The 57,671-nt window shown below is 63.5% G+C and carries 51 protein-coding genes (2 of these 51 only partly in view); 23 read left to right on the plus strand and 28 right to left on the minus strand.

Annotation, left to right across the window (positions count from 1 at the left end; translation table 11 throughout):
• The 6 genes from PSUB009319_RS08415 to PSUB009319_RS08440 all read right to left on the minus strand — a co-directional run.
• Window position 1 carries a 1-nt sliver of an NAD(P)-dependent oxidoreductase gene (locus PSUB009319_RS08415; RefSeq protein ID WP_124381784.1) on the minus strand. The gene continues 899 nt to the left of window position 1, outside the view, so a 1-nt sliver of its 900-nt coding sequence is all that appears in the window; the start codon is cut by the window's left edge — 1 of its three bases falls inside, at window position 1; its stop codon lies beyond the left edge, outside the window.
• Between the two features lie 45 nt (window positions 2-46).
• On the minus strand, window positions 47-1,177 hold the full coding sequence (locus tag PSUB009319_RS08420) for a porin (RefSeq protein WP_124381785.1): 1,131 nt from the start codon (window positions 1,175-1,177) through the stop codon (window positions 47-49).
• A gap of 58 nt (window positions 1,178-1,235) precedes the next feature.
• Window positions 1,236-1,760 (minus strand): hypothetical protein, encoded by a 525-nt coding sequence (locus PSUB009319_RS08425; RefSeq protein WP_124381786.1) that lies wholly within the window; start codon window positions 1,758-1,760, stop codon window positions 1,236-1,238.
• A gap of 117 nt (window positions 1,761-1,877) precedes the next feature.
• On the minus strand, window positions 1,878-2,573 hold the full coding sequence (ligK, locus tag PSUB009319_RS08430) for a 4-carboxy-4-hydroxy-2-oxoadipate aldolase/oxaloacetate decarboxylase (protein WP_124381787.1): 696 nt from the start codon (window positions 2,571-2,573) through the stop codon (window positions 1,878-1,880).
• A complete protein-coding gene (locus PSUB009319_RS08435; protein ID WP_124381788.1) occupies window positions 2,570-3,637 on the minus strand; it encodes an amidohydrolase family protein in 1,068 nt (355 codons plus the stop codon). The genes ligK and PSUB009319_RS08435 overlap by 4 nt, the downstream gene beginning before the upstream one ends.
• A 10-nt stretch (window positions 3,638-3,647) precedes the next feature.
• Window positions 3,648-4,790 (minus strand): 4-oxalomesaconate tautomerase, encoded by a 1,143-nt coding sequence (locus tag PSUB009319_RS08440; protein ID WP_124381789.1) that lies wholly within the window; start codon window positions 4,788-4,790, stop codon window positions 3,648-3,650.
• Window positions 4,791-4,908: 118 nt separating this feature from the next.
• Between PSUB009319_RS08440 and PSUB009319_RS08445 the strand changes: the two genes are divergently transcribed.
• The 11 genes from PSUB009319_RS08445 (at window position 4,909) to PSUB009319_RS08495 (ending at window position 17,038) form a co-directional block, all read left to right on the plus strand.
• Window positions 4,909-6,126 carry a LysR substrate-binding domain-containing protein gene (locus PSUB009319_RS08445; protein WP_124381790.1) on the plus strand — a complete coding sequence of 406 codons (1,218 nt, stop codon included), beginning with the start codon at window positions 4,909-4,911 and terminating at the stop codon, window positions 6,124-6,126.
• Between the two features lie 222 nt (window positions 6,127-6,348).
• The gene (locus tag PSUB009319_RS08450; protein WP_124381791.1) at window positions 6,349-7,677 is read left to right on the plus strand and encodes an MFS transporter; all 1,329 of its coding nucleotides are present in this window, start codon (window positions 6,349-6,351) and stop codon (window positions 7,675-7,677) included.
• A 9-nt stretch (window positions 7,678-7,686) separates the two neighbouring features.
• Window positions 7,687-8,979 (plus strand): gallate dioxygenase, encoded by a 1,293-nt coding sequence (locus PSUB009319_RS08455; protein WP_124381792.1) that lies wholly within the window; start codon window positions 7,687-7,689, stop codon window positions 8,977-8,979.
• Between the two features lie 590 nt (window positions 8,980-9,569).
• Window positions 9,570-9,860 (plus strand): co-chaperone GroES, encoded by a 291-nt coding sequence (gene groES / locus PSUB009319_RS08460; RefSeq protein ID WP_124381793.1) that lies wholly within the window; start codon window positions 9,570-9,572, stop codon window positions 9,858-9,860.
• Window positions 9,861-9,965: 105 nt separating this feature from the next.
• The gene (gene groL, locus PSUB009319_RS08465; RefSeq protein WP_124381794.1) at window positions 9,966-11,609 is read left to right on the plus strand and encodes a chaperonin GroEL; all 1,644 of its coding nucleotides are present in this window, start codon (window positions 9,966-9,968) and stop codon (window positions 11,607-11,609) included.
• Between the two features lie 233 nt (window positions 11,610-11,842).
• Window positions 11,843-12,916 carry a YjgN family protein gene (locus PSUB009319_RS08470; protein WP_124381795.1) on the plus strand — a complete coding sequence of 358 codons (1,074 nt, stop codon included), beginning with the start codon at window positions 11,843-11,845 and terminating at the stop codon, window positions 12,914-12,916.
• Window positions 12,917-12,932: 16 nt separating this feature from the next.
• Window positions 12,933-14,018, plus strand: a complete 1,086-nt coding sequence (locus PSUB009319_RS08475; protein ID WP_124381796.1) for a M48 family metallopeptidase — start codon at window positions 12,933-12,935, stop codon at window positions 14,016-14,018.
• Window positions 14,019-14,155: 137 nt separating this feature from the next.
• Window positions 14,156-14,602, plus strand: coding sequence for a GtrA family protein (locus PSUB009319_RS08480; protein ID WP_124381797.1), 447 nt, complete (start codon window positions 14,156-14,158; stop codon window positions 14,600-14,602).
• Between the two features lie 221 nt (window positions 14,603-14,823).
• On the plus strand, window positions 14,824-16,068 hold the full coding sequence (locus PSUB009319_RS08485) for a TadE/TadG family type IV pilus assembly protein (RefSeq protein ID WP_124381798.1): 1,245 nt from the start codon (window positions 14,824-14,826) through the stop codon (window positions 16,066-16,068).
• Between the two features lie 33 nt (window positions 16,069-16,101).
• On the plus strand, window positions 16,102-16,599 hold the full coding sequence (locus PSUB009319_RS08490) for a TadE/TadG family type IV pilus assembly protein (RefSeq protein ID WP_124381936.1): 498 nt from the start codon (window positions 16,102-16,104) through the stop codon (window positions 16,597-16,599).
• Complete coding sequence (locus PSUB009319_RS08495; protein ID WP_124381799.1) at window positions 16,592-17,038, plus strand: TadE/TadG family type IV pilus assembly protein; 447 nt, start codon at window positions 16,592-16,594, stop codon at window positions 17,036-17,038. Before PSUB009319_RS08490 ends, PSUB009319_RS08495 begins: the two co-directional genes overlap by 8 nt.
• Before the next feature lie 724 nt (window positions 17,039-17,762).
• Here PSUB009319_RS08495 and PSUB009319_RS08500 read toward each other — a convergent pair.
• From PSUB009319_RS08500 to PSUB009319_RS08560, 13 genes are all read right to left on the minus strand, one after another.
• Complete coding sequence (locus tag PSUB009319_RS08500) at window positions 17,763-18,725, minus strand: type II secretion system F family protein (protein WP_124381800.1); 963 nt, start codon at window positions 18,723-18,725, stop codon at window positions 17,763-17,765.
• Between the two features lie 74 nt (window positions 18,726-18,799).
• A complete protein-coding gene (locus PSUB009319_RS08505; RefSeq protein WP_124381801.1) occupies window positions 18,800-19,777 on the minus strand; it encodes a type II secretion system F family protein in 978 nt (325 codons plus the stop codon).
• Window positions 19,778-19,840: 63 nt separating this feature from the next.
• Window positions 19,841-21,157, minus strand: a complete 1,317-nt coding sequence (locus tag PSUB009319_RS08510) for a CpaF family protein (protein ID WP_260392923.1) — start codon at window positions 21,155-21,157, stop codon at window positions 19,841-19,843.
• A gap of 87 nt (window positions 21,158-21,244) precedes the next feature.
• The gene (locus PSUB009319_RS08515; RefSeq protein WP_124381803.1) at window positions 21,245-22,453 is read right to left on the minus strand and encodes an AAA family ATPase; all 1,209 of its coding nucleotides are present in this window, start codon (window positions 22,451-22,453) and stop codon (window positions 21,245-21,247) included.
• Window positions 22,454-22,569: 116 nt separating this feature from the next.
• Complete coding sequence (locus PSUB009319_RS08520; protein ID WP_124381804.1) at window positions 22,570-22,908, minus strand: hypothetical protein; 339 nt, start codon at window positions 22,906-22,908, stop codon at window positions 22,570-22,572.
• A 25-nt stretch (window positions 22,909-22,933) separates the two neighbouring features.
• Complete coding sequence (locus PSUB009319_RS08525) at window positions 22,934-24,931, minus strand: type II and III secretion system protein family protein (RefSeq protein ID WP_124381805.1); 1,998 nt, start codon at window positions 24,929-24,931, stop codon at window positions 22,934-22,936.
• Between the two features lie 116 nt (window positions 24,932-25,047).
• Window positions 25,048-25,899, minus strand: coding sequence for a Flp pilus assembly protein CpaB (cpaB, locus tag PSUB009319_RS08530; RefSeq protein WP_124381806.1), 852 nt, complete (start codon window positions 25,897-25,899; stop codon window positions 25,048-25,050).
• Window positions 25,900-25,948: 49 nt separating this feature from the next.
• Window positions 25,949-27,397: an ATP-binding protein gene (locus tag PSUB009319_RS08535; protein WP_260392914.1), complete on the minus strand. Its 1,449-nt coding sequence runs from the start codon at window positions 27,395-27,397 to the stop codon at window positions 25,949-25,951.
• A 61-nt stretch (window positions 27,398-27,458) separates the two neighbouring features.
• Window positions 27,459-28,004, minus strand: coding sequence for a prepilin peptidase (locus PSUB009319_RS08540; protein ID WP_124381807.1), 546 nt, complete (start codon window positions 28,002-28,004; stop codon window positions 27,459-27,461).
• Between the two features lie 89 nt (window positions 28,005-28,093).
• Window positions 28,094-28,264: a Flp family type IVb pilin gene (locus PSUB009319_RS08545; protein ID WP_124381808.1), complete on the minus strand. Its 171-nt coding sequence runs from the start codon at window positions 28,262-28,264 to the stop codon at window positions 28,094-28,096.
• Between the two features lie 46 nt (window positions 28,265-28,310).
• Window positions 28,311-28,481 carry a Flp family type IVb pilin gene (locus PSUB009319_RS08550; protein ID WP_124381809.1) on the minus strand — a complete coding sequence of 57 codons (171 nt, stop codon included), beginning with the start codon at window positions 28,479-28,481 and terminating at the stop codon, window positions 28,311-28,313.
• A gap of 147 nt (window positions 28,482-28,628) precedes the next feature.
• Window positions 28,629-28,796, minus strand: a complete 168-nt coding sequence (locus PSUB009319_RS08555; RefSeq protein WP_039600933.1) for a Flp family type IVb pilin — start codon at window positions 28,794-28,796, stop codon at window positions 28,629-28,631.
• A gap of 54 nt (window positions 28,797-28,850) precedes the next feature.
• A complete protein-coding gene (locus PSUB009319_RS08560) occupies window positions 28,851-29,159 on the minus strand; it encodes a hypothetical protein (RefSeq protein WP_124381810.1) in 309 nt (102 codons plus the stop codon).
• A 595-nt stretch (window positions 29,160-29,754) separates the two neighbouring features.
• Here PSUB009319_RS08560 and PSUB009319_RS08565 point away from each other — a divergent pair.
• From PSUB009319_RS08565 to PSUB009319_RS08580, 4 genes are read left to right on the plus strand one after another with little or no spacing between them, the layout of a single operon-like run.
• Window positions 29,755-31,035, plus strand: coding sequence for a glycosyltransferase family 87 protein (locus PSUB009319_RS08565; RefSeq protein ID WP_124381811.1), 1,281 nt, complete (start codon window positions 29,755-29,757; stop codon window positions 31,033-31,035).
• A gap of 7 nt (window positions 31,036-31,042) precedes the next feature.
• Window positions 31,043-32,356: a glycosyltransferase family 87 protein gene (locus PSUB009319_RS08570; RefSeq protein ID WP_124381812.1), complete on the plus strand. Its 1,314-nt coding sequence runs from the start codon at window positions 31,043-31,045 to the stop codon at window positions 32,354-32,356.
• Window positions 32,356-33,369 carry a glycosyltransferase family 2 protein gene (locus tag PSUB009319_RS08575; RefSeq protein ID WP_124381938.1) on the plus strand — a complete coding sequence of 338 codons (1,014 nt, stop codon included), beginning with the start codon at window positions 32,356-32,358 and terminating at the stop codon, window positions 33,367-33,369. The genes PSUB009319_RS08570 and PSUB009319_RS08575 overlap by 1 nt, the downstream gene beginning before the upstream one ends.
• A 55-nt stretch (window positions 33,370-33,424) precedes the next feature.
• Window positions 33,425-34,639 (plus strand): glycosyltransferase family 87 protein, encoded by a 1,215-nt coding sequence (locus PSUB009319_RS08580; protein WP_260392915.1) that lies wholly within the window; start codon window positions 33,425-33,427, stop codon window positions 34,637-34,639.
• Window positions 34,640-34,672: 33 nt separating this feature from the next.
• Here PSUB009319_RS08580 and PSUB009319_RS08585 read toward each other — a convergent pair whose 3' ends face one another.
• The 7 genes from PSUB009319_RS08585 to PSUB009319_RS08615 form a co-directional block, all read right to left on the minus strand.
• Window positions 34,673-35,713, minus strand: a complete 1,041-nt coding sequence (locus tag PSUB009319_RS08585) for an acyltransferase (protein WP_124381814.1) — start codon at window positions 35,711-35,713, stop codon at window positions 34,673-34,675.
• Window positions 35,710-36,882, minus strand: a complete 1,173-nt coding sequence (locus tag PSUB009319_RS08590) for a glycosyltransferase family 87 protein (protein ID WP_260392916.1) — start codon at window positions 36,880-36,882, stop codon at window positions 35,710-35,712. Before PSUB009319_RS08590 ends, PSUB009319_RS08585 begins: the two co-directional genes overlap by 4 nt.
• Window positions 36,883-37,101: 219 nt before the next feature.
• A complete protein-coding gene (locus PSUB009319_RS08595; protein ID WP_124381816.1) occupies window positions 37,102-38,481 on the minus strand; it encodes a sigma-54 dependent transcriptional regulator in 1,380 nt (459 codons plus the stop codon).
• A 1,152-nt stretch (window positions 38,482-39,633) separates the two neighbouring features.
• Window positions 39,634-40,158, minus strand: a complete 525-nt coding sequence (locus tag PSUB009319_RS08600; protein ID WP_124381817.1) for a TPM domain-containing protein — start codon at window positions 40,156-40,158, stop codon at window positions 39,634-39,636.
• Window positions 40,159-40,180: 22 nt separating this feature from the next.
• A complete protein-coding gene (locus PSUB009319_RS08605; protein ID WP_124381818.1) occupies window positions 40,181-41,056 on the minus strand; it encodes a YgcG family protein in 876 nt (291 codons plus the stop codon).
• Window positions 41,057-41,069: 13 nt separating this feature from the next.
• A complete protein-coding gene (locus tag PSUB009319_RS08610; protein ID WP_185453431.1) occupies window positions 41,070-41,705 on the minus strand; it encodes a LemA family protein in 636 nt (211 codons plus the stop codon).
• 99 nt (window positions 41,706-41,804) lie between these two features.
• Window positions 41,805-42,008, minus strand: coding sequence for a hypothetical protein (locus tag PSUB009319_RS08615; protein ID WP_124381819.1), 204 nt, complete (start codon window positions 42,006-42,008; stop codon window positions 41,805-41,807).
• A gap of 91 nt (window positions 42,009-42,099) precedes the next feature.
• Between PSUB009319_RS08615 and dapA the strand changes: the two genes are divergently transcribed.
• Complete coding sequence (gene dapA / locus PSUB009319_RS08620) at window positions 42,100-43,008, plus strand: 4-hydroxy-tetrahydrodipicolinate synthase (protein WP_124381820.1); 909 nt, start codon at window positions 42,100-42,102, stop codon at window positions 43,006-43,008.
• Window positions 43,009-43,497: 489 nt separating this feature from the next.
• Here the strand turns inward: dapA and hemL are convergent, their stop codons facing one another.
• The gene (gene hemL / locus PSUB009319_RS08630) at window positions 43,498-44,799 is read right to left on the minus strand and encodes a glutamate-1-semialdehyde 2,1-aminomutase (protein ID WP_124381821.1); all 1,302 of its coding nucleotides are present in this window, start codon (window positions 44,797-44,799) and stop codon (window positions 43,498-43,500) included.
• A 211-nt stretch (window positions 44,800-45,010) separates the two neighbouring features.
• Between hemL and PSUB009319_RS08635 the strand changes: the two genes are divergently transcribed.
• From PSUB009319_RS08635 to PSUB009319_RS08660, 6 genes are all read left to right on the plus strand, one after another.
• Window positions 45,011-45,196 (plus strand): rubredoxin, encoded by a 186-nt coding sequence (locus PSUB009319_RS08635; protein ID WP_124381822.1) that lies wholly within the window; start codon window positions 45,011-45,013, stop codon window positions 45,194-45,196.
• A 309-nt stretch (window positions 45,197-45,505) separates the two neighbouring features.
• Window positions 45,506-46,000, plus strand: a complete 495-nt coding sequence (locus PSUB009319_RS08640; protein ID WP_306308029.1) for a response regulator — start codon at window positions 45,506-45,508, stop codon at window positions 45,998-46,000.
• Between the two features lie 30 nt (window positions 46,001-46,030).
• Window positions 46,031-46,399, plus strand: coding sequence for a PleD family two-component system response regulator (locus tag PSUB009319_RS08645; protein WP_124381823.1), 369 nt, complete (start codon window positions 46,031-46,033; stop codon window positions 46,397-46,399).
• A gap of 87 nt (window positions 46,400-46,486) precedes the next feature.
• A complete protein-coding gene (locus PSUB009319_RS08650) occupies window positions 46,487-47,032 on the plus strand; it encodes a chemotaxis protein CheW (protein ID WP_124381824.1) in 546 nt (181 codons plus the stop codon).
• A 260-nt stretch (window positions 47,033-47,292) separates the two neighbouring features.
• Complete coding sequence (locus PSUB009319_RS08655; RefSeq protein WP_124381825.1) at window positions 47,293-49,542, plus strand: methyl-accepting chemotaxis protein; 2,250 nt, start codon at window positions 47,293-47,295, stop codon at window positions 49,540-49,542.
• Between the two features lie 89 nt (window positions 49,543-49,631).
• Entirely contained in the window at window positions 49,632-55,670 is a 6,039-nt protein-coding gene (locus PSUB009319_RS08660; protein ID WP_124381826.1) for an Hpt domain-containing protein, read from the plus strand.
• Window positions 55,671-55,740: 70 nt separating this feature from the next.
• Here the strand turns inward: PSUB009319_RS08660 and PSUB009319_RS08665 are convergent, their stop codons facing one another.
• Entirely contained in the window at window positions 55,741-57,297 is a 1,557-nt protein-coding gene (locus PSUB009319_RS08665; protein WP_124381827.1) for a deoxyribodipyrimidine photo-lyase, read from the minus strand.
• Between the two features lie 100 nt (window positions 57,298-57,397).
• Between PSUB009319_RS08665 and PSUB009319_RS08670 the strand changes: the two genes are divergently transcribed.
• Window positions 57,398-57,671: the start of a pseudouridine synthase gene (locus PSUB009319_RS08670; protein WP_124381828.1), read on the plus strand. Its footprint extends 476 nt past the window's final position; 274 of the gene's 750 nt are visible here — the first part of the coding sequence; it begins with the start codon at window positions 57,398-57,400; the stop codon falls past the right edge of the window.

Consider the following 57,671-nt stretch of genomic DNA (forward strand, 5'->3'; position numbering starts at 1 on the left):
TGTCGTTCTCCCCAAGATTGCTCTGGAAGTTGCCCTGAACTGACGCTCAGAACATGTGCCGAATGCCAATCTGCAGGCCGGTCTCGCCCTGGCCCCCGTCCGGCGTCAGGAACGTCCCGGTCGTGATGCTGGCACCTGCCATCTTGAAACGCGCAGTGTTGTCATTCTTCAGCCGCGAGATCACGCCATAGAGCCGCGTTCGCTTGGAGAGGTCATAGTTGACGATGCCGCTGACCTGCCACGCGCTGTTGCTCAGCGGAGAGCTATCGCGAATGGTGGCGTAGCCGGCCCCCACCGTTAGCGTCGGCAGTATCCGGTAGTCGGCCGACAACGAGTACGTGTTGTGGTAGTTGCCCGCCACGTTGCCCACCGGGCCGACCGCCGGGTCGTACTTGCCCGCCGGGTTGGTCAGCACATTGCCCGTGGTGGAAGAAATGACTTCGTTTGCCCGGAAGAATGCGAAGTAGACCTTGCCGTGACCGTAGTCGACGTTGCCGCCGGCCATGTACTCCTGCACCCGGTTGGTATGCGCGGCATTGGCAGCATTGAGGTAAGCCAGCGCGAAGTACACCGGACCCTGCTGCGTCTGCACTGCGGCCTGATACACCGCGTTGCCGGCCAGAGAGCCCGCCTGTTCTCCCACGGAGTAGTGCAACTCGACCTGCGTGTTAGCAAACTTGGGCGAGTAATAGGCAATGTCGTTGTCGACCCGGGCCAGCCAGTTGGCGAAGTTGTTGTAGCCGGAGCCGTAGGTGGCTGCGGCAAAGGCATCCATGTTGCCGGAGTACGAGAACATGGCCGAGTTCTGCCGCCCGGCGCGCACCTCGCCAAACGGCGCGGCAATGCCCACCCACGCTTGCCGATCAAACAGCCGGTACGAGTTCTGAACCTGACCCGAGCTGGGGTCGAAGCCGCTTTCCAGATTGAAGGTCGCGCGATACCCGCCGCCCAGATCTTCCGATCCGCGCAAGCCCCAGCGGCTTGTCATCTCGCTGTTGCTGCCAAGCACCGACAGTGACGTGCTCTTGCCCCCCACCGTGGCGGTCTGATAACCCGTGAATACATCCAGCACGCCGTACAGCGTGACGGATGATTGGGACGACTGCGCGCTGGCTTGCTGTGCACCAACTACCCCCATGGCCACGATGGCCAGCATGGCACTCCACTTCATCTTCATGTTGTGATGTCTCCTCGTTGATTTTTTATGGCTTTGAAACAGGCGCTGTGCCTCTGGCTCAGCGGCCTGGCTGCGGCGCCAGCAGCCGCTTCACGATCAGCGCCAGCGGCACCGTGAAGAAGAAATGCGACATGAACCCGCCGATGATGACGGCCGGATCCAGATAGTTCGGGTGGTTGTCGCCCGCGATGGCGATCGCGACATGCATCACGATCCACGCGACGATGGCGTAGAACAGCGCCACGAAAGTGGCTTCATACCCGCGCTTGCGGAAGTACGGCCAGATCATGGCGAACAGCACCCCCCAGCCCATTGCAAACACGAAGTGGACGCCCGTGCCGATCACATACGCCCCGAAGCCAATCGACTCCTGGAAGGCTTTGCCGAACACCAGTCCCGTCGCATTGCGGGGAATGCCTGCCAGCGGCATGAGATGTTGCGCGCCAACCCAGATCAGCGCTTCATAGATCCAGATGATGATGCCGCCTGCCAAGCCAGCCATCGCACCGGCGCGCAGCGTGGCGTTCAGGCTTGGGGAATTGGAGGCGTTGGTTTGAATGCCTCCGCTGACGTGGGTGTTCATGATGGTCTCCTGATGTTTGAGTAGGTATGGGTGTGCAGTCGTGGAATGCAGAAAGCCATCCGCCGCGCCGACTGCAAGCGCTGCGGACAGGGAAACAAGAGCGATGGGACGACCTGCCTAGTCGATGTAGCGCAGTCCTGCGCGCGCCAGCGGCTCGCGCATGGAGTACATATCCAGGCCCAGCTCTCCGGCGGCAAAGCGCGCGCGTTTTGCGTCTTCGTTGGCAGTGCGGGTGGCGGCAGCGTCAGCCACGGCAGCGGCGGATGCAGCAGGCACGACCACCACGCCGTCGTCGTCAGCGATAACCACATCGCCCGGGTTGACCAGCGCGCCGGCGCACACCACCGGCACGTTCACCGAGCCCAGCGTGGCGCGCGCACAGCCTTTGGCATGTACGGCACGACTGAAGACAGGAAAGCCCATCGCAGTCAGGTCTTTGACATCGCGTACGCCGCCGTCGATGACGAGGCCCGCAGCGCCGCGCGACCGGTACGAGGTGGCCAGCAGATCACCGAAGAACCCGTCGGTGCTGTCAGCCGTGCATGCAGCGACGACGATGTCGCCCGGCTGAATCTGTTCAGCGGCCACGTGCAGCATCCAGTTGTCGCCCGGCTGCAGCAGCACGGTGATGGCGGTGCCGCAGGCGTGTGCTCCGGCGTAGATCGGGCGCATATACGGCTTCATCAGGCCGATGCGGCCCATGGCCTCATGCACGGTCGCCACGCCGAATTGCGAGAGCGCGGCCACCACGTCGGCTGGTGCGCGCTCGATACGGCGGTGGACCACGCCGAGAAGATTGTTGGCGGTGCTCATGCGAGTTCTCCTGCAGTGGCGAGGGCGGACTGGCCATGCTGGCCGCGCGCCTTGAGCTGCGCGTCCAGGCGCGGGTACACGCGCCGTGCGTTGCCCTCGTAGATTTGGTAGCGGTCTTGCGCCGACAGGCTCTGCGCCTGGTCGATGTAGCGGCGCGTGTCGTCAAAGTAGTGACCCGTTTCCGGATCGATGCCGCGCACGGCACCAATCATTTCGGAGGCAAACAGGATGTTGTCGACCGGGATCACCTTGGTCAGCAGGTCGATGCCTGGCTGGTGATAGACACAAGTGTCGAAGAACACGTTGTTGAGCAGGTGTTCCTTGAGCGGTGGCACCTTGAGCTCCTGCGCCAGCCCGCGGAAGCGGCCCCAGTGGTACGGCACCGCACCGCCACCGTGTGGAATCACAAACTTGAGCGTCGGGAAGCGACGGAACAGATCGCTGGTGAGCACTTGCATGAAGGCCGTGGTGTCGGCATTCAGGTAGTGCGCGCCGGTGGTATGAAAGCACTCATTGCAGCTCGTGCTCACGTGAATCATCGCGGGCACGTCGTACTCGACCAGCTTCTCGTAAATCGGGAACCAGTACGGGTCGGACAGCGGCGGCGAGGTCCAGTGGCCGCCCGACGGGTCCGGGTTCAGGTTCACGCCGACGAAGCCGTAGTCGACGATGCAGCGCTCCAGCTCTGGGATGCATGAGGCGATGTCCACGCCCGGCGATTGCGGCAGCATGGCCGCGCCCACGAAGTACTCTGGAAACAGTTGCGACACACGATGGCACAGCGTGTTGCAGATAGCTGCCCACGTGGCGCTCGTCTCGAAACTGCCGATGTGGTGCGCCATGAACGACGCGCGCGGCGAGAAGATCGTCAGGTCCGATCCACGCTCCTGCATCAGGCGCAGTTGGTTGACGCGGATGGCTTCTGTCAGCTCGTCGTCGCTGATCTGCAGTTCGTCTGGCGAGGGGCCAAGTTCCGGCGTCGCAAGATTGGCGATCTGGCGCTTGCGCCAGTCTTCGAGGGCTTTGGGGGCGGTGGTGAAGTGCCCGTGGCAATCGATGATCATGAGGTTGCGTTCAATCGTTCGCGGACCAGGCCGCAGGAGGGATCAGCACCTCGCCGCGCATGATGGGACGCGCGGTCCGCACCAGTGCGCTGCGCGCAATGCCGTTCGGTTGGGTGGGGTCGGTTTCCAGTTCGACGGTGAACTCACCAGTCGGGTGTTCGACGCTGATGGAATGGACGGGGCCGGGGCTGGCCATGTGCGCGAGGCCATCGGCCACCGTGCCGGGCAGCACGCACGCCGTGCCCACGGTGACTGCCGCCAGCACACCGATCGCCTCGTGGCACACGCGCGGGATGAAGCAGCGCGTGGCAATGCTGCCGCCTTCGCGCGGTGCAGCAAGCAGGCACATCTTCGGGTAGCTCTTGTCAGTCACGTCGCCCAGACCCATCGCATGGCCTGCGGCCAGGCGCAGCGCTTCGAGCGTTCGCTTGAGCGGCGTGTCGGCATTCAATGCCGCCACGCTTTCGGCGGCGGTGCGGCCAAGGTCTGCCGCGCGCATCAGCACCATCGGCATGCCGTTGTCGATCAAGGTGACGTGGATGGCGCGGCATGTGCCGGTGGTGGGGTCGTCAAACTCAATGGTGTCGAGCGTGTTGCCGGTCGGCAGCATCGCGCTGCACACCGATCCCGCCGTATCGAGGAAATCGATGACGATCGGCGCCGCAGTGCCGGGCACGCCGTCAATGCGCGCATCGCCCGCGTACTGCGGCTTACCACCGGGCGTGGGTACCGTGATGTCGCACACCATGCCGGTATTGCGGGTCAGCACGCGGGCGCGGGTGGTGTCATTGCTGGCCGCGATCAAGCCAGTCTCCAGCGCAAAGGGCACCACGGCGGCGAGCATGTTGCCGCAGTTGGGCGTGGTGTCGACGGTGTCGGCATTCGGCTGCAGCTGCGCAAAGGTAAAGGCCAGATCAGCCCGTCCAGAGGTGTCTCGCGCCACGATGCCGACCTTGCTGGTGAGCGGATGCGCACCGCCCAGTCCGTCGATCTGGCGTGGGTCGGGGCTGCCCATGGCGGCCAGCAGGGCTCGATCGCGGGCCACAATGTCGCTGGGCAGGTCGCGCTCCAGAAAGAACGGCCCACGCGATGTTCCTCCTCGCATCAGGATGCAAGGAATGGCGTGCAGATCGGAAGCGAGCTTGAACGTCATGGCAGCAATGCAGCAGAGCAACAGGTGCTCGGAGTATCGGTGGCTGCTTGTGTGCCTGGGTTGCCATGTAGCGGGTCCACTGTTCTAATCTTCTTATCGAACCAGGACAGCGCGCACCATGCAGACCATCGGCTTGCATCATCTCCATGTCTTTGCCGGCGTTGCGGCGGCAGGCGGTGTTCGGCGTTCTTCGGAGACGCTGCATCGGGCGTCGTCGGCCATTGCGCGCTCGGTGGCGGCGTTGGAAGCGGCGCTGGGCGCCGAGCTGTTCGAGCGAAAGGGGCGCGGCATGCTGCTCACGCGCGCCGGCGAGATCGTGCTCATGCGCGCGCAGGAAATCGAAGCCACGCTCAAGGAAGTGCGCGAAGACGCGATGCGACTGCGCACGCGTCAAGGCGTGCCAATCGCCAGCCTGGAGGCACTGCACAACGAGCGCCGGTTGCAGGCGGCGGCATTGCTGGCAGAGGTGCACCACATGCCGAGCGTGGCTACGTCACTCGGCATCTCCCAATCGGCGGTAAGCCAAGCCATTGCACGGCTGGAAGATGCACTGGGCCAACCGCTGTTTGCCCGCACCGCCCGCGGCATGCTGCCCACCGACACGGGCAGCCGCTGGATCGTGCGCTTCGAGCGCGTGCTGGCCGAATTGCGCCACATCCATGCCGACATTGCTGCGCTCCAGGGCGTGCTGGAAGGCGCGATCACCATTGGCGCGCTGCCGTTGGCACGCACGCAACTGCTGCCAGCAGCCATGGCCGAAGTGCACGCCATGCACCCCAAGCTGCGCTTCAGTTCGCTGGAAAGCCCCTACGAAGAGCTGACGGCCGGCCTGCTCAGCGGCCGCATCGATTTCATCCTCGGCGCGTTGCGCCCGCAGGCCACGCAAGATCTGACCACGGAAGCGCTCTTCAACGACCGAATTTCGGTCATCGTGCGTGCGGAGCACCCGCTTGCCCAGCGTCGCAGTACTGGCCGCAAACTCACATTGCGCGATTTGGAAGGCTACCCCTGGGTGCTCTCGCGCGCGGCTTCACCGTTGCGCGGGGCTCTGGACGCCGTGTTTCAGCGCCAAGGTTTGCCGCCGCCACAGCCCGTGGTGGAAACCGGCGATCTTGCACTTGTGCGCGGGTTGCTCTTGCGCGGCGACATGGTCACGGCGCTATCGGCGTATCAGCTGCACTACGAGATCGAAGCTGGTTGGCTGCGCGCGCTTGACCTGCCGATGCCCGATATGGCGCGCAGCATTGGGCTGACCACACGCACAGGCGCACGCCTCTCGCCCGGTGCTGATGCACTGCTCAGTGCCATCCGCCGGCTCAGCCACGACTGGCGCTGATCTTCACTGTATGCGGGCCCGCTCTTCGGCGCGCGGCGGATATGCCGTCGCCCAACCGCAATAAGTAAACAGCAACGCGGGCCCCGCCAGAAAGCAATACACCGTCGCCCCTGCCTACGTAGACTGCCGTTGCCGTGAAGCCCGCCTTCACGTTCTGTCGCATCTGCGGCAATTAGTGTTTCGATCAAAAAAGAACCCGCCAGTGGTTCACCAGGAGACGGCATGACAACCAACCAGCGGCTCGACATTCGGGCCTATATCAATGAACGCAGCATGTCCGGCTATCAGTGGCTATTGCTCGGCCTGTGCTTTCTGATCGTGACGACCGACGGCATGGACGTCGCCATCATGGGTTTTCTTGCGCCGGGCATCACGCGCGAATGGGGCATCTCCAAAGCGGCCTTCGGGGTGGTGATGAGCGCCGCGCCCATCGGCTTGGCGATCGGCGCGCTGTTGGTAGGCCCGATGTCCGACCGCTTCGGACGCAAGAAGCTGCTGATCGGTTCCGTCGCACTGTTCGGGCTGTTCAACCTTGCCAGCGCGTTTGCGCACAACACGGTGGAGCTTTCTGCACTGCGCTTCCTGACCGGCCTGGGCCTGGGCGCAGCCATGCCAAGCACGACTACGCTGCTCTCCGAATACGTACCCGAGCGCTCGCGCAGCATGCTGCTGGCGACGATGTTCACAGGCTTCAACCTGGGCTCGGCGTTGATCGGCTTTCTCGCCGCAGCGATCCTGCCGCACCACGGCTGGCGCGCGGTGCTACTGGCCGGTGGCGCAATCCCGCTGCTGTGTGTGCCCGTGTATCTCCTGCTGATTCCGGAGTCGGCGCGCTTCATGGTCGTCAAGGCCTTCCCGGCTGAGCGTATCGCCCGGACACTGCGCCGCGTCTGCCGTGCCGAGATTGCCGTCGACACCACTTTCACCGTCAGCGAGCCGGCGGTGACCGGGTCGCAGCCGGTGCGCACCGTGCTCTCGCAAAGCTATCGCAACATCACGCTGGCGCTGTGGGTGACGTATTTCATGGGCCTGCTGGTGATCTACCTGTTGAGCGGCTGGCTGCCCACCCTCATCAAGGACGCCGGCCTGCCGATTGAACGCGCAGCCAGCCTGACGGCGCTGTTCCAATTGGGCGGTACGGTGGGCGCGCTTGTGGTGGGCTTTTTCATGGACCGCGTGGCGCCGCGCCGCGTGATCGGTACGACATACCTGCTGGGTGCCGTGTGGATTGTGTTGCTGTCGTCGGGTAGCGTGAGTTCGTCCTTGTTCGCCTTCTACGTGCTGGCCGCCGGCTTCTGCATGAGCGGCGCACAGACCGGGCTCAACGCGTTTGCGCCGTCGTGCTACCCGACCGCGGTGCGCGCCACCGGCGTAAGCTGGATGCTGGGCATCGGCCGCTTCGGCAGCATCACCGGCTCGATGGCCGGGGGCGTGCTGCTGACGCTGGGCTGGAGCTTCAGCGCGGTAATCGCCATCCTCGCCATCCCTGCGGCACTGGCGGCGCTGTCCATCGTTTCCACCAAGGCGCAGCCGCGCGCCGTCACTGTTTGATTGCATTCCATGGCTACCATCATCGGCGCGATCGCGTCTTCCCATACTCCCACCATCGGCTTCGCACTGGATGCCGCCAAGCAGCAAGACCCGGTATGGGCACCGATCTTCTCGGCGTACGCGCCGGTGGCGCAGTGGCTGGCGCAGGCCAAGCCCGACGTGCTGCTCGTCGTCTACAACGACCACGTCACGTCGTTCTTCTTCGATCACTACTCAGCGTTCGCGTTGGGTATCGGCGAGTCCTACGCGCCGGCCGATGAGGGTGGCGGCCCGCGCCAACTGCCGCCGATTGCCGGGCACACGGGTTTGGCCCGACACATTGGCGCGTCGCTGGTGGCCGACGAGTTCGATATGTCGTTCTTCCAGGACAAGGCGCTCGACCACGGCTGCTTCTCGCCGCTGTCCGTCATGCTGCCGCATGCCACTGAATGGCCGACGAAGATCATCCCGCTGCAGGTGGGCGTGCTGCAGTTTCCGGCGCCTTCGGCACGGCGCTGCTACAAGCTCGGTCAGGCGATCCGCCGCGCGGTCGAGAGCTACCCCGAAGACTTGCGCGTGGCCATCGTCGCCACCGGTGGTTTGTCGCACCAAGTGCACGGCGAGCGCGCCGGATTCAACAACACAGAGTGGGACAAGACCTTCCTCGACCTCTTCGAGTCAGACCCCGAAGCGTTGCTCGAACTCACCCATGCTGACTACGCCCGCCTTGGCGGCTTCGAGAGCGCAGAAGTCGTGATGTGGATGGTGATGCGTGGCGCCATGTCCAGCCGCATGAAGTGCCTGCACCGCGACTACTACCTGCCCTCCATGACCTGCATCGCCGTGGCCGTGTACGAGAACGAAGCGGCGGACAACTCCGCCATGCTCGCCGCACGCGCGCAGCGCCAGCGCGAGCACATCGGCCACCAGTTGCGCGGTATCGAAGCCATCGAAGGCACGTATCCGTTCACGCTGGAAACCAGCGTGCGCGCCTACCGGATCAACCGCTACCTGCACCAGCTGATCGAGCCCGCATTCCGCGAGCGCTTCCTTGCCGATCCACTGGCCACCTATGAGGAAGCTGGCCTGAGCACGGAAGAGCGTGACCTCATCACGCAACGCGACTGGCGGGGCCTGATCCGCTACGGTGTGATCTTCTTCCTGTTGGAGAAGCTGGGTGCGGTGGTAGGCGTGTCGAACCTGCACATCTATGCCGCCATGCGCGGGCAATCGCTGGCCGACTTCCAGAAGACGCGCAACGCGCCGGGCGCGCTGTATTCGGTTGCCAGTACGGCGCGCGACAGCGCCACCTGGACAAGCTGACCAAACTTCCGGTCCATCGAGAGTCCCAACTGATCCAGCCGGTTCACGGATTTGCGGCGACGTTGCAAGCTCACGAAGTAAAGCGGCGAAAAGAGCATGCGATGGGCAGGGATTGGTCGGGCGGAGTCCCGCTGTGCTTATCGTTCCCGTCTTCTCTAGGGGGTCCGCATGACGGGCCCCCTTGTTATTTGCGGGCTCTGATGGCCAAGCCTAGGGTTTACAGCAGGGTCTAAGAGGCCAGACTTATCCCAGCAGTGTTGGGATCCCGGGCGTAGCTGTGTCACGTATTGTGCTGTGGCGTACGATTCAATAACTCGATAACTGCTTGAAACAGAAGGATATTTTGTCTCTGACCACGGCGACCTTTGTCGGAGAGTTCAGAGTCGAGTGAACAAAGTTCAGCGTTGAGTGAATCTCGACAACAACTTCCGCGATTTCCCATTCTTGAAATCGTAATAGCCCGTCCCTATAATTAGCACTCGCCGGACAGGAGTGCTAACAAGTGTCTCCAGTCCACGATGCTTTCCCGATGCGCCGCGTTCTGCGGCGCGTTTTGTGAATAAACACTCACTTTGCATTGAGGAGTTTGTATGAACCTGCGTCCCTTGCATGATCGCGTGATCGTGAAGCGCCTGGACAACGAAACGAAGACCGCTTCGGGCATCGTCATCCCTGACGCCGCCGCAGAAAAGCCGGACCAAGGCGAAGTGCTGGCCGTCGGCCCGGGCAAGAAAGACGACAAGGGCACCGCGATTGCGCTGGACGTGAAGGTCGGCGACCGCGTGCTGTTCGGCAAGTACGCCGGCCAGGGCGTCAAGGTGGATGGCCAGGAAGTCCTGGTCATGCGCGAAGAAGACATCATGGCTGTGGTGCAAAAGTAAGCACACGCTTAGGCGCAACGCTTACCTGTAACGCAATCCTCATTGCCGGCGCAGCTTACTGAGTGAGCGCGCGGGCAACATCCAAAGATCTCGGAGATTCTCAAGATGGCAGCTAAAGACGTAGTGTTCGGCGATGCCGCACGTGCCAAGATGGTTGAAGGCGTGAACATTCTCGCCAATGCAGTGAAGGTGACCCTGGGCCCGAAGGGCCGTAACGTGGTGCTGGAGCGCAGCTTCGGTGGCCCGACCGTGACCAAGGACGGCGTGTCGGTCGCCAAGGAAATCGAGCTGAAGGACAAGCTGCAGAACATGGGCGCGCAAATGGTCAAGGAAGTCGCTTCCAAGACCAGCGACAACGCCGGTGACGGCACCACCACCGCAACGGTGCTGGCTCAGTCGATCGTGCGCGAAGGCATGAAGTACGTTGCCGCCGGCATGAACCCGATGGACCTGAAGCGCGGCATCGACAAGGCTGTGACGGCCGCTGTGGAAGAGCTGAAGAAGATCAGCAAGCCGACGACCACCAGCAAGGAAATCGCTCAAGTTGGCGCCATCTCGGCCAACAGCGATGAATCCATCGGCCAGCGCATCGCTGAAGCCATGGACAAGGTGGGCAAGGAAGGCGTGATCACGGTGGAAGACGGCAAGTCGCTGGCCGACGAGCTGGATGTCGTGGAAGGCATGCAGTTCGACCGCGGCTACCTGTCGCCGTACTTCATCAACAACCCGGAAAAGCAAGTTGTCCAACTGGACAACCCGTTCGTGCTGCTGTTCGACAAGAAGGTCAGCAACATCCGTGACCTGCTGCCGGTGCTCGAACAAGTGGCCAAGGCTGGCCGCCCGCTGCTGATCATCGCTGAAGACGTTGAAGGCGAAGCCCTGGCAACGCTGGTGGTGAACAACATCCGTGGCATTCTGAAGACCGCCGCTGTCAAGGCGCCGGGCTTTGGCGATCGCCGCAAGGCCATGCTGGAAGACATCGCCATCCTGACGGGCGGCCAGGTCATCGCTGAAGAAGTCGGCCTGACGCTGGAAAAGGCAACCCTGAACGACCTGGGCCAAGCCAAGCGCGTTGAAATCGGCAAGGAAAACACCACGATCATCGATGGCGCAGGCGACGCTCGCAACATCGAAGCACGCGTGAAGCAAGTGCGTGCCCAGATCGAAGAAGCAACTTCGGACTACGACCGCGAGAAGCTGCAAGAGCGCGTGGCCAAGCTGGCCGGCGGTGTTGCCGTGATCAAGGTTGGCGCTGCCACCGAAGTCGAAATGAAGGAAAAGAAGGCCCGCGTGGAAGATGCACTGCACGCAACGCGCGCTGCCGTGGAAGAAGGCATCGTGGCTGGCGGCGGTGTTGCACTGCTGCGTGCCCGTGCGCTGATCTCCGGCCTGAAGGGTTCCAACGCTGACCAAGACGCCGGTATCAAGATCGTGCTGCGCGCCATGGAAGAGCCGCTGCGCCAGATCGTCACGAACGCTGGCGACGAGGCTTCGGTGGTTGTTGCCAACGTGATCGCTGGCAAGGGCAACTACGGCTACAACGCTTCGACCGGCGAGTACGGTGACCTGGTGGAAATGGGCGTGCTGGACCCGACCAAGGTGACCCGCACCGCGCTGCAGAACGCCGCTTCGGTCGCTTCGCTGATGCTGACCACGGATTGCGCCGTGGCAGAACTGCCGAAGGACGATGCAGCTCCGGCAATGCCGGGCGGCATGGGTGGCATGGGCGGTATGGACGGCATGATGTAATTTGCCTGTCCGGCAATCCCCGGAGCGTCCGTCTTTCGAGGCGGCTGTTCCAAACAAAAACCCCGTGGGTGCGAGCCTGCGGGGTTTTTTGTTGCCCGGTTTGTTAAGACGACGTTAACGCTGCAATACAGCAGGCTTGGCTACAATCGGCCCACCCGCGAGCCTCGGCGTCCATAAGTGTCTATAGGCGACCTGAAGCGGGGCACAACAACAATTCAGGGAAGGGAAAACAGATGAACGACATCGCACGCGAGTCCGTCCTGGGCAGCGCCCCCGCTCCGGCTGCCCCGCAGCCTCTGTGTCTGCGCTTCATTGGCAGCGGCTCGGAATACTTCCGCATCTGGATCATCAACCTGCTGCTGACCATCGTCACGCTGGGCATCTACTCGGCGTGGGCGAAGGTGCGCACGCTGCAGTATTTCTATCGCAACACGCAGTTGGCCGGTTCGAGCTTTGATTACCACGGCAGCCCGTACGCCATTCTCAAGGGCCGCGCGATCATCTTCGTGCTGGCGTTGGCATTCAACCTGCTCGGCCATTCGTCGCCGGTGCTGGGGCTGGCGCTTCTTGTGCTGATGGCGGCCGCATTTCCGTGGCTGCTGGTGCGCTCACTGCGCTTTCGCATGGCCAACTCGAGCTACCGCGGCCTGCGCTTTGCCTTCACGGGTAAAGATGCCGAGGGCTATATGGTGTTTCTGGTGTGGCCGATCCTGAGCGTGTTCTCGCTGTACCTGCTGGCACCGCTGGCGCACCAGCGCTTCAAGCGCTATCAGCATCGCAATACGCGCTTTGGTACGGCGGCGTTCGATTTTTCGGGCACACCCGGCAACTTCTACGGCATCTATCTGCGTGCGTTCGGGTTGGCCATTCTTGCGGTTGTGGTGGCCGGTGTGTTGTCCATGCTGCTGGGCGTGTCGCTGGTCCGTGCGCCGGGCCCCGCGCAGATTCTCGGGCTCATTGTGGTCGGCGTGTTCATGTATGCGTCGCTGCTGTTTCTGACGCCGTACGTTCTGGCTCAACTGCAGAACGTGATCTGGAACCACACCACGCTCGGTGCACACCGGTTCCAGAGCCAGGTGAATGCCGGCAAGCTGTTCTGGATCTTCGTGTCGAACGCAATGTTGACCGTCATCACCATCGGTCTGTTCACGCCGTTTGCACGTGTGCGAACAGCGCGTTACAAGCTCGGCTCGGTGACGATGCTCGCGGCGGGTTCGCTCGATACTTTCGTTGCCGGTGAGACCACCAAGGTGAGCGCCCTGGGCGATGCCACGGTGGACTGGTACGACATCGATATCGCGCTGTAAGGCAAAGGCAGGCGCCGTGATTCTCGCCACCTATTTCGACGGCCGCACCTCGCGCGCGCAACCCGTGCGCCTTGCCGTGGAGGCGGGCGAGGCGGTGTTGTTCGACCCCGACGGCACCGCGTTGCGCCACGCACCGCTTTCTACGCTGCGCGTGTCAGAGCGTGTCAAGCATGCGCCGCGCTTGATCACGTTCGAGGACGGCGCTTTCTGCGAGATCACGGACCCGGCCGAGCAGGCCGCGCTCAACGCACTGTTGCATCGCACTGGCTACCAGGAAGGCTGGGTGGTGCACGCGCAGAACAGCTGGAAGCTGGCGTTGGGCGCACTGGCGGCCATGGTGCTGGTGCTGGTGCTGGGGTATCGCTACGGTCTGCCGTGGGGCGCCAAGGTGGTGGCCGGCATGGTGCCGCAACGCGCAGAAGCGCAACTCGGGCGCAGCACGCTGTCCGCAATGGACGAGCGCTGGCTCAAGCCCAGCAAGCTGCCCGTCGCGCAGCAGGATCGCATTCGCGCACGCTTTGCGGCGTTGCACAGGCCGGCGCAGGCCACGCATGCGTATCACATCGTTTTTCGTGATGGCGCCATCGGTGCCAATGCATTTGCGTTGCCCGGTGGCGACATTGTCGTGACCGATGCGCTGGTTAAGCTCGTGGGTGAGGGCGATGGCCTGACGGGCGTGCTGGCACACGAGGCCGGCCACGTTGAATATCGCCACGGGCTGCGTCAGGTGATCCAGTCATCGGCCATTGGGGCGACGGCCGCGCTGCTGTTTGGCGATGTGTCGACTATCTTGTCGGGCGTGCCGGCGGCGCTGCTGACGTTGCGCTATTCGCGCGACTACGAGCGTGATGCTGATCACTATGCCGCACGGCTGCTGCAGGAGAACGGCTTGTCTGTCAGCGCGTTTGCCGATGTGCTGCAGGCATTGGAGGACACGCATGGCGGCACGCGCAAGGCTGATGCTGCGAAACAATCCGATGCGGCCAGCGATGACGATGCCTCGGCGTTCTTCTCGTCGCACCCGCTCACGCGCGAGCGCATCGATACACTGCGCCGCTTTGACCGCACCCACGGCGGCAGCGACAACAATGACGCGGACTGACGCGTCGCACGCTCCGCCCGTCCTGCCCGTCCTGATCGTCCCGCTCGTCCAATTCCCGGCGGCTTCGTCATCCGTTTGATCGATTTCTCCTCTGTCTCGCGCCACCAAGAATGGTGGCAGAGGGGCGGGGGGACATCATGCGACACGCAGAATCAGGCGTCATGAACGCATTGGCGGGTGTGCTGCCGCCAACGCTTGTGCAACGGTTGCCGGATCGCATGATGGTGGTCCGTGTGTTCCGCTTCGGGGTCTCTGGTGTGGTCGCCACCGGTGTGCACGTGGCCATTGTCACCACACTTATCAACGGTTTCTCTGCCTCTCAGGTAACGGCTAATGGCGTAGCGTTCGTCTGCGCCAACGTCTGCTCGTACCTGCTCAACGCGCTGTGGAGCTTCTCGGCCACGCCGGCGCGTGCCAATTTCTTGCGCTTCTATGCCGTGTCACTGCTCTGCCTGGCGTTGACGCTCGCGATCTCGTGGCTGGCCCAGACGTTGGGCCTGAGCTACTGGGCGGGGCTCGCGGCCATCCTGTCGGTGGTGCCGCCGCTCACCTTTGTATTGCATCGGTTCTGGACGTTCCGCTAGCAGAGGGCCACATGGGCTGCCTGCACAAACCGCCCGCAATGCAAGCGACCAGGCGGCTTCGCGTTTCATCGCTGAATCATACCTACGGCCAGTTTCGGACTGCGTTTGTGGCAGCTACAACTGACGATAAGGGACGGGGAGACCTGCAAACGACCGGCGAGTCGGGGCAGGTAGTCAGTACAACGCCCGATAGCCATTCACACCGGCGGAGGCGAAGGCATATGCGTGCGCATACCAAACAGAGAGAACGAGGGGCGGTGCTCCCGATGGTCGGCCTGATCCTTGCCGTGTTGCTGGGGATGGCGGGCCTGGTGATCGACTTGAGCGGCTTGTTTGTGGCCAAGACGGAGCTTCAGTCAGCGGTGGATAGCTGCGCCTTGTCTGCGGCGCAGGAACTGGATGGTGCATCGGACGCGCTGACACGGGCGACCAGTGCCGGGTTGACGGCGGGCAATGCGAACCGTGTGGTCTACCAGGCATCCTCCGCATCGCTGGCCAATGCTGACGTTACGTTCAGCACGGCGCTGAACGGCACCTACAGTGCGGCCGGCGTGGCGTCCAACTCGTCGAGCTACGTCAAGTGCGCGCACACCAAGAGCGGGATCACGGCGCGCCTGATCAAGTTCGTTGGTGGCGCTACCAGCAACGCTGTTGCTGCGCTGGCGGTGGCCACGCGTGTGCATGCACAGAGCACATGCCCGATTCCGGTGGGCCTGCTCCCGAAATCCGGCGGCACGGCACCCAATTACGGTTTCCAGATTGGTGAGTGGGTCAGCATGCTCTATGCCGGCGGCTCCGTCACACCTGGGGAGATGGGTTGGTACAACCTCGACGGCTCCACCAATGCCAACGAGACCAAAACCGAAATGGATCAGGGCTACTGCAACTCCAGGGTCGGCGATCAGTTGGGCACACCTGGTGCGAAAGTATCCGTTGACGACAACTGGAACGGGCGCTTTGGTATCTACAAGAACAAGTCCAACGCGTCGCAATTGCAGCCCGATTTCACGGGCTATTCCTACACGTCGAGCAACTGGACGAACACCGTGCCGCAGAACGCGTACAGCGGCACACCGGCATCGGGCTCGGACAAGAGCGCTGCCAACTTCAAGAGCAAACGGCTTGCCTACGCCAACTACGACGACACCGGTACGAGCGTCAACGGCGGCGACAAGATCACCGGGCTCAACGTCAACGGCGGCTACAAGAACCTCGCCACCAGCGGGAACAGCGGCGACCTTGCCACCTACGGCGTGAACCGGCGCATCGTCCTGGTGCCCGTGCTTTCCGCCTCGTCGAAGATCATCGACTACGCCTGCATGCTGATGCTGCAGCCCATTGACGGCGTCCACAACACGCCGCAGTTCGAGTTTCTGGGCAACGCAGGCAGCACCAGCAGCCCATGCTCACCCAGTGGTCTGGCTGGGGGCAGCGCAGGCCCTCTGGTTCCGGCACTGGTGCAATAGGAGCGCGCCATGAAGACACGACAACGAGAGCGAGTGTCGCAACGTCAGCGTCAGCGTGGCGTGGCACTGGTTGAACTGGCCATCATGCTCAGCCTGCTGCTGGCCATCACCTTTGCGGTGACGGAGTTTGGCCGGGCCATCTACACGTACAACACCCTGGCCAAGGCCGCACGAGATGCCACCCGCTACCTGAGCACGCAAGCCGCCGGCAGCACGACCTCCTATACAACGGCAACGAATCTGGCGGTCTACGGCACGCCGACGGTCGGTAGCACGCAAGCGCCGCTGGCGCCGGGGTTGACGTCGAGCATGGTCTTCATCTGCGATGCATCCAACACGAGCTGCACGTCCAACATTGCGCAAGGGACCAACCCGGCCATCAATACCGTCACCGTCACGATCTCGGGCTACACGTTCAATCCGGTGATCGACATGATGGCGTTTCTGCGCTTCTACGCGGGCGGCAAAGGGTCGATCACCTCGTTCCCGTTTGGGAACATCTCAGTGACCATGAGGCAGTCCTATGAATAAGCATCAGAAAGGAACGACGGCGGTTGAGTTCGCCATTGTGGTGGCGCTCTTTCTGACGATGCTGCTTGGCATCCTCGACTTTGGGCGCATTCTCTTTACCTGGAACGCCGTGGGTGAGGCGACGCGCTGGGGCGCGCGACAGGCGGTGGTGTGCGGGCAGGGATCGACCTCTGTGTTGAGCAAGATGCAGACCATTCTGCCGACGCTCACGTCTGCGAATGTGTCAGTGCAGTGGTACGACACCAGTGGCGCGGTGAGCACCAGTTGTGATGCTACGAGCTGTGGCGGTGTCGCAGTCAGCGTGACTGGGATGACGGTAGCGCCTTACTCGCCGGCCACCTGGATTGGATTTTCGCGGCTGGCTGTGCCGGGGTTTTCCACTTACTTGCCGCGGGAGATCATGGGGCAGGATCCCAATAGCAGTGGTGTTTGCTCCTGAGGTTTCTTGTCTTGTTGCTGGTCTGGTTTGCTGTTTCTGTTTCTTGTTGGGGGATGGGCTGCTTGGTGGCCCATCCTCTTTTTCATTCCCTGCCGGGGCTGACGTACTTTCTTTGTGTTGCCACAGAAAGGCAGCAAAGCAAGGCGCCATCCTGGGCAGACACGGCCAAACCGGCCGTGCACCACCCGTGGCGCTGTGTGCTCGCGCTGGCCCAAGCTCAAACTTCGTGATTGAAGTTCAGAACCCCAAAGTCGCAGTTCCAGAACCTCTACCTCGGGGTTCAGAACTTCAGGGTTGAGGTTCAGAACCCCAATGTCAGGGTTCAGAACCCAGAGGTAGAGGTTCCAGAACCCCGAAGCCGGCGTTCAGAACCTCCAAGGCGAAGTCCAGAACCTCCAAGGCGAAGTCCAGACCCTTGAACGCGGGCGCTGACTTCGAAGTCGACGTGCGCAGACGCAATGCCGCTGTACAAGGCATGACAGGCATACCGCCAGGTTCCATTCTTAGCGGAAGGCGAGACCCAAGCGGTGCACCATCTACGCTCGCACAACAATCCACAAGACCTTGAACAGATTCCGGGCCGGGTCGCCCAAGCCCAACCAGCCACCGGGATACAAAGGAAAAAACCCGGCGCGCGTCCGGGAACAGGACCACCGCGCTAGCACATACGCCAGGTGATAGTCCGGGGGCCTTTACTGCCAGTTATCTTTGCGCGCGTGTGTCGTCAGCCTCCAGAGCCTGTCATGGTCGGCAGCAGCACACGGTAGATCTGGATGAACGCTGGGCCGAGCAACACCAGCAGCAGCGTCGGGAAGATGAAGAAGATCAGCGGGAAGAGCAGCTTCAGCGCAATCTTTGCGGCCTGTTCTTCGGCACGCATGCGGCGCTTGGTGCGCAGCATGTCGGACAGCACGCGCAGCGAGTCCGCAAGGCTGGTACCAAAACGGTCTGCCTGGATCAGCATTGACGCAAACCGGTCGACGTCTTCTACACCGGTGCGCAGCGCCAGGTTGGTGAGCGCTTTTTCCTTGGGAAACCCGGAGCGCAGTTCCAGCAGCGTGAGCTCCATTTCTTCGGCCATCACGGGGCAGCGCAGTGCGAGTTCGTCCGACACGCGCATCATGGCGGCGTCCAGGCCGAGCCCGGCTTCCACGCATACCGTGAGCAGGTCGAGCATGTCGGGAAACTCCTCAAACACGTCGCGCTGACGATGTTCGACCTTGCGTGCCAGTGCCGCATTGGGCAGGTAGTACCCGATGGCGCTCAGCAGCCCCAGAACAGCCAGGACCACCTCCTGGCCGTGATGTTCCGGCCGGCTGCTCAGCACCAGCAGCGCCGCCAGCGGGAAGAGGATCGCCAGCACCGTCTTCACGCCAAAGTAGAGCGACGGCGCCCACGGTTGCCGCCAGCCGGCATTCATGAAGCGGATGCGCAGTTGCGAGTTCTCCCAGCCGTCTTTGGGCAACGACAGTTGCGAGACCGGTTTGGCCCAGGTGGCCAGTTTCTCTACCCAGGCATGGTCGGAGCCGCCAGCCAGGTCTGCGCCTACGGTCTGGCCGCCGATCTGTTGCACCCGACCGCGTGCGCGGTTCGCAGAGAACAGATGCAGGATCCCAAGTGCGCCGCCAAAGGCAGCCACGAAGATCAGGGCCAGGATGAAATACTGATCGGAATAGAGCGCTTGCATGATCGTCTCCCCCCAAGAAAACGAAGTCGCGTTGTCAGGTCAGGTCATCAGTCGTGCTGTATGTCGCACGTTCGTCAGACCCGGATGCGGATGATCTTGCGCATCCAGATCAGCCCCATCACCATGTTGAACAGCGCCAGGCCAATCATCTTCAGGCCCATCGGGTCTGTCCACAGCACCTTCATGAAGTCCGGATTGACGATGAGGATCATGCCGGCCGTGCAGAAGGGCAGCAGCCCGAGAATCCATGCCGACAGACGCCCCTCGGCTGACAGGACGCGGATCTTGTCGTACAGCTTCAGGCGCTCGCGCACGAGGTTGCCGATGGTGTCGAGAATCTCAGCCAGGTTGCCGCCGCTTTCGCGCTGGATGAGCACGGCAATCACGAAGTAGCGCAGGTCATTCACGGGCACCCGCTTGGCGAGGTTGGTCAAGGCTTCGTCAAGCGGCACGCCGTAGTTGATCTCTTCGAATGCGGTGCGGAACTCAGGGCCCATCGGCTCTTTGATCTCCTGCCCGACCATGCCCAGCGCGCTGGCGAAGGAATGGCCGGCGCGCAGCGCACGCGCAATCATGTCTACCGCGTCGGGAAGCTGTGCTTCGAGCTTCTTCAGGCGTTTGTGCCGCAGCGATGCGATGTGCAAGAGCGGCAGTGCAGACGCGAGCAGCGCACCCGCCGTCACGATGCCAAACGGGACTGGCAGCAACGCACCCACCGCCAGTACGCCAACGCCAATCACGGCGGTGTACCCCAGGAGCTGTGCGACCGACCAGGCGCTGCCGGATTGCTCCAGCCAGCGGTCGACCATGCTCACGCGGGGCAGGCTCATCAACCAGCGCTGGAACTGGGGTGATTCGCTCAGCAGGCGCTTCTTGAGAATCGAGAGCTGTTCGGTGCCGACATGCCCCCCCGCGGACAGCGCGCGGATGCGGGCATCAACGCGCTTGGCCTCGGGGCCGTGGTAGTTGTTCCACCACTGGTAGGCCCCCTCGATGCAGAGCACGACGGCCGCGAACAGCAGGATTGCGAACGCGTAGAAGATTTCGTTCATTTAGGGTGCCCCCGTTTCTGGATCGCGCGTGGATCAGGCTTGCAGTGGCTCTGGTGTCAACCGCTAAGCCTCGAAATGCCTTGCAGGGTCGAAGGTCTCATCCGGCAAGCCCACCCCGAACACGCGCAGCCGTTCGGCAAATTTCGGATAGACCCCCGTGGCGCGAAAGTGCCCCTTGACCGCGCCGTCTTGCGCAATGCCCGTGCGCTGGAAGGTGAAGATCTCTTGCATGTTGATGACATCACCTTCCATGCCGGTGATCTCCTGAATGCTGATCACCTTGCGACGCCCGTCGGTCAGCCGTGCCACCTGGATGATCACCGTGATGGCCGAGGCGATCTGCTGCCGGATCGTCTTGGGCGGCAGGTTCAGGCCCGCCATGTTCACCATGTTTTCCATGCGGGTCAGAGCATCGCGCGGGGTGTTGGCGTGCACGGTGGTGAGCGAGCCTTCGTGGCCGGTGTTCATGGCGTTGAGCATGTCCAGGGCCTCGCCGCCACGCACTTCGCCCAGGAGGATGCGGTCCGGCCGCATGCGCAGGGCGTTGCGCACCAATGCGCGCTGCGTGATCTCGCCCTTGCCCTCGATGTTGGGCGGGCGCGTTTCCAGGCGCAGCACGTGTGGCTGGCGCAACTGCAGCTCAGCGGCATCTTCAATGGTGACCATCCGCTCGTCGGCCGGAATGAAGCCCGAGAGGATGTTCAGCAGCGTCGTCTTGCCGCTGCCCGTGCCGCCCGACACCAGCACGTTCACCTTGGCTTGCGACAGCGCTTGCATCAGCTTGGCCATGGGCGGCGTGAGTGTCTTGAGTTCGATCAGGTCAGACACCTGCAGCGGGTTGGTCGCAAACCGGCGGATCGACAGCAGCGGCCCATCGATGGCCGAAGGCGGAATGATGGCGTTCACCCGCGAGCCGTCGGGCAGGCGCGCATCCACCATCGGGCTGGTTTCGTCAATGCGGCGGCCCACGCGCGATACGATCTTCTCGATCACCTTCATCAGGTGCGCATCGTCGTAGAACGTGACGTCGGTGAGTTCCAGCTTGCCGCGCCGTTCAACGTAGACCTGCTTGGCCGTGTTGACCAGGATGTCGGATACCGTCGGATCGTGCAGCAGCGGCTCGAGCGGGCCGAAGCCGAACATCTCGTCATACACATCGGTGGTCATCTGCCGGCGCTCGGTATCGTTGAGCAGCAGCTTTTCCTCGTCGATGATGTTGTTGACCAGGGTGCCGATCTCGTGGCGCACCTGCTCGGTCGGGAAGCGGGCCAGCCGTTCCAGATCCACGCGGTCCAGCACCACCTCGTGCACGGTTTTCTTGAAGTCCCGGTAGGCCGGATGGCCCGCCACCTTATGGTGTTGCGGCGTGTGTCCGTTCATGGACAGCGGTGCGTGGTCCGGGCGGGAGAGTTGTTCGCGGATCGACATGGTGGGCTCCGTCTGACTGGCGAAATGGACAGGAGAAACTCAGGCAATGTTCGGAGACGAGGTCTTGGCCCGCGTGAAAAACTTGCTCAAGGAGAAGCCCTTCTCTTGCGATGCGTGACGATCGTTCTCACGTGCCGTGGCGAAGACGCCGGCCAGGGCCATGAGCGCCTTGGCCATGGCGCTGCCGCGGTGATGCTGGGCAATGGGCATGCCCTGGCAGATGGAGTCATCCACCGCGGCCGCGTCCTCAGGCAGCACATGGAAGAGCTTCTGGCCGAAGACCTGCTCCAGCGTGCTGCGTGACAGCTCGTCGCGCTTGCCATGCCGGTTGACCAGAATGCGCAGCTTCTCTGCCGGGTAGTGCAGCCCGTGCAGGATATCCAGCAGGCGCCGCCCGGTGCGGGCAAAGGCAATGGTCGGCTGAGCCACGACGCAGATCTGATCGCAATGGTCGAGCACCGCAATCGACAGCGGGTTGATCGCCTGCCCGACGTCCACCAGGATGAAGTCGTAGACGGGTGACACCAGCGAGAGCACGTACTCGATCTTGTCTTTCTTGATCTCGCCCGCCTTGATCGGATCGCTCGCGCCGGCCAGCACGTCAAAGTCCGTCGCCACGCGTGTCAGGCACGCTTCCAGGAATGCGTCGTCCAGGCGGTCGACCTGTGCGCACACTTCGGACAGCGTGGCAGGCGGCGTTTTGTTGCTCACCAGGAAGTGCGTGTCGCTGAACTGCGTGTTCAGGTCGATCAGCAGCACGCGCTTGTGTTCGTGCGCGGCCAGCGTGTAGCCGACGTTGCTGGCGATGAAGCTGGAGCCGGCGCCACCCTTGCTGGAGATGAAGGCGATCACGCGTGCTTCTTCTCGCGTTCTCGGGGTGTGGTGGGTTTCCAACCGGGTGAGCGCCGTCGTCAGTTGTGCGCGCTCCAGCGGCCAGGTCAGGACGTCACTGACGCCGGCGCGCAGTGCGCGAATCAGGTCGTCGCGCTCCTGGGTTTGCGTGACGAGGATGCAGGGCAGATCAGAGAACTGCTGCCGCAACAGTTCGATGCTCAGCATCTGGCTGGCGCCACCGCTGGGTTGGTCGATGACGAGCGCATCGGCGCCGCGCAGTTGGCAAGCATGCGTAGACAGGCTGCCCGGCGCGGCCTGCAGGCGCATGACCTGGTAGTTGCCGGCGGCGGCCACCAGGCGTGCAAGGTCCGCCAGGCGCTCGCCGTTTTCGGACGCAATCAAGATCTTGAGCATGGCAAAGCTCCCCGTTCAATCGTGTGTTCTGTATGTCGCTGCATCGGGCCGCGCATGGGCCGGCCGGCTATCAGGCTGGCGATGGCGGGCGCTGTGTGGGCACCCGCCATGCGCTGTCAGCGTGAGAAGCCGCCGGACATCCCGCTACCGCCGAATCCACTGCCGCTGAATCCGCCGTACCCACCGCTGCCAGTGCCACCCCCCCCAGCAGAGAAGCGGGTCATCGAGCGGTCATAGTTGCTCATGGCGGCCACCGCGGCTTTGCCGTCGTAGCCATCCAGCGCGGGCAACCCGGCCGGTGCGTCAGGATTGATCACCTGGGCTTGCTTGACACTGGTGACGGCCTCGCCGAAGTGTTTGTCCCAGTTGGGTGTGGTTGTCATGCAGGCAGTCAGGGCCTGGCAAGCCAGGATCACGAGTGCGGCGCGTTGCAGGCGTTTAAGAGTGGTGTTCATGGCATATCTCCACATGGTTCCCGGGTTAGCGTGTCTGCGGGTTTGTGGTCGTGTCGGCCACGGCCGTCTGCCTGCCCTGCGTCTTGGTTCTGGCCTGGGCCAGCCGCGCTGCAGTGGCTTCGATTCGGGCGACCCGTGCGGCGTTGTCGTCCGTGGGCGCCGGGGCCGGTGTTGTGGCGGGCGCGGTTTCCGCAACCGGCAGCGTGGCGGCGGGTGGTTCCGGCGTAGCGTTTGCAGGCTGCGTGGGTGGGGCGGTGCTCACCTCAGCACGCGGGGCAGGGGTGGCCGGAGCCACCGGAGCGGGTGCAGCCGGAGCGGGCATCGGTGCCTGCGAGCTGGGCGCAGCGGGTGCGCTCGGTGCCTGGGCGGGTGCCTGTGGTGCTGTTGCGGGTGCAGCAGCCGGTGCCGGTTTGCCCGCGCGGTTCTTGGCGCCGGAGCCTTCCATGTTGCCCGTCAGGTAGACCGCAAGCTCGCTGGGCGTCGAGAAGCTGTCCGTCGGCAGCGGGTACGAAGCCGTCTGCATCGGCTGCACCAGTCGCGGCGTGATGACGATGACCAGCTCCGTCAGATCATGCTGGAACTGCGTGCTGCGGAACAGCGTGCCCAGGACGGGGATTTCACCCGCACCAGGCAGTGCCTTCAGCGAGCCGCGAGCGTTGTCTTGCAGCAGCCCACCGATGGCAAAGCTCTCGCCGTCACGCATCTGCACGGTGGTGGAAGCACGCCGCGTGGTGATGAGCGGGAGGATGGTCTGGCCGTTCGTGTTGGCACCGGTGACAGTTGCGCCCGTGGGCGAGAGTTCCGACACCTCCGGCGCCACCTTGAGGTTGATGCGGCCATTGGCCATCACGGTTGGTGTGAACTTCAGGCCGACACCAAACTCCTCTTGCTGCAAGGTGATGGTGGGCGCGCCACCCGAGCTGCTGCTCTGCGCGACCGGAATGTAGATCTTGCCGCCCGCCAGGAAGCTGGCTTCCTGCCCGCTGAGTGTGACGAGGTTCGGTTCCGCAAGGATCTTCACCAGGCTGTCGTTCTTCTGGGCGTCCAGTTGCGCCTGGAAGGGCCGGTTGTTCGCCTTGTTGGCAAAGAACCCGGTGGATGAGCCTGTCAGCAGGGAGGTCAAGAGGCCGCCGCTCCAGGAGCCGAATCCGCCCTGGATATTGAGTGCCGAGCCCAGTTGGTTCAGTACGGTCTTCGACACCTCCGCCACCTTGACTTCCAGCATGACCTGCTGTGGCGTATCCACGATCATCATGTTGATGACGCTAGCGCCGCCGTTGCTGGCTCCGCCTCCACCGCCGAGTGCACCCGCTGCACCGCCGCCCTTGTCCGCGCCGCTTTGTGCGGAGGCTGCATAGGCGTGTGCGATTTCCATGGCTTGCTGCGCGGCCTGTGCGCTCGACACGTTGCCAGCCAGCACCAGGCTGTCTGCCGCGGTCATCACGCGAATCTTGTTTTCACCGGGCATCAACTGCGCGAGCGAGGTCTGCAAGCCACCGGCATCTGCGTTGACCACCACATTGACGATGCTGCAGGCGCCGCTGCGCCCCTGCACGATCATGTTGGTGGTGCCTACGCTGCGGCCCAGCAGATACATGGATTGCGGCGAAACCATGGTGGCCTGCACCACGGCCGGATTGCCGAGGGTGCGATTGCGCACGGGTTCGGGCAGCGAGATGAGCGAAGATTTGCCAACCGGCACCACCACGCTGCTCTCGCCGCGCACGGCGCCCGTACAGTTCGGCCCGCGTACGTCCGCCACCGGCGCAGTCGCCAGCGCCGGGTTCATGCTGATCGTCATCTGCACCGGTGCGGATGCGCCGGCGCGAGACTGCATCACGACCGGCGCCGTGGTGGACTTGGCTACGGCACCTGCTTCCATGGCCGTTTGTGCTGTCGCGTGCGGCGGCATGCAGAGCATGGCGCCGGCGGCACTCGCCAGGACGAGCATGCGTGTGCTGCCGAGGACCTGTGCGCTACGTAGCGCGACAGTGGCGACATTGGTTTTTTGGTTCGTCTTCATATCTCCCCCCCCGAGGGTCTTGCTGCACAAGGTGAACATGCGGTTGATACGCTGTGGCTGGTTAACCTCGACTTGCGATGCGTGTTACATGCTGAAGGACTGTCAGGTGTGGCGGGTCAGAAGCATTCCATGCTGCCTTGCACGCCAGCCAGCACACCGATGCAGTCGCGCTGCCGGATCGGGCCCGAGGCAACGCGGTGCACCTTGGCGGTTGCCCGCGCCGTGCTGACCATCACGACCTTGGGTGCTGGCTCGGCTGCGGGTGTGCCCAGCAAGGTGCCTTTGGTGGCGCCGCCGGTTGCCGTGGCGGCCACGTCAACCTGATTGCGCAGCACCAGCGAGAGCGTTCCCACACTGCGTGCCACATCAAGCTTCTCTGCCTGATCGGGCGAGACTTCCAGCGTGACCGCGTTGACGACCTTGGGTTGGGTGTCGTCCCGGCTGACTTGCTGCGCGACGGCCAGCACCAGGATCTTTTCCAGCACGATCTTGGAGATGCTGTTGTTATTGTTGCTGGCGCTCTTCGCGTCTTCGTTGGTGTTGACGATCACGTCGACCAGGTTGCCGGGCAGCGCGAAGCCCGCCACGCCCACCACGTCATTCACACGTACGGTGATGGCGCGCTTGCCCTCCGCGATGACGGCGGACAGCCCACCTTTGGTGCCAATCGGCGCGAGCTTGTTTTCCAGAATCGGTTCGCCTTTCTGCAGGCTTGCGCGCACCACGCGCCCTTGGAGCGCCTTGGGATCGTCAAACGTGCCCGGCGGCAGGCTGCCGGCCGGCCAACTGACCATGCGCAACTGCTCATTGCCCAGCGGTTGGCCGAGATCCATATCGCTGGCGGCCACCACGACTTGTTTGACGGAGCTGGATGACTGCTGAGACAGCCAGCGTGATGCAGAGACAACGGCCGCGATCCCCGCTACCAATGCGACGATCAGCATCACGATTGCACGCGCGTTTTTCATGATGAGTTCCCCCTTCTGAGATCAATAAAGCGGCTCGGATAGACAAGGCTCAGGAGCGAGCCTGCTCTTCCTGCCGCCAGCCCATGCCCGCACTCATGGAATCCGTTGTCTTGAAATCTGTGTGCGAACAGAAGTAGATGTCCCATGCCCGGCGCAGTGCCTCTGCGCTCACCTCAGACGGCCCGCCGTGGTACTGGACGGCGGAGGCCACCAAGCGCAGCAGATCGCGCGGAATGCAGGCCAGCAGTGGCTTGCCGCTGGCGCCGTGCAGCGCTTCGCGCAGGTAATCGAAGGCGGCGTCTGCGTTTTGCAGGCCGAGATCCTGTGCAGCGCGCAGGTAGACCTCGCGGTAATCGGCCGCCGAGAGCGGGCCCACGTAAAGCTTGCTGCCGAGGCGGCGCAGGAAGGCGTCGTCGCCCAACTGGGCGGGTTCAAGGTTGGTCGAGAAGACCGGCCACACATCGAACGGCACCGAGAACCGCACGCCATTGCGCAGCGAGAACATGTCGACGCGGCGGTCCAGCGGCACGATCCAGCGGTTGAGCAGCTCGCTTACGCCCACTTGCTGGCGGCCAAGGTCATCCACGATGTAGATGCCGCAATTGGCCTTCATGTGCGGGGGCGCCTGGTAGAAGCCGGTCGTGCCGTCATAGCGCAGCTCGAGCATCTCCAGCGTCAGCTCGCCGCCGGAGAGCACCGCGGGCCGATGGCACATCTGCCAGCGGCGGTCCAGCGGGCGGCGGGCAGTGGAGACAACGGGGCCATCTTCGTCTTCCTGCGCCACGTGCACGAGCGGATCGAAGATCTGGATGATCTCGCCGGCGACGGTGATGGCGTGCGGCACCGGCACCGCGCCGGGCAGCAGCATCCCGAGATGCTGCGCGAGATACGTCTTGCCGCCACCGGCAGGGCCGTAGAGCATCAGTGCGCGGCTCGTGTTCAGTGCCACGCCCACATCGTCGAGCAGATCCGGCGGCATCACGAACGTGCTGAAGGCCGCGGTGACGTCAGTCTTGGACAGCGAGGCGAACTGGATGGAGTGCCGTTGAACGGATTCAACGTAGGCTTCCAGCGTGACGGGTGCGGCGCCGACATAGCTGCAGCGCGCGGTGAACTCAGCGGCACGCACGTAGCCGGCGTCGGTCAAGTGAAAGCGCACATCCAGGTCGTTCGCGCCACGGTGGGCCACTTCCAGCATGCGCTCGCGCACCGCGTAGGCTGCCACTTCATTGATGACCATGGCGGGCAGCTTGATGGTGTCCATCAGCATGACCAGCGTGGCGCTGCGATGCAGGTACGCCACTTTCATGAGCAGGCCGAGCAGCAGCGAGATGTCCAGGCCCGTCTCGGCCACGGTGCGCGGCAGGATGTGCCAGGGGGCAGCGGGCTCGCGCTTTGCGGTATCCGCCCCGGTGGGCGATGGCACGGCCTCGAGCGAGCGCGGTGCATGTTGGGTGTGCCCGAATTCTGTGAACGCGATTTGTTGGTCCCCAATCATCTTCATCACCGTTTGGCTGAGTGGATACGAAGTGCGTGTCGAGGTGTGCAAGTTGCGCGCATCAGGCCGACACAAACAGGACTGCAATCGTGCCGGCGGCAATTGCAACGCCATACGGCAACGTGCCCACCGACCATGACGCATCGGCTTGCGGCGTTGGCGCGCCTGCTTCCCGGCTGATCTGCCCCGACGTCAACAGGACGTCGCGCAGGTTCCGGCGCAGCTGCGCCATGCGCTTGTGCCGGAGGGTGAATGCCAGCGCCCAGATGCCGCCGATCACGAACGTGGCCATTGCAATCTCGAAGGCTATGAACGCACCAAGCCAAGCGCCTACGGCGGCCATGAGCTTGACGTCACCGGCGGCCATGCCGCGCAGCATGTAGAAGGGCAGGAAGATCGCCAGGCCAGTCAGCCAGCCACACGTCCATGTCAACGCGCCATTGCCGATGCCGTGAATCACCACCTGCAACGGCAGCGCTGCCAGCCACGCACCAAAGGTCAGCCAGTTCGGGATACGGCGATGCCGCGCATCGATGGCCGCTGCAGTCAGCGCCACGCCCATGGCAACGGGACCAATCAATGGCGAGAGCAGGGTGGCGTCGTTCATGGTGTCCTCGGGTGCTTCGGTGCGGTTGCGTGTTGAGTTCGATGAGGTCGGGTCTTGCGAGGTTTTTTGTTGTTCGGTGCAGCGCGGCATCACGGGATGGCCGCAGCGATCATTTCGTACAGAGACTTCACACTGCTACCCAGCGCCACGACGGAGCCGAGAATGACGACCGCGATAAGCGAGCCCAGCAGTGCGTACTCGATCGAGGTAACGCCGTGATCGTCGCGCAGCCACTTCCTGGGGTTGATTGGCTTGTGCATGCTGGTCTCCTGCGTAGCGCCGGTAGCTGACCGGGTTGGCAGTCCGTTAGAGCGCGGCTGCAATGTTGGAAAACACCGCACTCAGGTTCGTGCCGACGAGCTGAACCGAGGCGATGATGACCACGGCAATCAACGCCGCAATCAGGCCGTACTCGATCGCAGTGACCGCCTGTTCGTCGTACAGGAACTGCTGTAGAAGCGTGCTGTAGCTGTTCATCACAATCTCCCTTTGCCAGATGCAGAAGCTCTGGTGGTTGCTGCTCGAGCGTGGGTTGCCAGGTTCATGGCCCCCACGCTCGACCTTCGCTTGGCATGCATTGCTGGGCACCAATGCAGTGAGCCTCGCGTTTGCAACATCAGCGCGTTAGAGCGCGTTTGCGATGTTGTTGAACACGGTGCTCAGGTTGGTACCGACCAGCTTGACCGAAGCGATGATCACGACAGCGATCAGGGCGGCGATCAGGCCGTACTCGATGGCGGTCACACCATCTTCGTCACGGGCGAATTGCTTGAGTGCGTTGAGGTAGTTCATGACAATCTCCTTCAGTGGGAAAAATGCGCGTTCGAAAAGCCAGAATGAGGGAGGTCATGTCGGCGGCGCACAGATGGCACAAGCATGAAACGGCCAGCAGCCTTCGCTGCCGTCATCGGCCCGCAGGAACTCACGTGACACGCACCGTGTTGTGCCGCGTTGCGTGCTGTCCCATGTGGGTGATGTGAGCGTGTTGTTGGTCAGCATTTGTCTCGATCCCTTTTTCAATTCGATGCTTTGAATTGGAGATTCCGTTTCGCTTCGCCGTCTGCTGCGAACTTGCTGCTCCCCGTCCAAGGCGGCGGTGACGATGTCTTGCGATCTGGCATAGGCAAAAGCCGGGCCACCTCCGTGCACTTCCATGTGCGACAAGGCTTGGCGGGAGACCGGACGAAATCAGGGGAGCGTTCCGCAGCGCTGGTGCCCGAGTTCTCTGGCGCGGAGTTGCCAGGGGGAAACGCGTGGCGCGGCACGTCGATTTGGATGAGGCTACGTAGGGATGACGCAGCGCAGGGGTGCCCTCATTCAAATGGACAGGTCGGGGGGGAGCAGAGTGGATGGTGGAAATCGCCATCCGATAGGCTGGGGGTCTGCATTGGGCCCTTCACCGTGTTCCAGCCGAGGGCGTGCCAATAGCCGGGCGACGTTTCCGGATGGAAACGTTGATCGATCCTCCTGACGTATCTTTCTCGTGCTTACGCGCAACAAGGCCGTAGCCACAACGCATCGGGGGACGTGTCCCCGCGCTTCAGCGCTGAAACGTCGATGCAATTTCGACGATCGGGCAGCACAAGAACGAGGGCTCAGGCGCATGCCCTGCCTTGCCTTATCCAAGTGTGCGAACAAGACTGGGCTCTAAGACCCGCACGCGGCGCGAAGCTACCGCGCGCGTGGCGACGCCCAGCGCAGCGCAGACATCGTGTGCCGCGTACCACCCGGAACCGACGCGAGGAGCAGCATGAGCCAGAGATCTGTGCGTCTACCAGCCACGGGCAGCGCCGCTGCGGTTCGTGCGGCGGGCGCGGATGCCGCTGGCCACTGGATTGACGTGGCGCGGGTGCGCGCCTACAGCGGTGCGGTGTTGGTCCTGTTCTGCGCGCTGCTGCTTGGCTGGGCCTGGACGAGCAAGGGCTTTACCGATGTGACGATGGCGCGTCCTGGAACAGATTTCTCGGCGTTCTGGGGGGCATCCCATCTTGCGTTGACGCAAGGGCCTCTGCAGGCCTACGACGTGCGCCAACTAACCGCGGTGATCGCCGAGCATGGAACGTTGGGCAAGGGCGCCGAGCTGATTCTTCCCTGGCTCTATCCACCGACGTTTCTGCTGATGGTCTTACCGCTGTCGCTGTTGCCACTTACCTTGAGTTACCTGTTATTTCTGGCGGGCACGGGGTTCGTTTATTTCCGATCAATCGGCGTGTTGGTGGGGGCGCAGCGCCCGTGGCGCCAAGGGCTGTGGCTGCCTGTGCTGGCCGCGCCGGCAACACTCATCACCATTCTTGCGGGCCAGAACGCGCTGTTGACAGCTGGTGTGGCCGGGGCTGCCGTGTATCACCTGAACAAGCGTCCCGTGCTTGCCGGTGTGCTCATCGGCTTGCTTGCCATCAAGCCGCAGTTGGCGGTGCTGTTTCCGCTGGCGCTGGTGATCTCGCGTGCATGGAAGGCGCTGGCCGCCGCGCTGCTGACGGCCTTGGTATTTGCCGGTATCAGCGTGCTGGTCTGCGGCTGGCGCACGGTGCCGGCGTTCATCGCCAACGCGCAATGGGTGCGGGCGAGCTTCATCGAGGGCGGTGCCAACCTGTGGTGGGGCATGCCAACGCCCATTGCAGCCGCCAGGCTGGCCGGAGCGAGCGTGACGGGTGCCTACGTTGTGCAGGCGCTGATAGCGCTGACGATGGCTGGCGCGATGGCCTATGTCTGGCGGCGGACACCGGCGTTTGCGTTGCGGGCCGCAGCGCTGGCTATTGCCACGCTGACGGTATCGCCCTATCTGCGCGACTACGAGCTGACATGGCTGGGGATTGCCATCGCCGGGGTGGTGGGCGACGGTATGCGCGATGAAGGTGGCAATGGCAGTGGCAATGGCCTGTCGAGCGGCGAGCGGGGGCTGCTCGTTGTGGCCTGGCTCCTGCCGCTCTATGAGCACGCCAATCCTTACCTGAAGCTGCCGCAGATCGGGCCGCTGGTTCTGATGGCCATGATGGCGCTCGTGTTGCGTCGCGCGGCCACACGGGTGTGAGGGCGCCATGGCCATCGCCTTGAACCTCCTCAAGCACAGGGCGCCCGAGGCGCCGGTGGCACCTCCAGTGGCCGCGGCGGGTGCGCACCACTGGCTGGGCCCAGACCGCCTGGGCGTGTATTCGATGGCCGCGCTGGTGTGCTATGTCTCGTACTTTGTGATCTGGGCCGTCCGCGCCAGTGTGTTGAAGGTCGCTGGCGTTTTCCCGCTCGGCGGTGATTTTCTGGTGTTCTGGAGCGCCGCGCAGTTGGTCCTGCAGGGGCACCCGCTTGCTGCCTACGATGTTGCCGTGCTGCACAACGTCGAGCTGGCAACCGTTCCACTGGTGGCGACAACCCAGGGGTTCCTGCCCTGGTTCTACCCGCCAACGTTTCTGCCCTTTGTCGCGCCCCTTGGGCTGCTGCCCTACTGGCTTGCCGTGCTGGTCTTCCTGAGCGTAAGCGTGGGGTGCTTCCTCTGGGTGGTCAGCCGGATCGTGCCGTGGCGGCAGGCATGGCTGCCGTGCGCGGCGTTTCCCGGGATTGCCGTCGTACTCTCAACCGGGCAGAACGCGTTGCTGCTGGCGGCATGTGCTGGCTTGGCACTGACGTTGTTGCATTCCCCTCGCCCCAAGCGGCCGGCCCGCCCTATTGCCGCGGGCATGTTGCTCGCCCTGCTGACGGTGAAGCCGCAACTGGCTGTGATGTTTCCGGTCGCGCTTGTGTGTGCGCGTGCGTGGAAGACGTTGATTGCAATGGCGCTGACCTCGCTCGCGCTGATCGTGCTGGCGCTGGTGGCATTCGGCCCGCAGTCGTACATCGCCTTCCTGCACAACGCGGCGTTTGCTCGGTCGGTGGTGGAATCCGGCGCAGTCCATCTTGAACGCATGCCTACCCTCTTCGCGATGGTCAAGATGCTGCACGGCAGTGTGGCGCTGGCCTACGCGGTGCACCTGATGGGGGCGGCGGCGTGTGCCGTGGTCGCCTATGCGTGGAGCCGGCCATGCAGCTTTGCACTGCGCGCCGCGGCCGTGCTGATCGCCAGCATGCTCGCCAGCCCCTACCTGTACGACTACGACCTGGCCTTCCTCGGTCTGGCCATTGCGTGGCTGGCGTCTCACGCGGTGCGGCAAGGGTGGCTGCCCGGCGAACGTGAAGGGTTGATCCTGCTGTGGCTTCTGCCGCTGGGCGGAATGCTTCTGATTGACCGGCTCGGCTTTCAGTTGATGCCGGTGGTATTGCTGCTGGCACTCGCGCATATCGCGCGCCGTATTCATCTTGAGCGCACACGCAACGCGTCGCACAGCCGCGTGTCAAGGCGCCTTGAACGGGGAGAACAATGATGTTGGATTACAAAAGAAACCAATTGCTTTCGCTGGTCGTGCCGTTCTACAACGAGGGCGAGGCGCTGGCGTCCTTCTTTGCCCGCGTCGTGCCGATCCTGGAGTCGATCGAGTTCACGCAGTTCGAGATTGTCTGCGTGAACGATGGCAGCAAGGACGACACACTGCAGAAGCTGATTGCAGCGTCGCGCATGGACGAGCGCGTACGGGTGATCGACCTGACACGCAACTTCGGCAAGGAAGCAGCGCTGACGGCCGGTATTGACGAGGCACTTGGCGATGCCGTCATCCCCATCGATGCCGATCTGCAAGACCCACCGGAACTGATTCCCACCCTGGTGGCGCACTGGCAGAAGGGGGCGGAGGTCGTACTGGCACAGCGCGCCAGCCGCGCCTGCGATACCTTCCTGAAGCGGGTGACCGCTGCCGCGTACTACCGCGTTCACAACACGCTGTCCGACCTGAAGCTGCCAGAAAACGTTGGCGATTTCCGCTTGATGGACCGCGCCGTCGTCAATGCGCTCAAGCAGTTGCCCGAACGGCACCGGTTCATGAAGGGCTTGTTTGCGTGGGTGGGCTTCAATACCGTGATCGTGCCGTACGAGCGCGAGGCACGCAGCGCAGGCCAGTCGAAGTTCTCTGGCTGGCGCCTGTGGAACTTTGCGCTGGAAGGCATCACCAGTTTCAGTACCTGGCCGCTGCGGAGCTGGACGTATATCGGTCTGGCGATTGCGAGCCTGGCATTCGTGTACGGCAGCTACATCATCGCGCGCACCATAGTCCTTGGCGTGGACGTGCCGGGCTACGCCTCGCTGCTGTCGCTGCTGCTGTTCTTTGGCGGTTTGCAACTGATCGGGTTGGGTGTGGTGGGTGAATACATTGGCCGCATTTACGACGAGGCCAAGGGCCGCCCGATCTACCTCGTGAAGCGTCGCTACCAAGAGCGCCGGCAGCGCAATCGACTGACGGGCGAGCGGCGCGTGATTCAGATGGTGCGGGGGCAGCGCAGCTAGGTGTGTTCAAGCAATTGGGGGAACCATGTCAGCTAGAGACTCTGCGCACCGGCCGGTGCGCCGTCTGACCGTATATGCGCTGGCCGCATTGTTGTTGCAGGCCCTGGCCCTGCTGATCTGGATCGTCCGGTTCTATGTGTTGGAGGATTGGACAGCGCCGATTGTGGGCTTTGACTTCGCCGTCTTTTGGTCAGCCGCGCGGGTCACGATGGAGCATGGTGCGGCGTCGGTGTTTTCCCAGCAGTTAATGCAGCCGCTTGAGGTGGCGCTGTGGCACAAGCTTCACTATGCGCCCTGGCCTTATCCGCCGACATTCCTTTTGGCAGTTCTACCGTTCGGCTTGCTATCGTTTGGCAGCGCGCTCGTTCTCTATTCGATGCTTGGGCTGCTGAGCTACGGGTCGATGATCGCGTGCATTGTGCGCCGCGCCGAGCGTGCATGGCTGCCCGTGTTCGCCGCATCTCCCGGGGTTTTTGTTGCGATTGCACTGGGGCAGAATTCGCTGTTCACGGTGGGTGTAGCCGGCATTGCTTTGGCACTGATCGAAACCAATTCGGCCCTGGCCGGCGTGTGCGTGGCTCTGCTTGTCATCAAGCCGCAGTTTGGCGTGCTCATTCCGCTGGTGTTGATCTGCGGCCGGCAATGGAAGGTGCTGACGGTATCCGCGCTGTGCACGCTTGCCTTTGTCGGGGGCAGCACGGCCATACTCGGGCTTGACGTGTGGAGCGCGTTTGTCACCTATTTGCCGCAGTTCAACCGGATCGCGGTCGAGTATGGCGGCAGTGAAATGTGGCTCGGCATGCCAACGGTTTTTGCCGGTAGCCGCAGCCTGGGTTTGCCGGTGAGCGTGGCCTACACGGTGCATGGCCTGGTTGCCGCGCCTGCCGTGATGGTCACGGCCGTCCTGTGGGTCAAGCGTGCCAGGTTCGCGCTTCGCGCAACGGCCTTTGTCGCGGCCACGCTATTGGTGCAGCCGTACATCATGTTCTACGACCTTGCGTGGCTGATTCTGCCGATAGCCTTTCTAGTGCGCGATGCCAAGGCCGCGCCATTGAATCGGATGGAGTGGGCCGTTCTCACCGCAGCGTGGCTGGCACCTGCGCAGGGTGTCCTGGCCGCCTATGTCGGCCTATATCTTCAGATTGTTCCTGCTGTGCTCGTGGCTTTGCTTGTCATCGTGATGCGGCGCTATTTCGCATCCACTGCGGCAAGCACGCAGCCCGCTAACGCCGTTGTTGAGCACGTGGCTGGCGCGTCCCGATTGGTTTGAGGATTTGTGGCTGCCGAGTTGCGCTGCGATGCATCAGCGCATTGGCACGCGCGACGGCGCTGCATGCGAGAACGTTCGAGACCACGCATTGAACCGGCTGCGAAATGGCACTTCGACGTAGTTGTGCAGCAGATGGGCCGCGGCAAAGGCCCAGAAGAGAAACAGTGCGTAGGTGACGAGTTGATCCATGAGCCCGATGTCCGCCGGCATGCTCACGACGAGCGGCAGCATGACGCCATGTGCAAGGTATAGCGGATAAGACACCTTGCCTAGATATTGCGCAGCAGGTGTCTGAAGGATGCGCGCGACCGGGCCGCGGTCACTGATGAGCGCACTGATGAGCGCGCCGAACGTCAATGGTGCGGCCAATGCGGACCCTGGCAGGGCGTCAGCAGCAATAAGCAAGAACAGCGCCGCTGAAAACGCCATCACCTGAAATGCAGGGTTGTTTGTCCACCTGATGAGGCGATCCCGGAACTCAAAGAGGAGGGCCCCCGTGAAGAACCCCGCGATACACCGCAGCCAGCCGAATTGATGAACCAGCTTACTGAGGCATCCGCCCTGGAGAAGGCAGGCGCGGTCGATCTCGATCCGGGCGGCCAGCGCGCACGCCATCACGGCCAACGCTGCGAACACCACTATGCGGGCACGGCCGCGCATCAGGATGCAACCCGCACCGAACAGCAGGTAGACGTACATTTCGTCGCCAGCGCTCCAGCTCACGGCGTTGCCGATGCCGGCCTGGAAAAAATTCAGGCCCTGCGACATGGTGGTCAGCGCCAGCGTCTCGCCCAACGGTGGCAGATGGCGGGCCACGATAAGGGCCAGCAGCGTGGTTGCCAGATGCGTTGGCCACAGACGGCCGATGCGGCGGATCATGAACGTCCGCAGTGACGCCAGGTTCGACAACTGCGAGCCACAGGCGCTGCTGATGACGAAGCCGCTCAGCACAAAAAAGAGGTCTACCGCAAGATACGCGTTGGCAGAGAGCGGATGCGGCCATGCGCAGAACATGTGGTGCACCACGATGAACAAGGCTGCGATGCCGCGCAGGCCCTCAAAGCTTCTGATCACGCCGTTGTCCCCTGCGCCGGATTGGATGCGTGCGCGCTCATCGCGGCCACGGGTTGGGTTGCAGCGTCAAAGGCTTCGTGTGGTGCGACCACGCGTTGCGGCGCACGCGCGCGCTGCACGACGATGGCGAGCAAGGCCACCAGCACGATCGGCGCCCATTGCCCCGTCCGATGAGAAAGTACGGCGAACAGGCCCTGTGCCGGCACCAGCCACGCAGCGAGCAGCACCGCTTTTTCGAACCGGTTGCTGCCGTGGCGCACGAAATCGATCGTGAGCCAGGCTATTGGCAAGGCGAGCCACGCCAGGTCGTAGTAGATGAGGTAGGGCTGCACCATCAACGTCGCAATGGGTAGCGTTGCGGCGCGCAACGCAAAGCGGCAGGTGCTGCGCCAAAGCCAAACGCAGGTGGCAATCACCAGCATTGCCACACCGGCATGCACCGCATATGACACCGTGGTCGAGCACCCCGCAGACCGCAGCGTGCCGAACACCGTTGGCGCGCCGTACAGAATCACACCGCCGTTCTCGACAATGGCGTGGCGGAACATGGCCATGCTTTTCGCGGCGGCAACAAAGGTGTCCGTGCCGAATGCGAGCCAACTCAGCGCCAGGATCAGCACCGAGAAGAACGCCGCCGATGCGAGCGCGCGCCAATGGCGTGCGCAGAGCAGGTAGAGCGGAAACAGGATGCCCAGTTGCGGTTTGATGCACAGCATGGCGATGCAGGCACCTGCCGCCACCGGAGATCGCCGCAGCAATACCAGCGCGGCGCCTGCCGCTGCCGCTGTGAACAGCGAGTTCTGCCCCGTGACCAGCGTGACCCACACGCCAGGAAACGCAACGGCCGGAATGAGCCACGGCAGCCGCTGCCAGTCTGGCACCGACCGCAGCGTTGACCTGAGCATCCCCAGATAGAGCGCAATGCCGCAGCCCGAGAAAGCCACCGTGGCCGCGCCAAACGACAACATCCCGATCGGATAGATCAGCAGCAGAAACATCGGCGGATAGGAGAACGGCCCAAAGATGTCGGGCGGCAGGATGGCTGCCTCTGCAGCGCGCAGCAAAGCCCAGTCATAGGCCGCTGTGGCGCCGTGTGTCATGGCCAGGCTGGCGGCACTCCAGAAGACAGCCAGATCCCACCCCGGTGATGGAATGGTGGTGTTCTTCAAGATGTGATGGCCCCCCCACCACATGCCGAGCAGGAAGTACTCAAGGAAGAGCAGGGCCCCGCCATACACATACAGTCGGCGGGACCCCTGCCAACCTCCCTCCCTCGCTCCCCTCGACTCCGGCGCTGAGTCAACTCGCGCCGTGTGTTGCCCGCCCTGCTGGCTGACAGACATGGTCCGCCCCTGTTTTTTATTCTGCCTCCGCCTTTCGCCCTGCCTTTACCTTTGCACGCACACCATCCCGAGTTCGCCCTTGCGGATCTGCAGTTTGTGCTCGCGCATCATCCGGAACAGCGTGACCCGTGAGATGCCAAGCTCTTCGGCCACATCGATAAGCCGTTCATGATTGCGTTGCAAGGCTTCCTTGACGGCGCAGCGCTCGGCCGCTTCGCGCGCCTCGGCCAGGGTGGGCGGGCGCGAGGGCTCTACGGGCGGCTGCAGGTCGAGATCAACCGGCTTGATGATGCCGTCTTCGCACATGGCTGCGGCGTGCCGGATGCGGTTGATCAGCTCCCGCACATTGCCCGGCCATGTGTGCGCGCTGAGCGCACGCAGTGCCGTTGGCGAGAACCCCTTGATGTGCTCGGGCGAATGGCTGCGCACGCTGTTGAGAATGTGTTCGGCCAGCAGCAGGATGTCGGTGTCGCGCTCGCGCAATGCGGGTTGCTTGACGCGCAGCACGCAGAGGCGGTGATAGAGGTCACCGCGAAAGCGTTCCGCTGCGATGGCGGCTTCCAGGTCGACATGGGTGGCTGAGATGACGCGCACGTCGACGGAAACCGACTCGGTGCCGCCCAGCCGTTCGATGCAGCCGGTTTCCAGAAAGCGCAGCAGGCTGGTCTGGCTTTCGAGCGGCATATCGCCGATTTCATCCAGGAAGAGGGTGCCACCGTGCGCCATCTCAATGCGGCCGAGTTTGCGCTTGACCGCGCCCGTGAAGGCGCCGCGTTCATAACCGAACAGCTCGGACATCAGCAGCGTAGGCGGGATGGCAGCGCAGTTGACGGCAATGAATGGCTGCCCGGCACGGCGCGAGGCGCAGTGGATCGCGCGTGCAGCGAGTTCTTTGCCGGTGCCGGATTCACCCGAAATCAGCACGGGCGTGTCCCATTTCGATACCTTCTCGATGCCGCGAAAGAGGCCCTGCATGGCGGGGCAGTTGCCGATCATGCCATCGGGGCGGAGCGCATCGCGTGCGAGCGTTGCTGCCGGGCGCAGGTTTGCCATCCCGACAGCGTGACCCAGCGCGCGTGCCAGTTCGGCGCTGTCGCACGGGGTGTTGTAGTAGTCGACAAAGTACAGGCCGAGCAGCTTGCGCATCGGGTCAGACAGCATGTCGCCGTTGCTGAGCACCCCGATCCAGCCGATGTTCTGCTGCGCAAGCCAGGGTTCCAGTTCTTCCAGCTCGGCGTCGGAGTAGCCGCAGTCCAGATCCAGCAGACCGCCCAGGACGGGCTCATCGCCCAGGTTCAGCGCTTCAAGGTCGCGGCGGTTGTTGGCGAAGAGCAGCCGCCAACCCTGTTGGGCCAGGTAGCGGCAACGCGGTGCATCGTGACGCAACGAGATATAGAGCAACGGGCGGTTGATGTACGCGTTCATGTTTTCCCCCAGCGTTTCTTCTACGGGGCCGCGCGCGGCTGTTGCGGCCACCAATGGACTGCCAAATCAACCATCGGACAAGGGCGGAAAAATACCGTCTGTCCGCAAATGCAGTCTGGGGGAGGAACCTCTATGCGCCATACGGCTGTCGGCGTGCGGTGTTGCATGCCTGGCAACCTGGCGGTCTCGATTGTTCGAGACTGGCTTGGACGTCGGTTTGCACCGGCGTTACCCCCGGACACTTCTACTTTGACTTCTACGCGTGGGTTCACCACGCATCGCCTGAGGCCGGTATGGATGGCTGTATCAGACGCGCTCTTGGGTGCTGGGCCATCTGGCGTGGCCGGTGCACCGCCTTTGTTTTGAACCTCCCCTCGGAGCGCCGCTGGTATCTCACTTGGGTTGGCACTCCGTCATGAATCTGTCCTGCGGTCTCGGCGGCGGCGTTGCATGCCGTTCTGGTTTGATGGCCGAGCAGCTTGATCGCTGGGTTGCCTTGCTGGCCCGGACACTAGAGCGACGACCATGCCACGGCGGATAAACCATTGAGCCACAACGATTTCCACCCCGATCAGGATGTTTGCACTGGCAGGCGCCAGTTGGATGTTCCGAATTGGATACGTGCCGGATACCGGAGGTGGCGAGTGGAAATCACCAAAGAAGGGGCATTTTTGTGCGCAAAAAGTCGCGCAAACGAACGCAAAAAGTGACGTGAATTACCTGTTGCGATGCAAAAACGCGGGGCAACCAGAGGGCTTCCGAATGGTTGCATTTGTGAAACGTGCGCGGCGCACGTCGCCTGCGGAGAGGCCGTACCGAGCACCTTCGTATCACACGGCGCACGGGTGTGTCGCGGAAATGGCGTAGCGGCTTGTCGGCGATGTGGGTGAATGCGCCGCAGAAAATGACGCGGATACCTGAGGCGTGGCGCGCGTCACGTCATCCTAAAAGATGAGGTGCCTCATTGCCTGGGCGCGTTACCCACGCGTTTCTTTGTGCGTGCGATTTCGTATCAGAACTGAAACGCCTGCTGCGGATGTGCACCTGCAGTCAGATCGCTGTGAAACACAGTGGCCGAGGCAGCCCACAATGCGCCCCCAATGCAGCCCCGAAGCGGGTACACAAGCGCGAGGCCCACGCAACATCGCGCCGTTACAGCACCACCGGACGGTCACTCACTTCATTGGCGCGCGGCGTGCCATCCGATGGCGCATGCGCAGCAAGAAGGTCATTGATCTGCGCCAGCGCTTCGAGCACCGGCGTGATGGCCACGCGCTGTGCAAAGCCGCGTGTGATGGTCTCGCAGATGGTGCGCCACGCGTGCGCATCTACCTTGGCAGCGATGCCGTGGTCGGCAAGAATCTCGACCGCGTGGTCAGCCAGGTTGATGTAGAGCAGCACACCCACGTGCTCGCGCGTGTTCCACACTTCCAGCAGGCCGAACAGCGTGCGGGCGCGGTGGCGCGGCGATACACCGGCCCACGCATCGCGCACCGGCAGCGAGCTTTCGATGACGACGCGCACCTCGCCGCGATGGCGTTCTTCGCCTTCGCGCACGGCGGCTTCGAGTTTTTGCAGATCCGCTGGTGGGAACGCGCGTTTTGCATGCGACGACGTTGTCAGCAGGTGGGTGAGGGCACGGCGTGCGCCGCGGTGGTGTTGGGTCTTGGAAGCCATGGATGCGTTCGCCAGTTACCAGTTACCAGTTGCCCGAGGCGCCGCCGCCACCGAAATCGCCGCCACCGCCGCCGCCAAAGCCACCGCCGCCACCGCCGCCACCACCAAAATCACCGCCGCCGCGTCCCCATCCACCGCCAAGGCCGCCGCCCAAGCCACCACCAAGCCCGCCGATGGTGCCCGGGCCCCAGCCGCGGTTGCCCATCACCACGCGCGAGCCGGGCCGGCCGGGCAGGCTGCCCGTCACACGCCCGCCCGAGCGCATGGCCGCGCTCAGCACAAAGAACACGATGATCGCCAGCGGAAACAGCACCGGCAGCCAATCGCCGATGCCGCCGCTGGCCTGCTGATGCTTCGCGCGCTCCGCCGGTGGCAGGCTCTCTTGCGCAACGATGGTCTGGATGGCCGAGATGCCCGCTGACAGCCCGCCGTAGAAATCGCCCTGGCGGAAGTGCGGCGCCATCACGTCCTGCAGGACGCGCTTCGATTGCGCATCCGTCAGCGCGCCCTCCAGCCCGCGCCCGACCTCGATGCGCATCTTGCGCAAAGACGCCGGGTTGTCTTTGGCAATGAGGATGATTGCACCGTCGTCCACGCCCTTGCGCCCGGCCTTCCATGCATCGGCCACGCGGATGCCGTACGCCTCGATGGGCTCCGGCGCAGTAGTCGGCACCATCAGCACGAAGATCTGGCTGCCGCGCTGCTGTTCGTAGTCGGCCAGCACCTGTTCAAGCGCGCTCTTCTGCTGGGTGCTGAGCGTGCCGGTCAGGTCGGTCACGCGCGCGGCCAGCGGCGGCACGGCCACCACGTCGCTTTGCGCGCGCGCAGGCAACGCCGCACTCAGCCACAGGGCCGCTGTCAGCAGAAAAGCGAAGAAGGCACGTGTGCGCATCGACATGGTGGTCAACTCGTCAGAATTTCACCGCCGGGGCGGTGGAGATGCCCTTCTCGTTCTCAACCGTAAAGTTCGGTTTGACCTGGTAGCCCATCACCTTGGCCGTGAGGTTGGTCGGGAAGCTACGGGCCAGCACGTTGTAGTCCTGCACTGATTTGATGTAACGCTGGCGCGCCACGGTAATGCGGTTCTCGGTGCCTTCCAGTTGCGATTGCAGATCACGGAACGACTGATCGGCCTTGAGCTGCGGATAGTTTTCCGACACGGCCATCAGGCGCGACAGCGCGCTCGACAGCTCGCCCTGCAATTGCTGGAATTTCTGGAATGCCGCCGGATCGTTCAGCACCTCGGGCGTGATCTGGAAGCTTGTGGCCGCGGCGCGGGCCTTTGTCACCGCTTCCAGCGTGTCTTTTTCATGCGCGGCGTAACCCTTGACCGTATTCACAAGGTTCGGGATCAGATCCGCACGGCGCTGGTATTGGTTGACGACTTCCGCCCAGGCCGCCTTGGTGGCCTCGTCCTTGGCCTGGAAATCGTTATAGCCGCAGGCCGATAGGAAGGGCGTGGCCAGCACGGCCAGCATGGCGAACGATCGCGCCAGCCAGCGCAGCACTGAAAAACGCGTCGAGCGGAAGGTCAGGGCAGGCGTCATAAAGTCCTCTTGGTCTGAAAAGAATGTGGCATGAGACCGACATCGTCTCACGATGTTCCAGCGCACTTTAGCTTAGGCGCTTGACGCTCCAGTCACACATCAGTACGGTATGGAGACTTTTTTGACAATTTCCATGCGCGCGATTTCCGTTTCCTCGTCGATCTGCACCGCACCGGCATTCTGCCTGTCGGTTTTGCCGACGCTCGCGCACGCCAAAAAAGCCACCAAACAGCCGCTCGTCTGACCGGAGCGCTGTTCCGTCAGATGGGCGACGGAACAGCGGTTGACCGACACGTTAGACACGGTTGCCTCTTACCCGCACTGCGCGGGGCGATATTCCCGATGCTCTCCTGATGGTTCTTGACCGGTCGTTGATTCGTCCAGGAGTGTTGTCGTGCTTGAAAATCCGTTCACCAATCTGTCCACCAACGAACGCCCCTCGTATGCGGGTATCTGGGTGCCCATCGTCACGCCGTTTGCCGATGATGTGGCGCGGTCGGTCGACTACGGTGCGCTGTATACATTAGTGGCGCGGTATCGCGCGCAAGGCGTGGCCGGCTTCGTCGCTTGCGGCAGCACGGGCGAGGCCGCTGCGCTGACTGACCAGGAACAGGCCGACGTGCTGGATACGGTGCGCGCCGCCGCCGATGAGTTGCCCGTGGTGATGGGCGTCTCGGGCAGTGCGCTGGCCCCCGTGCGCGAACGCATGCTGCGGCTTGCCGAGCACCGGCCCGCAGCGTTTCTGGTGCCGCCTCCTTCCTACATCCGCCCGTCGCAGGCGGGGCTCATTGAATACTTCACCGCGTTGGCCGACGCCTCGCCGGTGCCGGTGCTGCTGTACGACATTCCCTATCGCACCGGCGCCACCATCGATACCGAAACGCTGCTCGCGCTTGCCGCGCATCCCAACATTCACGGCATCAAGGATTGCGGCGCCGATGCGGACAAGACCCAGCGCGTGATTGCCGATGGGCGGCTGCAGGTGCTGGCGGGCGAAGATGCACAGGCGTTTGGCACGCTGTGCGCGGGTGGCGCGGGGGCAATCATTGCGGCTGCCCATGTGCGGACTGAGTTGTTTGTGGAGATGGCGCGCGCGGTGCAGGAGCAACGCTTGAACGACGCGCGGCGCTTGCATCATGCGCTGGCGCCGGTGGTTCGGTTGTTGTTTGCTGAGACGAACCCCGGGCCGTTGAAGGCATGGCTGGCCGCCGAAGGGCTGATTCAGAACGTGCTGCGGGCGCCGATGATGGCGGCGTCTGACGTGTTGGGGAGGGAATTGATGGAGGCTGTGAGGCGGGTTTGATTTTTTTCTTGCACCCGCGCGCCACGTTTAAGGGCGATGGGTTCCAGAACGCCAAAGCCAGCGTTCAGAACTGCCAGGCAGGAGTTCAGAACCTCCAAGTCGAAGTCCGGAACCTTGAAGGCGGCGCTGAGTTCGAAGTCGATGAGCGCAGCCGCAATGCCGCTGCAAAGAAAAAGTGCCGCGCGAAGCGATTCGCTCCTGCGCTAGCGCCAGTGCCGCGACGGTGCGGCCGTACCCTGCCCTGGATGGCGCCTTGAATTTCTGTTGCAGGGAGGAAAAAGAGGGGAGGCCTGTTTGAGCGAAGCGAGTTTGCCTCCCCTCCCTCCCTGCGACATAAATTCAAGGGGAAGTCGCCATCTTGGGCGCGCCTTTCTTTGCTTACTTTCTTTGGCAAGACAAAGAAAGTGAGTCAGCCCTGGCAGGGGATGAAACAAGGGATGGACCACCAACAAAAAAAGGTCATCCCTACCCAAACCAAAACCCAAAAAATCAAACCGCCTTAAACGCCTTCCGAGCCGCAGCAAAAGTGGCATCCAGAATCGCATCATCATGCGTAGCCGACACAAAGCCCGCCTCAAAAGCAGACGGCGCCAAATACACACCTTCAGCCAGCATGGCATGGAAGAACGCATTGAAGCGCCCCACATCACTCTTGGTCACTTCGGCAAAGCTCGTCGGCACGCCCTCGCGGAAGTAGATCCCGAACATGCCCCCAACGCTGTCAGCGGCAAACGGCACACCCGCTTCGCAGGCAATGTCGGCCAGCCCGTCGACCAGCTTGCGCGTCTGTGCGGCCAGACGGTCATGAAAGCCATCAGCGGCAATCAGGCGCAGCGTGGTGAGGCCAGCGGCAACCGCCAGCGGATTGCCCGACAGTGTGCCCGCCTGATACACGCTGCCCAGCGGTGCGAGAAAGCCCATGATGTCGCGGCGGCCGCCAAACGCCGCCGCCGGCATGCCGCCGCCAATCACTTTGCCCAGACACGTCAGATCCGGCGTGATGCCGTACAGTGCCTGCGCACAGCCCAGCGCCACACGGAAGCCCGTCATCACCTCGTCGAAGATCAGCACGGCGCCGTTCTCGGTGCACAGCGAACGCATGGCCTGGTGGAACTCGGTGCTGCCTCGCACCAGGTTCATGTTGCCGGCCACCGGCTCGACGATCACGGCGGCAATCTCGTTGCCATGGCGGGCAAACGCTTCGCGCAGCGCGGCAACGTCGTTGTACGGCAGCACCATCGTGTGCTTGACGACGTCTTCCGGCACGCCGGCGGAAGAGGGCGCATTCTGCGTCGTATCCGCAAACGTCAGCAAGCCAGAGCCGGCCTTGACCAGCAGGCTGTCGGCATGGCCGTGGTAGCAGCCTTCAAACTTCACAATGAGGTCACGCCCGGTGAAGCCGCGCGCCAAGCGCAGGGCGCTCATGGTCGCTTCGGTGCCTGACGACACCAGCCGCACCTGCTCGATTGACGGCACGAGCTTGCAGATTTCCTCGGCCATGACGACTTCGGCCTCGGTCGGGGCGCCGAACGAGAAGCTGTCGGCCGCCACTTCCTGCACGGCCCGCACGACATCCGGGTGCGCGTGGCCAACGATCATCGGGCCCCAAGAGCCCACGTAGTCGATATAGCGGGTGCCGTCGGCGTCCCACAGGTAGGGGCCTGCTGCCTTGGCAATAAAGCGCGGCGTGCCGCCCACCGAGCGGAAGGCGCGTACCGGCGAGTTCACACCACCGGGAATGGTCTTCTGGGCACGTTCAAACAGGGCGGCGCTGCGGGAGGAAGTCGACATGGATGCTGTTGGAAGAAAGTGGCGCCGCGCAAAAACGATGCTGCGGCGCGGTTTAAAGACTGTTTGACGCGATTATGCGGTGGTTTGCCGCAGATCCAGGTTCGATGCAGTCAAACACCGCGTCTGCCCGGCGCCTGTTCTGGCGCACCCGGGCGTGATTCGGTACCATCTGGCCTGCCATTTTAATAGACGGAACCACCAAGCTTTACCTATGAGCGACACAACGACTGAATACAAGACGTGGATGTGCCTGATTTGCGGCTGGATCTACGACGAAGAACAAGGCGCCCCGGATGACGGCATCGCGGCCGGTACGAAGTGGGAAGACGTGCCCATCAACTGGACGTGCCCCGAGTGCGGCGCGCGCAAGGAAGACTTCGAAATGGTGCAGATCTGATCCGGATCTGCACCGTTTTCCGTCTGCCGCAAGTGAGCGGTTGCCCTCTTGCTAACAGCCAAATATCAGGAAGTGACGGTTCGATGAAATAGGCTCGTCGCTTCCATGCCACAGGCAGCCGGCGAACGATCGGCGCCATTGACGGCGAATAGGTGACTTGTCACACTTCGTCAAATTCTGAGCTTCACACTTCATAAGCGGGCCGGGGGGCGTAGTTTTGAAGTCGTCGCCAGCGTGGGCCCTTTCCGTATAGAGGGCACGCTGCGCGGTGATTTGCCGCGTCCATCCGGTCAGAATGTCGTGGCGACCATGGTCGCGCACTGCGAGAACATGATGCAATCCGCGCGGGTGGAACAACTGGCTGACTCCCAACCGCTGGCGAACTCTCCGCTGGCGCATTCCCTGACAGGCTGCAAAGTGCTGGTGATCGACGATTCCAGCACCATTCGCCGTACCGCGCAGATTTTCCTCACCCAGGCGGGGTGCCAGGTCGTGCTGGCCGAAGACGGCTTCGATGCGCTGGCCAAGGTGGGCGATCTGAAACCCGATCTTGTGTTCTGCGACATCCTGATGCCGAATCTCGACGGCTACCAGACCTGCTCGCTCATCAAGAAAAGCCCAAAGTTTCATGCCACGCCCGTGATCATGCTGTCTTCGCGCGACGGAATTTTTGACCGTGCGCGGGGCAAGTCGGTCGGGGCGGTGGACCACCTCGCCAAGCCGTTCTCGAAGGAGGCGCTGCTGGAGGCGGTCCGGACACATTTGCCGGTGCCGCAAGCCCAGGTTGGGGCAACTCGGCAGTGACGGCATCTCTCTTAACGAAGGACTGTTTGTATGGCAATCAAGAACGTGTTGGTGGTCGATGATTCTCCGACCGAAGCGCTGCACCTGTCGGAGATTCTGAACAAGAAGGGTTTCAAAGTGACGGTCGCTGCCGATAGCGAGCAAGCCATGACCAAGCTCGAAGCCGAAACCTTCGACCTGATCCTGATGGACGTGGTAATGCCCGGCCAGAACGGTTACCAGGCCACCCGGGCCATCAAGAAGGATGAGCGCTTTCAGGCCATCCCCGTGATCATGTGCACGACCAAGGGCCTGGAGACCGACCGCGTGTGGGGCATGCGCCAGGGCGCATCGGACTACATCGTCAAGCCGGTCAAGGCCGAAGAGCTGCTCGAGAAGATCGCCAAGCTGGGGCAGTAACCCTGCGAATCGGCCAATCGTTACCCAACCGCGCGCGCTGCCTGACATGGCGCGTAGCACACACGCAGCACCGGACATGAGCCAGACGTGAACGAACAGCGCACCAACCTGACCTCCCGCCAGCGCCTGCACGAATACCAGGCGATGCTGGCCCGCCGCCTGCAAGAGGCGCGCGCCAAGGCGTCGACGGAAGGCTTTCTGGGCGTGCAGATCGGTGGCCACCACTGGCTGTTGTCGCTGACTGAAACCGGCGAGGTGCTGGACTATCAGCCACCCGCACGCGTGCCGCTCACGCAGCCCTGGTACCTCGGTCTTGTGAATGCGCGCGGCAACCTGCTCGGCGTGATCGATTTCGGCATGTTCTGCGGTGAAGCGCCCACGGGTAGTGGCGCTGGCGCCAAGATCGTGGTGTTGTCCAAGGACCCGCAGCGGGCATGTGCAATTGTGGTGCCGCGTGTGGCGGGCCTGCGCAGCCTGAGCGATCTGCAACCGGCGGAAGCCACCGCAGAAGAGGGCCGTCCGTGGTTGGGCCGTGCCTGGAGCGACGCGCAGGGCACGCAGTGGCGCGAGCTGGATGTGCGGCAGTTGCTGGCCGATCCGGCATTCCTGCAGGTGGGCCGCAGCCGCGCATAGAGCGACGAGGCGCGATCAAGCAGCCAGGCCGCAAGCGCCGTAAAGCAAACAATAAAGATTGGGCACGCCGCAACGGGAGCGGAGTGCGCAGGGGCAAGAGGCGGTGCGTGGCGCGGGCAACAAGGCGCGCCAGGTGTATCGACAGGCACCGCCGAAGGTGCGTACCACGCCGGGTAGAACAATGCGTGGGCGCGGACGGGAAATCATGTCGCCGGTCTCGACAGAACGAGACGGCAGCATCGACACAATAAGAGGGTCCTATGGGGTTCAAGTGGTTCAACGCAGGTCGCCGTGCCGGTGAGGCTGGGGCGCCGGAGGTTGCAGCGGAGGGCGGCGCATCGGCTGCTTCCGTGCAGTTGGCGCAGTTGGACAATGCGCCCCATGTGGATGGCGACAATTCTGCCCGCATTGACGGTGGGTCCACGCAACTGGGCCGCACGCCCATGGATGCCGTGGTCGGCTGGATGGAGCGCGTGCCGTTTGCCGCACAGCAGCGCGTGTTCACGATCGGCCTGCTGGTCGGTCTGCTGGCCCTGCTGATCTCGGTGTACCTGGATAACCGCCAGGCCAACAACGGTTCGGTGCAGATTGAAATTGCCGGTGACACGCTGATGCACTCGCAGCGTTTGGCCAAGGCGGTGCCCGTGGCATTGCTGGGTAACGCCAACGCATTTGCGCAGCTCAAGGAAAGCCGCGCGCGCCTGCAGGAAAACCTCGAAGCGCTGAAGAACGGCAACGCCGAGCGTGGCGTGCGTGCCTCCGGCGGCGAGGCCGAAGCGCTGCTCGACAAGTCGATCGAAGAGTGGAAGCGCAGCGACAAGAGCGCCCAGGCCATTCTGGCGCAGGAAAAAACGCTGGTGGCCGTGGGTAAGACGCTGAACGTGTTCAACGCGTCCAACCCTGAACTGCTGGAAGAAGCCGAGCAGATTTCGTCGATGAAGCTGCAGACCAACGCACCGGCCCGTGAAGTTGCGGCATCCTCGCAGCTGGTGATGTTGACGCAGCGTCTGGGTAAGAACATGAACGAGTTCCTGGCCGGCGAAGGCGTGAACCCGGAAACCGCGTTCCTGCTCGGTAAGGACACCAACACCTTCCGCGAAACCCTGAACGGCCTGCTCAACGGCTCCGAAGCGCTGCGCCTGTCGGCCGCCACCGATGCCGAGACCAAGGGCTATCTGCAAGAGCTGTCGACCCGCTTCGACAACGTGCAGAAGACCACGCAGATCATTCTTGAAAACCTGCCGGGCCTGATTGCCGCAAAGCGCGCCCAGCAACAGATCTTCAATGACAACGAAAAGCTGCGGGCCGACCTGTCGGACCTGCAATCTTCCTATGCGAGCAGCGTGCGTAGCCGTCCGGTGACGCTCGGTGCGGTGGTGCTGTCGGCCATCCTGACCGTGGTCTGCCTGGCCGGCCTCGCCGCCCTGTACCTGCGCGATTCGCGCGTGCGTACGATGGAAGCAGAAGCCCGTCAGCGTGAAGCAGAAGAACGCCGGATGGTGGAAAAGCGCAACAACGACAACACCCAGGCGGCAATTCTGCGGCTGATGAACGAACTGCAGGACATTGCAGACGGTGACTTGACCAAGCAGGCCACCGTGTCGGAAGACATTACCGGTGCCATTGCCGACTCGGTGAACTACACCGTGGAAGAACTGCGCGAGCTGGTTGGCCGGGTGCAGCAGACGGCCGAGCAGGTGACGCAGGCATCGTCGGCGGTGGCCGTGACGTCCGAAGGTCTGGTGGCCGCATCGGAAGAACAGTCCCGCCAGATTCGGCAGACCGGTCAGTCGGTGGTGGAGATGGCGGATCGCATTACGCAGGTCTCGCGTGGCGCTGCTGAATCGGCCAACGTGGCACGCGCCTCGCTGGCTGCTGCCGAGCAAGGTCAGCAGGCGGTGCAGAACGCCATCACGGGCATGAACGATATCCGTGACCAGATTCAGGAAACCTCGAAGCGGATCAAGCGCCTGGGCGAATCGTCGCAGGAGATTGGGGAAATCGTTGAGCTGATCTCGGACATTACCGAGCAGACCAACGTGCTGGCACTGAACGCTGCCATTCAGGCGGCATCCGCTGGTGAAGCTGGCCGCGGCTTCTCGGTGGTGGCAGAGGAAGTGCAGCGCCTGGCAGAACGTTCCGCCGAGGCAGCCAAGCAGATCGGCGCGCTGATCCGCACGATTCAGACCGATACGCAAGACGCGGTGCACGCTATGGAGCGCAGCACGGCGGGTGTGGTGGAAGGGGCGAAGCTGTCCGATAACGCCGGTGCGGCACTGGTGGAGATCGGCCGCGTGTCGCGCCAGCTTGCTGAACTGATTGAAAGCATTTCGCAGACGACATCGCACGAAGCTACGCTGGCATCCGACGTGGCGCAGAACATCGAACAGATTCTGCACATCACGGAACAGACGTCGACCGGTACGCGACAGACCGCGCAGTCGGTGCGCCAGCTTACGCAGCTTGCCGAAGAGCTGCGTGATTCGGTTGCACGGTTCCGCATCGCGTAATCCTTACACCGACGTCACCACTGGATTTCGGGCGGGAACGCCAAGGGGGGCAACCCAGGGCAACCGCCACCTGCTTTTTGGAAGCACACATGCGTCATCAATCTTCCGCCCAGCCCGAATCCGCTTCTCTGGAAGCGGTTGGAGCCCTTGTGGTGCGCCCGAAGTCTGTCGTGCCCGCGCGTGATCTTTCTGCGCTGGCTTGGGTGGCGCCCAATATGCGCGCCGCACTGGACGACGCCGTGCGCGAGTTCGGCGAATACACGGCCGATGTCATCGCCAACCCGGAAGTCATCGGTGCGCGCGATACGACGTCGCTGCGCTTGGCTGGCCAGTATCTGCACCAGGCGGCCGGCGCGCTGCTGATCGTCGGCCTGCGTGGTGTCGATGTGTATTGCCAGGCCGCCAAACGCCTGCTCGAAGCGGTTGATGCGGGCACCGTAGCTGCTGATGTGCAGACGCTGGACGTGCTCTCGCGCGCCGTGCAGGCACTGCAGGAATACGTGGTCGATCTGATGGCCGGCATGGCTGAAGAGCCGCTGCGCCTGTTCCAACCGTATCAAACCGTGCTCGCCCGCCTGGGCGAAGAGCGTATTCACCCGGCCGACTTGTGGGCCGATGAGCTGCGCCACCTGCCGGCGCTGCTGCTGCCCTCGCGCGACTTGCCGGGGCTGGCGCGCCTGCGCCGCAAGTTCGAACTCGCGCTGCTGACTGCCTTGCGTGCGCCATCCAGCGCACCGGCATCCAATGCCGACGGTGCGCAGGTCGATCCGTCCGCCGCTGCCGCCGCCTACGCGCCGCTGGAAAAACTGTTGCACGGTATTCGTGCTCTTGAGCGCGAACCGCGCCGCACCGGCGACGATCTGCAGCGCGATCTGTGGCTTGTGCTGGCACTGACTTTTGGCGCACTGCGTGCCGGCCTGGTGCCGGCCGACATGACTGCCAAGCGCCTGGCCGCGCGTGTCAACCTGCTGCTGCGCCAGTACTCGCACAACAACGTTCACCTGCCTCAAGGCCTGCTGACCGACGCGCTGTATCTGCTGGCCGGCATGGCCTACAGCAATGCGCCCGCAGTGCCCGTGGGTGACGACACGCTGGGCCCGGACATCGTTGCCTGCGTGCAGGCCTTTGCGATTCCGCCTACGCACGCACCGGCCGGCGCATTGCACACGCGCCAGTACTACGCGCTGCTGCCGACAGACACCAGCGACACGCTGCAGCGTGTTGGCCGCGCGCTCGAAGCACTCAGCCAACAACCCGCACCCGCCGCAGACGAACTTGACGCCGCACTGCAGACGCTCGCGCTGCACGCCGATGCGCTGGGCCAGCCGGCCTTGTCCGACCTGTCGAACCGCCTGACGGAAGCTGGAGTGCAGGACGTTGCGCCCACGCTGCAGTTCCTCTCGCGCATGCTGGCCCGCCCGTGGGCGCTGCATGGCGAATCCGGCGACCTGCGCAGCGCGTGGTTTGCCGCCCGCTGCAGTGAACTGGCCGAACACGCACGCGCCACGCAAGACGGTCACGCGGTGCCTGCGCCCGCATGGCTCATGCTGCTGGCCGAGGAAACCGCACAACGCCGCACGCGCGCCGAGCAGGTCCGCGCGCTGCAAACGCTGCTGGCCTCAGCCGAAACGCACCTCGATGCCTTCGAGCGCGAAGGTGAGGAGAGTGGTGGCCTGCACGAAGCCGCCCGCCTGTTTGGCGAGATGCAGAGTGCCTTTGCCGCGCTCGACACCTACGAGGCCGTGCACGCCACCGAAGCCGCGCAATCAACCATCGCCGCGCTGCAAGCCGCGGACGCAGGCGCGGCGGCTGATCGTGAACGCTACCTGGCCGCGCTGGCCGCCAACGTCAGCGGTCTGCAGGCTCTGCTCGACGCGCTGTCAGCCGGCACCGAGCTGACCGGCGGCCAGGTCGACGAGATCATCATCGAAGCCCAACTGACGCCGACCGAGCGTGAAACTGCGTGGCGCGAGTTCGCCTTCGATTCTGAATCCGGCATGCTGGCCCGCCGCGAGCCGCAATCTGAAGCGCAAGCCGGCGCAGACATCGCCAATGCCGATGCAGCGTCGCCGCTGCAATCGCTGCTGGACCGCCTGCTGGCCAAGCAGCCGGTTGACTCGACTGATCCGCTGGCGGCCGAACTGCGCACCACGCTGCAAGAAGCGCGTGATGCCGCCGCCATTGACGATGATCCGGCACGCCGCCGCCGTTTGGAAGAGGCGCTGGCCCAGTTCGACGCATGGCAGGTTGGCAGCCCCGGCGCGCTTGAGCGCATGCAGGCCGCATTGGCGGCACCGGCTGCCGTGCCTGCCGCTGCCATTGCACCGGTACCGGCTGCCGTGCGGGATACCCAATCGATCGATGCCGAGCTGCTCGACATCTTCCTGTCTGAAGCCGAAGAAGTGCTGGCCGGTGTGCGCGCCGATCTGCATGGCCTGCAAGCCGCTGCCGATATGGGCACGGGCGGGCTGGCTGCAGGCTCTGACCTGGACCTGCTCACGCAACTGCGCCGCGCGTTCCACACGCTCAAGGGCTCGGGCCGCATGGTTGGCCTCACGCGTTATGGCGAGGCAGCCTGGGCCATCGAGCAAGTGATGAACGTGTGGTTGGCCGAGAGCCGTGTGCCGACGCACGACCTGGCTGCGTTGCTGGCGCGTGCCGAGTCCGAACTGTCGACTTGGGCTGCTGCCATTGCGCAATCGCCGCAGGCCGATCACGCCATCGAACCGCTGGTCGCCGCCGCCGAGCGCGTGCGCCACGGTGGTCCGTTCGTGTGGCTGGAGGCCATGGCTGAAGTGCCAGCACCTGCCGAACACGCAGAACAGGACGCACCGGCAGCGGAAACCACATCGCACGACGCGAGCGCCGTGCAGCCGATGGCGCTGGCAGCGACCGATGGGCCCGTGGCAGAAACGGAACAAGCCGTCGCGCTCACGTGGGATGACGAACCCGCGTTGCCAGAAGTCGAAGCGCCGATGCCCGAGGCAATCGCTCCGGTGGCCGAGCCTGCCGCAGTCGAGCCGCTTGCCGAGCCCATCGAGGAAGTCATTGCGCAAACCGCAGCCGAGCTGGTTGGTGACGATGCCGATGCCAAGGTGATCCCATTCCCATTCGCCCAGACTGGCGAGCCCGAGGAAGCACCGCACGACGACGGCGTGAAGGAGATCGGCCCGGTTCGCATCAGCGTGGCGCTGTACAACGTCTATCTGCAGGAAGCCGATGATCTGATCCGCCGTCTGGGCGTGGATTTCTCGGAGTGGCGGCACGAAGGCCGCACGCCGCCGAGCGAGCTGGCCCTGCGCGCCGCGCACACGCTGCAAGGCAGCTCCGCCGTGGTCGAACTGGAGCCGGTGCGCCAGTTGGCCGCCGCGCTGGAGCAAGTGCTGCTGAACCTGAACAGCCGCCCGGTGGCGATGCATCCGGGTGACTTCCGCCTGCTTGATCAAGCCATCGAGCGTATGCGCGGCATGCTGCATCAGTTTGCCGCCAGCCTCTGGCCGGACGCCGACGAGCCGCTGCGCCGCAGCCTGGACGAACTGTGCGAGCGCCTGCTGGTGCGCCCACGCCTGCCGCTGGAGCCTGCGCCGGCCGCCTTTACGGACGCCGAGCGGGCCGAAAACCAACCCGCCGGCGTGGCTGGCGAGCCTGGGTTTGAGCCCACCGCAATCACGCCAACGTTCGTGCCGGCACTGGCGCCCGTGCATGCGTCGCCGATCGCCGAACCGGCGGTGGGTGAACTGGTTCGCCAGGCACCTGCCGACGCGCTCGACCCTGCGCTGCTGGAAATCTTCCTGGAAGAAGCGCACGTTGCGCTGCCAGAACTCGGCCAGCACCTGCGCGCGTGGGAAGCCGCGCCGCAAGACCGCAATGCCGCCGGCCTGCTGCTGCGCAACCTGCACACCGTCAAGGGCAGCGCGCGCATGGCTGGCGCCATGACGCTGGGCCAGGCCGCGCACGAAATGGAAAGCGCCATTGAGGGTGGCCTGCGCCAGAACCGCGTGGACGACGTGCTGTTCCGCAAGCTCTACGTCTGGTTCGACCGCATCCAGGCACACGTCGATGCACTTGGCGCGGGCAACCTGTTGCCGCTGGATGCCGGTCTTGCCGATGCTGCCGACGCGCAGCAAGCGGCCACCGACGTGCAGGCATCGTCCGGCGCCTCAATGCTGCCGGCCGTGGCGGCATCGGCGGGCGTCGACCTGACCGGCACGCGCAGCCCCGAAGCCGAAGCGCTGGAAGTGGCCGAACGCCAGCGCGCGATGGTGCGCGTGCAGGCGCGCGCGCTTGATTCGCTCATCAACGATGCGGGCGAAGTTGGCGCCGCCCGTGCGCGTCTCGAGTCGGAAGTCGATGCGCTCAAGACCTATCTGTCGGAACTGAACGACAACGTGGCGCGTTTGCGCTCGCAGGTGCGCGAGATCGAAATCCAGGCCGAAACGCAGATGGAGTCGCGCATTGCCGATGCGGCCGCGCACGACGAATCGTTCGATCCGCTGGAATTCGACCGCTTCACGCGCCTGCAGGAACTCACGCGAATGATGGCCGAATCCGTCAATGACGTGGCCACGGTGCAGCAGAACTTGTTCCGCGGTTTCGATCAGGCATCGCTCGATCTGGAAACGCAGGCACGCCTCACGCGCGGCCTGCAGCGCAGCCTGATGCGTGCGCGCATGGTGCAGTTCGATACCGTGGCCGACCGCTTGTATCGCGTGGCGCGTCAGGCGGCGTCGGAAACCGGCAAGGAAGTCCGACTGTTCATCAAGGGCGGTACGGTGGAATTGGATCGCAGCGTGCTGGACCGCATGGGCGGCCCGCTGGAGCACATGATCCGCAACGCCGTCGCGCACGGCATTGAATCTGCCGACGATCGACGCGCCAAAGGCAAGGCACCCGCTGGCGAACTTACGCTGGAAGTGCAGCAGGAAGGTAATGAAGTCGTGCTGCACTTCGTGGACGACGGCGCGGGTCTGAACCTCGACCGCATCCGCGCCCGCGCACTCGAGCGCCAACTGCTGGCCGCCGACGAAGACGCCAGCGACGCGCGCCTCACAGAGATGATCTTCACGCCGGGCTTCTCCACCGCCGACCAGGTGTCGGAGCTGGCCGGCCGTGGCGTGGGCATGGACGTGGTGCGTGCCGAGACCGTGGCCCTGGGCGGCCGGATTTCGCTGCAGACCACGCCGGAAGTCGGCACGCGTTTCACCATCCACCTGCCGCTGACCACCGCCATTACGCAGGTGCTGCTGGTGCGCGTGAGCGAGCGTGTGTATGCGATTCCGTCGGGCATGATCGACCACGTCCAGCAACTGCGTCCGCAGGCGCTGGCCGAGGCGTACAACGCGGCCGCGCTGCAATTGCCGACGGGCCCGGTGCCGTTCCACTACTTTGGTGTGTTGCTTGAAGAAGCGGCGTCTGTCACGGGCGGCCGCAAGTACTCGCCGGCCGTGGTGGTGCGCAACGGCGCAGACCGCGCCGCCGTGCATGTGGACGAAGTGATCGGCAACCGCGAAGTGGTGGTCAAGCACATCGGCCCGCACCTTGCACGCCTGGAGGGTATTGCCGGGGCGACCACGCTGGGCGATGGCGAAATCGTACTGATCTACAACCCCGTGGTGCTCACGCAGCGCTTCGAGCGCGAAGCCGCCGCGCGCGGGCTGTCCGATCAGGAGGCGACAGGCGCCGTGGCCGAGCTGCACCGCGATGGCAGCACCGACGCCGTGCCGGGTCTGGCGACGCAGCCGATCGTCATGGTGGTCGACGATTCGCTCACGGTGCGCAAGGTCACGCAGCGTCTGCTCACGCGCTCCGGCTATCAGGCCGTGCTCGCGCGCGACGGTGTGGATGCGCTGCGTCAACTGCAGGAAGTCACGCCCGACGCGATGCTCGTCGACATCGAAATGCCGCACATGGACGGTTTCGATCTCACGCGCAACGTGCGTGCAGACGAACGTATTGGCGCCACGCCGATCATCATGATCACCTCGCGTACGGCGGATAAGCACCGCCGCTACGCTGCGGAGATTGGCGTGAACGTCTACCTGGGCAAGCCGTACAACGAAGAGGAGCTGCTGCGGCATCTGCGCAACCTCATCGGCGAACGCGCACCGGCGGCGGCCAACGCAGGCTGACGACGCGCTTCGCAAAAACAACGACGGGCCGGTGTTCTACCGGCCCGTTGCCTTTGGTGCGTAGCAATCTTTAATCGTCGTGACTGGTCTTGCGCATTGCCGCTGCCTCGGCACCCGACGTGCGATGCGCCTTGGTAACGGCATAGCGGTCGAGCGTCGCCGCGCGTGCGCCGGCATGGTCGACGATGGGCAACGGGTAGGCCTCGCCCAGCACGATGCCCGCTTCCTTCAACACGCCAGCCGGGGCCGTCCACGGCGCATGGATGTACTTGTCGGGTAGCTTCGCCAACTGCGGCAGATATCTGCGGATGAAGCGACCCTGCGGATCGAACTTCTCCGATTGCGTGACCGGGTTGAAGATGCGGAACCACGGCTGCGCATCGCACCCGCTGGAGGCCGCCCATTGCCAACCACCGTTGTTGGCGGCGAAATCGAAATCGTTGAGCACGTCGGCAAAGTACTGCTCGCCGCGTCGCCAGTCGATGCCCAAGTCTTTGATGAGAAAGCTGGCAGCCACCATGCGCAGGCGGTTGTGCATATAGCCGCTCTGGAAGATCTGTAGCATGGCCGCATCGACGAGCGGGTACCCCGTGTGTGCAGCCTTCCATGCTTCGAAGCGCGCGTCGCCGGTGTCGCCGTCCACCCAGCGGATGCGGTCGAATTCCGGATGGAAGGATGCACCATCCGCTAGATCCGGACGGTGGTGCAGGATCATGAAATAGAAGTCGCGCCAGACCAGCTCCGACAGCCATGTGGCCGCGCCCCGGCTGCCGCGCAGCATGGCGGCGTGCGCGCGCGCTGCAAGCGTGCGGATCGAGACCGTGCCAAAGCGCAGATGTGTCGAGAGATAGCTCGGCCCGCGCACGGCGGGAAAGTCACGGCGCGCGTGGTAGTCATCCATGCGCGCTTCAAACTCGTCCAGCAGCGCTTCGCCGCCCGACATCCCGGTCGGCAGGGAGATTTCTGAGAGGTTTGAACGAGCGAAGCCCATCGCTTCCAGCGTTGGCGTGGCATGCGCAAGCGCGTGCGGCGGTTTGGCCAGCGCGCCGAAGTGGGGCTCTGTCGGATATGCACGCAGGTCGAAGGGCGTGAGCGCGGCCAGCCATGCGTTCTTGTAAGGCGTGAAGACGCCATACGGTTTGCCTTGGCCATTGAGAATTTCGTCGCGCTCGAAGATCACCTGGTCTTTGAAGTCGAACCATGCGCATGGTTGCTGCGCGAGCGCCTTGCGCACCGCTTCATCGCGGGCCTGCGCAGAAGGTTCTTCGTCATGGTTGGCGAAGACGGCTTCGACGTTGAGCTGGCGTGCGATGTCGGGAATCGCACGGCGCGGGTGATCGTGCACGACGATCAGATCGCCGCCGGCCTCGCGCAGGGCGTTGCGCAATTCCTCGATGGATGCACGGATGAACTCGATGCGGCGGTCGGCCTTGAGCCCGCGCGCCAGCAGTGCGTCGAGGATGTCGCGGTCGAACACGAATACGCAATAGACCTGGCGGCAGTGGCGCAGGGCATAATGCAGCGCCGCGTGATCAACGTGCCGCAGATCGCGTCGGAACCACACAAGCCCCCGCTGGAAATGCGCTCCGACGGTGTAGGGCTGGCGGGTTCCGGTGGTGGGCGGCATCGGGTGTTGTTGGCTGATCTTGAGATTGGCCGAGCGTATAACAAAAACCCGGCAAAAATCCGCAAAAATCGCGCCGCATTTCCTTTTTCACGTTGTTGTCATGGCTGATTCCTCTGCTCGTCTTCCGCTGTATCGCATCCTGCAATCCCAGGGCTTCGGCACACGCCGTTATTGCAAAGACCTCGTGCTCGCGGGTCTGGTGTTCATCAACGGCGTGGAGATGGAAAGCCCCGATGCGCTGGTCGATACCGCCGGATTGGTACTCGATGTGGACGGCGAGCGCTGGGTGTATCACGCACGCGCCTATCTGATGCTCAACAAGCCGGCCGGCGTGGAGTGCTCGCAAAAACCGAAGCATCACCCGAGCGTGTACA

It is taken from the genome of Ralstonia sp. SET104 (genome assembly GCF_003851545.1).
In the GTDB taxonomy this organism is placed as follows: domain Bacteria; phylum Pseudomonadota; class Gammaproteobacteria; order Burkholderiales; family Burkholderiaceae; genus Ralstonia.

What these genes read in the sequence shown, in the direction of transcription:
- PSUB009319_RS08420 (WP_124381785.1), bottom strand. Translation starts at nt 1,177, where the DNA reads ATGAAGATGAAGTGGAGTGCCATGCTGGCCATCGTGGCCATGGGGGTA.
- PSUB009319_RS08425 (WP_124381786.1), bottom strand. Translation starts at nt 1,760, where the DNA reads ATGAACACCCACGTCAGCGGAGGCATTCAAACCAACGCCTCCAATTCC.
- ligK (WP_124381787.1), bottom strand. Translation starts at nt 2,573, where the DNA reads ATGAGCACCGCCAACAATCTTCTCGGCGTGGTCCACCGCCGTATCGAG.
- PSUB009319_RS08435 (WP_124381788.1), bottom strand. Translation starts at nt 3,637, where the DNA reads ATGATCATCGATTGCCACGGGCACTTCACCACCGCCCCCAAAGCCCTC.
- PSUB009319_RS08440 (WP_124381789.1), bottom strand. Translation starts at nt 4,790, where the DNA reads ATGACGTTCAAGCTCGCTTCCGATCTGCACGCCATTCCTTGCATCCTG.
- PSUB009319_RS08445 (WP_124381790.1), top strand. Translation starts at nt 4,909, where the DNA reads ATGCAGACCATCGGCTTGCATCATCTCCATGTCTTTGCCGGCGTTGCG.
- PSUB009319_RS08450 (WP_124381791.1), top strand. Translation starts at nt 6,349, where the DNA reads ATGACAACCAACCAGCGGCTCGACATTCGGGCCTATATCAATGAACGC.
- PSUB009319_RS08455 (WP_124381792.1), top strand. Translation starts at nt 7,687, where the DNA reads ATGGCTACCATCATCGGCGCGATCGCGTCTTCCCATACTCCCACCATC.
- groES (WP_124381793.1), top strand. Translation starts at nt 9,570, where the DNA reads ATGAACCTGCGTCCCTTGCATGATCGCGTGATCGTGAAGCGCCTGGAC.
- groL (WP_124381794.1), top strand. Translation starts at nt 9,966, where the DNA reads ATGGCAGCTAAAGACGTAGTGTTCGGCGATGCCGCACGTGCCAAGATG.
- PSUB009319_RS08470 (WP_124381795.1), top strand. Translation starts at nt 11,843, where the DNA reads ATGAACGACATCGCACGCGAGTCCGTCCTGGGCAGCGCCCCCGCTCCG.
- PSUB009319_RS08480 (WP_124381797.1), top strand. Translation starts at nt 14,156, where the DNA reads ATGCGACACGCAGAATCAGGCGTCATGAACGCATTGGCGGGTGTGCTG.
- PSUB009319_RS08485 (WP_124381798.1), top strand. Translation starts at nt 14,824, where the DNA reads ATGCGTGCGCATACCAAACAGAGAGAACGAGGGGCGGTGCTCCCGATG.
- PSUB009319_RS08495 (WP_124381799.1), top strand. Translation starts at nt 16,592, where the DNA reads ATGAATAAGCATCAGAAAGGAACGACGGCGGTTGAGTTCGCCATTGTG.
- PSUB009319_RS08500 (WP_124381800.1), bottom strand. Translation starts at nt 18,725, where the DNA reads ATGCAAGCGCTCTATTCCGATCAGTATTTCATCCTGGCCCTGATCTTC.
- PSUB009319_RS08505 (WP_124381801.1), bottom strand. Translation starts at nt 19,777, where the DNA reads ATGAACGAAATCTTCTACGCGTTCGCAATCCTGCTGTTCGCGGCCGTC.
- PSUB009319_RS08510 (WP_260392923.1), bottom strand. Translation starts at nt 21,157, where the DNA reads ATGAACGGACACACGCCGCAACACCATAAGGTGGCGGGCCATCCGGCC.
- PSUB009319_RS08515 (WP_124381803.1), bottom strand. Translation starts at nt 22,453, where the DNA reads ATGCTCAAGATCTTGATTGCGTCCGAAAACGGCGAGCGCCTGGCGGAC.
- PSUB009319_RS08520 (WP_124381804.1), bottom strand. Translation starts at nt 22,908, where the DNA reads ATGAACACCACTCTTAAACGCCTGCAACGCGCCGCACTCGTGATCCTG.
- PSUB009319_RS08525 (WP_124381805.1), bottom strand. Translation starts at nt 24,931, where the DNA reads ATGAAGACGAACCAAAAAACCAATGTCGCCACTGTCGCGCTACGTAGC.
- cpaB (WP_124381806.1), bottom strand. Translation starts at nt 25,899, where the DNA reads ATGAAAAACGCGCGTGCAATCGTGATGCTGATCGTCGCATTGGTAGCG.
- PSUB009319_RS08535 (WP_260392914.1), bottom strand. Translation starts at nt 27,397, where the DNA reads ATGATTGGGGACCAACAAATCGCGTTCACAGAATTCGGGCACACCCAA.
- PSUB009319_RS08540 (WP_124381807.1), bottom strand. Translation starts at nt 28,004, where the DNA reads ATGAACGACGCCACCCTGCTCTCGCCATTGATTGGTCCCGTTGCCATG.
- PSUB009319_RS08545 (WP_124381808.1), bottom strand. Translation starts at nt 28,264, where the DNA reads ATGCACAAGCCAATCAACCCCAGGAAGTGGCTGCGCGACGATCACGGC.
- PSUB009319_RS08550 (WP_124381809.1), bottom strand. Translation starts at nt 28,481, where the DNA reads ATGAACAGCTACAGCACGCTTCTACAGCAGTTCCTGTACGACGAACAG.
- PSUB009319_RS08555 (WP_039600933.1), bottom strand. Translation starts at nt 28,796, where the DNA reads ATGAACTACCTCAACGCACTCAAGCAATTCGCCCGTGACGAAGATGGT.
- PSUB009319_RS08560 (WP_124381810.1), bottom strand. Translation starts at nt 29,159, where the DNA reads ATGGAAGTGCACGGAGGTGGCCCGGCTTTTGCCTATGCCAGATCGCAA.
- PSUB009319_RS08565 (WP_124381811.1), top strand. Translation starts at nt 29,755, where the DNA reads ATGAGCCAGAGATCTGTGCGTCTACCAGCCACGGGCAGCGCCGCTGCG.
- PSUB009319_RS08570 (WP_124381812.1), top strand. Translation starts at nt 31,043, where the DNA reads ATGGCCATCGCCTTGAACCTCCTCAAGCACAGGGCGCCCGAGGCGCCG.
- PSUB009319_RS08575 (WP_124381938.1), top strand. Translation starts at nt 32,356, where the DNA reads ATGTTGGATTACAAAAGAAACCAATTGCTTTCGCTGGTCGTGCCGTTC.
- PSUB009319_RS08595 (WP_124381816.1), bottom strand. Translation starts at nt 38,481, where the DNA reads ATGAACGCGTACATCAACCGCCCGTTGCTCTATATCTCGTTGCGTCAC.
- PSUB009319_RS08600 (WP_124381817.1), bottom strand. Translation starts at nt 40,158, where the DNA reads ATGGCTTCCAAGACCCAACACCACCGCGGCGCACGCCGTGCCCTCACC.
- PSUB009319_RS08605 (WP_124381818.1), bottom strand. Translation starts at nt 41,056, where the DNA reads ATGTCGATGCGCACACGTGCCTTCTTCGCTTTTCTGCTGACAGCGGCC.
- PSUB009319_RS08610 (WP_185453431.1), bottom strand. Translation starts at nt 41,705, where the DNA reads ATGACGCCTGCCCTGACCTTCCGCTCGACGCGTTTTTCAGTGCTGCGC.
- hemL (WP_124381821.1), bottom strand. Translation starts at nt 44,799, where the DNA reads ATGTCGACTTCCTCCCGCAGCGCCGCCCTGTTTGAACGTGCCCAGAAG.
- PSUB009319_RS08635 (WP_124381822.1), top strand. Translation starts at nt 45,011, where the DNA reads ATGAGCGACACAACGACTGAATACAAGACGTGGATGTGCCTGATTTGC.
- PSUB009319_RS08640 (WP_306308029.1), top strand. Translation starts at nt 45,506, where the DNA reads ATGGTCGCGCACTGCGAGAACATGATGCAATCCGCGCGGGTGGAACAA.
- PSUB009319_RS08645 (WP_124381823.1), top strand. Translation starts at nt 46,031, where the DNA reads ATGGCAATCAAGAACGTGTTGGTGGTCGATGATTCTCCGACCGAAGCG.
- PSUB009319_RS08655 (WP_124381825.1), top strand. Translation starts at nt 47,293, where the DNA reads ATGGGGTTCAAGTGGTTCAACGCAGGTCGCCGTGCCGGTGAGGCTGGG.
- PSUB009319_RS08660 (WP_124381826.1), top strand. Translation starts at nt 49,632, where the DNA reads ATGCGTCATCAATCTTCCGCCCAGCCCGAATCCGCTTCTCTGGAAGCG.
- PSUB009319_RS08665 (WP_124381827.1), bottom strand. Translation starts at nt 57,297, where the DNA reads ATGCCGCCCACCACCGGAACCCGCCAGCCCTACACCGTCGGAGCGCAT.